Below are 56,911 nucleotides of genomic sequence, written 5' to 3' on the forward strand. Positions count from 1 at the left end.
CGAGCGCGGCGCGACCCGCGCCGACGACAAGATGTCCGAGGCCGCGATGGAAGACCGCAAGCGCGAAGGGTATTTCTAGACATGACCGTTGACACGTTGCGGTTCGCGACCGCGGGCTCCGTCGACGACGGCAAGTCCACCCTCGTCGGCCGGCTGCTGCACGACTCCAAGTCGGTCCTCACCGACCAGCTGGAGGCCGTGGAACGGGCCTCCGCGTCACGCGGCCAGGAAGGCCCCGACCTCGCGCTGCTCACCGACGGTCTGCGGGCCGAGCGCGAGCAGGGCATCACCATCGACGTCGCCTACCGCTACTTCGCCACGGCCAAGCGCCGGTTCATCCTCGCCGACACCCCCGGCCACGTGCAGTACACCCGCAACATGGTCACCGGCGCCTCCACCGCCGAGCTGACGGTGATCCTCATCGACGCCCGCAACGGTGTCGTCGAACAGACCCGCCGGCACGCCGCGATCGCCGCTCTGCTGCGCGTCCCGCACGTCGTCCTCGCCGTCAACAAGATGGATTTGGTCGGCTACCAGGAGAAGGAGTTCCAGCGGATCGTCGAGGACTTCGCCGGTCACGCGGCCGAACTGGGCCTGCCGTCCTTCACGCCGATCCCGGTCTCCGCGCTCGCCGGTGACAACGTGGTGGACCGCTCGGCGGCCATGGACTGGTACGACGGTCCGGCGCTGCTGGAGTTCCTGGAGACCGTGCCCGTGGGCGTCGAGGCCGCCGACGCGCCCGCCCGCTTCCCCGTGCAGTACGTCATCCGGGACGGCGAAGTCCGCCACTACGCGGGCCAGTTGGTGTCGGGGACGCTGCGGGTCGGTGACCGGGTCACCGTCCACCCGTCCGGGGAGACCTCCGAGATCACCGGCATCGACGTGCTCGGCGTCCCCGCGGAGGTGGCGTACGCGCCGCAGTCCGTCGGGGTGCGCCTCGCCGACCAGCGGGACGTCTCGCGCGGCGACATGATCACGGCCGGGGCCGACGTCCCGGCGCTCACCCGGGAGGTCCGGGCGGCCGTGTGCCATCTGGCCGGCCGTCCGCTGCGGGTCGGCGACCGCGTCCTGGTCCGGCACACCACACGGACCGTGCAGGCCATCGTCAAGGACCTGGCCGGGGCCGCCGAGTTGAGCGCGAACGACCTCGGCCGCGTCACCCTGCGCACCGCCGAGCCGCTGGCCCTCGACGACTACGCCGTCTCCCGCCGCACCGGCGCGTTCATCCTGATCGACCCCGCGGACGGGGCGACGCTGACCGCGGGCATGGCCGAGCTGCCGTAATCCCCCGATCGCCCTCAAGTGCCGAGCGTCAGCCGGGGCTTGGGGGCGTCGGTGCGGCCGGTCTGCGGGCGGCGGCTGCCCGCCCGGTACGGGTCCGGCCAGACGACGCCGGGTCCGTCGTAGCCCTGCTCGGCGGCGGCGTGCAGGGTCCAGTGCGGGTCGTAGAGATGGGGGCGGGCGAGGGCGCACAGGTCCGTACGCCCGGCCAGGATCAGCGAGTTGACGTCGTCCCAGGAGGAGATCGCACCGACCGCGATCACCGGGACGCCGGTCTCGTGGCGGATGCGGTCCGCGAAGGGCGTCTGGTACGACCGCCCGAAATCCGGCTGTTCGTCGGCCACGACCTGTCCGGTGGACACGTCGATGGCGTCGGCGCCGTGCGCGGCGAAGGCACGGGCGATCTCCACGGCGTCTTCCGCCGATGTGCCGCCCTCGGCCCAGTCGGTGGCGGAGATGCGCACGGTCATGGGCCGCTCGTCCGGCCATACGCCCCTGATCGCGTCGAAGACCTCCAGCGGGAAGCGGAGGCGTTTCGCGAGCGTCCCGCCGTAGGCGTCGGTGCGGTGGTTGGTGAGCGGGGAGAGGAAGCCGGAGAGCAGGTAGCCGTGCGCGCAGTGGAGTTCGAGGAGGTCGAAGCCCGCGCGGGCGGCCCGCCAGGCGGCGGCCGTGAACTGTTCGCGCAGGTCGGTGAGTTGGGCGCGGGTGAGGGCGCGCGGGGTCTGGCTGCCGGGCCGGTACGGCAGCGGGGAGGCGGCGACGAGGGGCCAGTTGCCGTCGGGCAGCGGCTCGTCCATGCCGTCCCACATGAGCTTGGTCGAGCCCTTGCGGCCGGAGTGCCCGAGCTGCACGCCGATCGCGGTGCCCGGCGCCTGCGCGTGCACGAAGTCGGTGATCCGCTTCCATGCCTCGGCCTGCTTGCCGTTGTAGAGGCCGGTGCAGCCGGGCGTGATCCGGCCCTCCTCGCTGACGCAGACCATCTCGGTCATCACCAGGCCCGCCCCGCCGAGCGCCCGCGCTCCGAGGTGGACGAGGTGGAAGTCGCCGGGGAGGCCGTCGGTGGCCGAGTACATGTCCATGGGGGACACGACGACCCGGTTGCGCAGGGTCAGTCCGCGCAGCCGGAACGGCGTGAACATCGGGGGCGTGCCGGGCGGGCAGCCGAACTCGCGCTCGACCGCTCCGGTGAAGCGGGCGTCGCGCAGCCGCAGGTTGTCGTGGGTGACGCGGCGGCTGCGGGTGAGGAGGTTGAAGGCGAACTGGCGGGGCGGCTGATCGAGGTAGCGGGCGAGGTTCTCGAACCACTCCAGGCTGGCGCGGGCGGCACGCTGGGTGGAGGCGACGACGGGCTTGCGTTCCTCCTCGTACGCCTTGAGCGCCTTCGCGAGGTCGGGGTGTTCCTCCAGACAGGCGACGAGGGCGAGGGCGTCCTCGACGGCGAGTTTGGTGCCGGAGCCGATGGAGAAGTGCGCGGTGTGGGCGGCGTCGCCCAGCAGGACCGTGGTGCCGTGGGACCAGTGCTCGTTGACGACCGTGCGGAAGGTCGTCCAGGCCGAGTTGTTGGAGCGCAGCGGCCTGCCGCCGAGCGCGTCCGTGAAGATCTTGGCGCAGCGGTCGAGCGACTCCTGGGTGTCGAGTTCCGCGAAACCGGCCGCCTGCCAGACCTCCTCGCGCATCTCGACGATCACGGTGGAGGCGTCGGAGGAGTACGGGTAGCCGTGCAGCTGCATCACGCCGTGTTCGGTCTCGGCGATCTCGAAGCGGAAGGCGTCGAAGGCGAAGTCGGCGGCGAGCCAGATGTACCGGCAGCGGTGGGTGGTCACCCGGGGGCGGAACGCCTGCCGGTGGGCCTCGCGGGTGGTGCTGTTGATGCCGTCGGCGGCGATGACGAGGTCGTGGGTGGCGGCCGGGTCGGGCGGGGCCTCGGTGCGGAAGCGGAGGTCGACGCCGAGGTCGCGGCAGCGGGAGTGCAGGATCTCCAGCAGGCGCCTGCGGCCGAGGGCGGCGAAGCCGTGTCCTCCGGAGGTGTGGCGGGTTCCTCGGTGGACGATGTCGATGTCGTCCCAGCGGACGAAGTCCTGCTGGAGGGCCTCGTAGACCTGCGGGTCGGCGTGTTCTATGCCGCCCAGGGTTTCGTCGGAGAGGACTACTCCGAAGCCGAAGGTGTCGTCGGGGGCGTTGCGTTCCCAGACGGTCACTTGGCGGGCGGGGTCCAGGCGTTTCAACAGGGCGGCTGCGTAGAGGCCGCCGGGGCCGCCGCCGATGATCGCGACGCGTAGGGGGTGGTGCGTGACCGTTGGCGGATGCAGGTCGCATGTGGCTGATCGCGCAGTTCCCCGCGCCCCTTGGGGCGTCATCACCGGCCCTGCCACTTTGGCGCCCTTTTCTCCTTGAACGCCCTATGGAACTCCGCGTAATCCTCCCCGTTCATCAACAACGCCTGGGTCGACGCGTCCAGTTCCACCGCCGCCGCCAGCGGCATGTCCAGCTCCGCCGTGAGCAGGGCCTTCGTCTGGGCGTAGGCCAGTGCGGGGCCGTCGGCCAGGCGGCGGGCGAGGGCCTGGGCCGCCTCGTCCACCCTGCCCTCGTCCGTGAGCTCGCTGATCAGGCCGATCCGTTCCGCTTCCGGTGCCCGGACCGGTTCGCCCAGCATCAGCAGCCGGGTCGCGTGGCCGAGGCCCACCACGCGCGGGAGCAGGTACGCGGCGCCCATGTCGCCGCCCGACAGGCCCACCCGCGTGAACAGGAAGGCGAAGCGGGCGGTCGGGTCGGCCACCCGGAAATCCGCGGCGAGGGCCAGCACCGCACCCGCGCCCGCCGCCACGCCGTGCACCGCGGCGATCACGGGGAACGGGCACTCCCGTACGGCGCGCACGACCTGCCCCGTCATCCGGTTGAAGTCGAGGAGCTGGGCGGTGTCCATCGACAGGGTCGCGCCGATGATCTCGTCGACGTCACCGCCGGAGCAGAAGCCGCGTCCCTCGCCGGCCAGCACCAGCGCCCGCACCGAGCGTTCCCGGGCGAGTTCGGCGAGGAGGTCGCGCAGGTCGGCGTAGGCGCCGAAGGTGAGCGCGTTGAGTTTGTCGGGGCGGGCGAGGGTGACGGTGGCGACGCCCGCGGTGAGGTCCACCCGCAGGTGCTCCCAGTGGGCGGTTCGGGCGGCGGAGCCGGTGAAGGGACTCATGCGTGCGGCCTCCCCAGGTGAGGTGCGTGCGCTCTACCCGCGCTCTGCGCTCTGCCCTTCGAAGTTATCACTCATCTTTGACTGTCGTCACGAGCCCGCGATAACACCGTCCGGTTGTGACCCGTCCCCGTCACATCCGTCACGGCTCGTCGACAGAGCGGCAACGACGGGAGCAGCCGTGCGAGGCGGGGCGTTGTCGGGGGTAAGCCGCCCGGTAGCGGGGCCGAAGGTCCCGTACGGTGCCTGTCCGACGCCTCTGCCGGGCGGCGCCGTACCATTCATAAGGTTGAAAGCAGGACAGCCTGCTCATGAACGGAACCGCCGTGCAAGAACGCCCCTCAGCCTCCGCCTCCTGGCGTGTCGCGCTGCCCCACTCCGCCGCGGCGGTGCCCGTGGCGCGTGCGCTGGTGCGGACGGCGCTCGCCGACCTGAAGCACGGGGCCGACTGTGACACCGCTGAGCTGCTGACGGCCGAGCTGGTCGCCAACGCCGTCGAGCACACCGCCGGGGACTCCCCGATAGAGCTGGTCGTGGAGCTGCTGCCGAGCGGCTGCCAGGTCGAGGTCCATGACCCGGACCCGTCCCCGCCCGGCGATCTCACCCGCCCGCACGGCGGGGAGCCCGACCCCTGGCAGGAGCACGGACGCGGGCTGCTGCTGATCCGCGCCCTCAGCTCGTCCTGCGGGCACCGCCCCACCGAGTCCGGCAAGGCGGTGTGGTTCAGACTGCCACTGGTTCCGCCTCAGTGGCGTCCGGCGTGACCGTCGCGAGCCTTGAGTTCCGGCGGCCGTAACCGGCGTAGATCAGGAATCCGATCGCCAGGAACACCGCGAACTGGATCCAGGTCGTCCAGCCGGTCTCGTACATCAGGTACAGGCAGAAGCCGATGCCGAGCAGCGGTACGACGGGGTAGAGCGGCACGCGGAAGGTGCGGGCGAGACCCGGTTCCGTGCGGCGCAGGGCGAGGACCGCGAGGTTGACCACCGCCATGACGGCGAGCGTGCCGATGGTGCACAGGTCCACCACCGCGTCCAGGGACGCGAAGGCCGCGGGGACGGCGAAGACGGCCGCGACGATGAGGGTGCCGGCGACGGGCGTGGCGGTCCTCGGGGAGACCTTCTCGAAGACGCGCGGGATCAGCCCGTCGCGGGACATGGACATCAGGATGCGGGTCTGGCCGTACATCACGGCCAGGACGACGGACGCGATGGCGACGACCGCGCCGAAGGCGATGACCCCGCCGCCGACCGACGAGCCCGTCACCTCGTTGACGACGTACGACAGGGCGGCCGGCCGGCCACCGACCTCGGCGCCGCCGATGGCGCCGATCGCGGCGAGGGCGACCGCGCAGTACAGCAGGGTGACCAGGCCGATGCAGACGAGGATCGCGACCGGGATGTCGCGGCGGGGGTTCTTCGCCTCCTCGCCGGCCGTGGTGATCGCGTCGAAGCCGATGTACGAGAAGAACGCGGCCGTGGTGCCGGCGCCGATGCCGCCGAGGCCGGCCGGGGAGAACGGCGTGAGGTTGCCGTCCTTGAAGGCGGTGAACCCGATCGCGCAGAAGGCGACGAGGATCGCGAGCTTGAGCACGGCCATCGCGGCGGTCGCGCGGGCGCTCTCGCGGACACCGCGCACGAGGAGGACCGAGGCCAGCGCGATCACGATCACGGCGGGCAGGTTGATCACGCCGCCGTCGCCGGGACCGGCGGACAGGCCGGCCGGGATCTGCCATCCGACGAGGCTGTCGAGGAGCTCGTTGACGTACTGGCTCCAGCCGACCGCCACGGCCGACACCGAGACGCCGTACTCGAGGAGCAGGCACCAGCCGACCAGGAAGGCCGTGCGCTCGCCGAGACCGGCGTAGGCGAAGGAGTACGACGAGCCGGAGACCGGGATCGCGCCGCCCAGCTCGGCGAAGGCGAACGCGGTGAGGACGCAGGTGATCGCGGCGAGGACGAAGGAGACGACGACGGCCGGACCGGCCTGGGCGACCGAGTCGGACAGCCCGACGAAGATGCCGGTGCCGACGATCGCGCCGAGACCGAAGCAGATCAGCTGGAAGAGGCCCATCGTGCGACGGAGGCCATGGCCCTCGCGGTCGGTGCCGGACTCGGCGACCAGCAGGGCGGGGGACTTTCTGCGGGGCATGCGGGTGGTGCTCGTTTCTGGTGGTGCGGTGCGACGGGGTGGTGTCGCGGGCGGCGGCGCCGGAAGGGGTGGCTCCGGGCCGCCGCACAGAATAAGCCCTGATCAGGCAAGCGTCGCCACGAGGACGGCCTTGATGGTGTGCAGCCGGTTCTCCGCCTCGTCGAAGACGACGGAGTGCGGCGACTCGAAGACCTCGTCGGTCACTTCGAGGGAGTCGAGGCCGTGCGACTCGTAAATCTCCTGGCCGACCTTGGTGCCCAGGTCGTGGAAGGCCGGGAGGCAGTGCATGAACTTGACGTCCGGGTTGCCGGTGGCGCGCAGCACGTCCATCGTCACGGCGTACGGCTTGAGGGCGTCGATCCGCTCGTCCCAGACCGCCTTCGGCTCCCCCATGGAGACCCAGACGTCGGTGACGACGAAGTCGGCGCCGTGCACGCCCTCCGCCACCGACTCGGTGAGGGTGATGCGGGCGCCGCTGTCGGCGGCGAGTTCGCGGGCCCGCTCCACGACGCTCTCGGCGGGCCAGTAGGTCTTCGGGGCGACGATCCGGACGTCCATGCCGAGCAGGGCGCCGGTGATCAGGTAGGAGTTGCCCATGTTGAAGCGGGCGTCGCCGAGGTAGGCGAAGACGATCTCCCCGACCGGCTTGCCGCTGTGCTCGGTCATGGTGAGGACGTCGGCGAGCATCTGGGTGGGGTGCCAGTCGTCGGTGAGGCCGTTGTAGACGGGGACGCCGGCGTACGCGGCCAGCTCCTCGACCTTCTGCTGGCTGTCGCCGCGGTACTCGATGCCGTCGTACATCCGGCCCAGCACGCGCGCGGTGTCCCGCACGGACTCCTTGTGGCCGATCTGCGAGCCCACCGGGTCGAGGTACGTCGTGGCGGCGCCCTGGTCGGCGGCGGCGACCTCGAACGCGCAGCGGGTGCGCGTCGAGGTCTTCTCGAAGATCAGCGCGATGTTCTTGCCCTGGAGGTGGCGGGTCTCGGTCCCGGACTTCTTGGCCGCCTTCAGCTCGGCGGCCAGCCCGACGAGACCGAGGAACTCCTCCGCCGTGAAGTCCAGTTCCTTGAGGAAGGGACGCCCGGCGAGGGCGGTCGGGACAGTCGCCATGGGGCGCTCCAGAGGTGGTACGGGACAAGGGGACTCTGGAAGTCTATACGATGATTGGCATTTCTATACAGGCGCCCGCTCCACCGGACAGCTCATGCACCGCGGTCCACCCCTCCCCCGGCCCAGCTCGCTGCCCGGGATCTCGATGACCTCGATGCCTTGCTTTCTGAGATGGGTATTGGTGGTGGCGTTGCGTTCGTAGGCGACCACGACGCCCGGCTCGACGGCCAGCACGTTGCAGCCGTCGTCCCACTGCTCCCGCTCGGCGGCATGGACGTCCTGCGTGGCGGTCAGCACCCGGATCTCGCTCAGTCCCAGCGCGGCGGCGATCGCGCGGTGCATGTGCTCCGGCGGGTGGTCGGTGACCTTCAGCTCCTTGTCGCCGGCGCCCGGTTCGATGGTGTACGAGCGGAGCATGCCGAGCCCGGCGTACTGGGTGAAGGTGTCGCCGTCGACCATCGTCATCACGGTGTCGAGGTGCATGAAGGCCCGCCGCTTGGGCATGTCGAGCGCCACGATCGTCCGCGCCGAACCGGCCGCGAAGAGCTTGTGCGCGAGCATCTCCACGGCCTGCGGGGTCGTCCGCTCGCTCATGCCGATGAGGACGGCGCCGTTGCCGATGACGAGGACGTCCCCGCCCTCGATGGTGGACGGGTAGTCGGCCTGCCCCTCGCTCCAGATGCGGAACGGCTCGTCGCGGAAGAGGGGGTGGTGGCGGTAGATGGCCTCGAAGTGGACCGTCTCCCGCTGCCGGGCGGGCCAGCGCATGGCGTTGACGGAGACGCCGTCGTAGATCCAGGCGGAGGTGTCGCGGGTGAAGAGGTGGTTGGGCAGGGGGGCGAGGAGGAAGTCGTCGAGGTCCATGACGTGGAAGCGGACCGAGACCGGTTCCTCGTGGGCGTCGAGGAACTCCCGCTTGGTCATGCCGCCGACGAGCGCCTCGGCGAGTTCGGGCGCGGGCAGCGTCTCGAAGGCGGCGCGCAGAGGGTCGGTGGCGAGGACGCCGTACTCCTTCTCGTCGAAGACCCGGTCCAGGACGAGGGTGCGGGCCGCCGGGATCGCCAGGGCCTCGGTGAGCAGTTCGCCGAAGAGGTGGACGGTGACGCCGCGGTCGCGCAGCACGTCCGCGAAGCCGTCGTGCTCGGCGCGCGCCCGGCGCACCCAGAGCACGTCGTCGAAGAGGAGGGCGTCCTTGTTGCTGGGGGTGAGCCTTTTGAGCTCGAGATCCGGCCGGTGCAGGATGACGCGGCGCAGCCGCCCGGCCTCGGAGTCGACGTGGAATCCCATGCCTCCATCCTGACCATCGAGGACCGGATTCACCCCCTGCTTGACCGGTTCTCGTTCTCGTCCCATTGACGACAACCAGCACTCCGCTTTATCGTCGCAGAGACGAAAAGAGGGGGTCTCGTGGCCGACATCACCCGGCGCCTGGGCTGGCGCCATCTGCGCGGCGCGCCCACGGCGCACATCCGGCACCACCGCGGCGGAAAGCTGCTGCACGACGGCACGGGGCTGAGCTTCTGGTTCCGCGCGCTGACCGCCGCGCTCTCCGAAGTACCGGTCGACGACCGGGAGTTGGCGATGACCTTCCACGCCCGTACGTCCGACTTCCAGGACGTGGCGGTGCAGGCGACGGTGACCTACCGGATCAGCGACCCGGCGCTCGCCGCCACCCGTCTGGACTTCTCGGTCGACCCGGACACCGGCGCCTGGCGCGGCACCCCGCTCGAACAGCTCGGAACCTTGCTGACGGAGACCGCACAGCAGCACGCGCTGGACGTGTTGGCCCGTACGACGTTGTCGGCGGCGCTGGTGGACGGCGTGACGGCGGTCCGCGAACGGGTCGCGGCGGGGCTGGCGGCGGAGCCGCGCCTGCCGGCCACCGGCATCGAGGTGGTGGCGGTGCGCGTGGTGGCCCTGCGCCCGGAGCCGGAGGTCGAGCGGGCGCTGCGCACCCCGGCGCGCGAGCAGATCCAGCAGGAGGCGGACCGGGCGACGTACGAACGGCGGGCGGTGGCCGTCGAACGGGAGCGGACGATCGCCGAGAACGAGCTGGCGAGCCAGATCGAACTCGCCCGCCGCGAGGAGCAGTTGGTCGAGCAGCGGGGCACGAACGCGCGACGCGAGGCCGAGGAGCACGCGGCGGCCGACGCGGTACGGGCCGAGGCGGAGGCGGCTCGGTCGGTGAAGCTCGCGGAGGCGGAGGCGGCGCGGTCCGTGAAGCTCGGCGAGGCCGAGGCGGCGCGGACGGTGCGGCTCGCGGAGGCGGAGGCGGCGCGGTCGGTGAAGCTCGGCGAGGCCGAGGCCGCGCGGTCGGTGCGGCTCGCCCGGGCGGAGGCCGAGGCGGCGCGTGCGGTGGGCGAGGCGCGGGCCCAGGCACAGGCGGCCTGGCTGGCCGTGCACGCGGACGTGGACCCGGCCGTCCTGCACGCGCTCACCGGGACCCGGCTCGCGGAGAACCTGCCGCGGATCGAGAACGTCACCATCTCCCCGGACGTCCTGACCGGCCTGCTCGCCAGGCTCGGCGCCTCGCGGGACCCGGCGTGAGCCTCGCCCCGCGGGTCGTCCTGGTCCATCGCACCACGGAGTACGAGGAGTTGGTGGCCCACCACGGCACCCACGGCCAGGCCGCCTTCTTCCTCTCCTCCCGCGGCCGGGACATCGAGGAACTGGCGGAACGCCACCGCCGCACCCGCGCCGCGCTGGCGGAGGTGACGGCGGCGATCCCCCTGACCTGGCGTCAGAGCCGGGTCGAGCGGGCCGACCTGGACCGCTTCCTGTTCGCCCCGGAGGACGTGGTGGTCGTCGTCGGCCAGGACGGCCTGGTGGCGAATGTCGCCAAGTACCTCGCCGGGCAACCGGTGTTGGGGGTGGACGCCGACCCCGGACGCAACCCGGGCGTACTGGTGCGGCACCGGCCGGCGGAGGTGGCCAGGCTGCTGCCGGCCGTGGACCGGGAGGTCGACGAGCTGACGATGGTGGAGGCCGTGGCCGACGACACCCAGCGGCTGCTCGCCCTCAACGAGATCTACCTCGGCGCCGCCGGCCACCAGACCGCCCGCTACCGCCTGGGCCTCGACGACGACGGGGGTGCCGTCGAGGCCCAGGCCTCCTCCGGGGTGCTGGTGGGCACGGGGACGGGCGCGACGGGCTGGCTGCGGTCGGTGTGGCGGGAGCGGGGCGCGCAGCTGCGGCTCCCCAGCCCCTCGGAGGAACGCCTGCTGTGGTTCGTACGCGAGGCCTGGCCGTCCCCCGCGACCGGAACGTCCCTGGTGGCGGGCGAGTTGTCGGCTTCCGCGCGGCTTCGGCTCACCGTCGAGTCGGAGCGGCTGATCGCCTTCGGGGACGGCATGGAGGGGGACGCGGTGGAGCTGACGTGGGGGCAGTCGGTGCGGGTGGGGGTGTGCCGGGAGCGGCTGCGGCTGGTGGGGTGACCGCACCCGGCCCCCCACCCACCGCCCTACGCCGTCACAGCCGCGGGTCGACCGGCTCCGACTCCAGCGCCAGCACCCCGAACACCGCCTCGTGCACCCGCCACAGCGGCTCGCCCTCGGCCAGCCGGTCCAGGGCCTCCAGGCCGAGCGCGTACTCGCGGATCGCGAGGGAGCGCTTGTGGTTCAGGAAGCGTCCCCGCAGGCGGGCGAGGTTCTCCGGCCGCGTGTACTCCGGGCCGTAGATGATCCGCAGGTACTCACGGCCCCGGCACTTGATGCCGGGCTGCACCAGACGGCCCTCCGCGCTGCGCACGACCGCCCCCAGCGGCTTGACGACCATGCCCTCGCCGCCGCGGCCGGTCATCTCCAGCCACCAGTCGACGCCCGCCCGCACCGACTCGGGGTCGGCCGTGTCCACGTACAGGCGCCGGGTGGTCTGCAGCAGGCCCGTGCCGTCGTGCTCCACCAGCCGGTCCAGCAGGGCCAGTTGCTCGTCGTGCGGCAGGCCCGCGAGGCTGCGGCCCTGGACCGCCAGGATCTGGAACGGCGCCAGGCGGACGCCGTCCAGGCCGTCCGTGGTCCAGCAGTAGCGGCGGTACGCCTCCGTGAACGCGGCCGCGTCCGAGGCCCTCGCACGCTGCCGGTCCAGCAGCTCGCCCACGTCGACGCCGCGCGCCGCCGCGCCCTCCAGGGCGGCCACCGCACCCGGGAGCACCGCCCCGGACGCGGCGCCGACGGCGGCGTACTGCGAGCGCAGCAGCCCCGCCGCCTTCAGCGACCACGGCATCAGTTCGGCGTCCAACAGCAGCCAGTCGGTGTCGAGTTCGGACCACAGGCCGGCCTCGTCGACCGCCGCGCGCACCCGCCCGAGGATCTCCTCGGTCACCGACTCGTCGTCGAAGAACGGGCGCCCGGTGCGGGTGTAGAGGGACCCCGTGGGCCCGTCCACGCCGAAGCGCTTGCGCGCCGCCGCCGCGTCCCGGCACACCAGCGCCACCGCCCGAGAGCCCATGTGCTTCTCCTCGCACACGACCCGCGCGACCCCGTCGGCCGCGTACTGCGCGAACGCCTCCGCCGGGTGCTCCAGGTAGCCCTCGATGTGCGAGGTCGCCGTCGGGGCCATGGTCGGCGGGAGGTACGGCAGCAGCCGCGGGTCCACCGCGAAACGGCTCATGACCTCCAGCGCCGCCGCCGCGTTCTCCTCACGGACGGCGACCCGGCCCTGGTGCCGGGTCTCGACGACCCGCCGTCCGTGCACGTCCGCCAGGTCCAGCGGACGGCCGTCGTGCCCGCCCGGCGCCTCCGACCTCAGCGGCTTCGTCGGCTCGTACCAGACCCGCTCCGCCGGTACGTCGACCAGCTCCCGCTCCGGCCAGCGCAGCGCGGTCAGCTTGCCGCCGAACACGGCGCCGGTGTCCAGGCAGATGGTGTTGTTGAGCCAGGTCGCCTCCGGGACCGGGGTGTGGCCGTAGACCACGGCCGCCCGGCCCCGGTAGTCCTCCGCCCACGGGTAGCGCACCGGCAGGCCGAACTCGTCGGTCTCGCCGGTCGTGTCGCCGTACAGCGCGTGCGAGCGGACCCGGCCGGAGGTGCGGCCGTGGTACTTCTCCGGCAGACCGGCGTGGCAGACCACCAGCCGGCCGCCGTCGAGGACGTAGTGGCTGACGAGGCCGTCGATGAACTCCCGTACCTCGGCGCGGAACTCCTCGCTCTGCCCCTCCATCTGCTCGATCGTCTCGGCCAGGCCGTGGGTGTGCTGGACGTTACGGCCCTTGAGGTGACGGCCGAACTTGTTCTCGTGGTTGCCGGGCACACACAGGGCGTTGCCCGACTTCACCATCGACATCACGCGGCGCAGCACGCCCGGGCTGTCCGGGCCGCGGTCGACGAGGTCGCCGACGAAGACCGCGGTACGGCCCTCCGGGTGGACGCCGTCGGTGTAGCCCAACTTGCCGAGCAGCGACTCCAGTTCGCTCGCGCAGCCGTGGATGTCGCCGACGATGTCGAAGGGGCCGGTGAGGTGGGTCAGGTCGTTGAACCGCTTCTCGGTGACGACGGTGGCGTGCTCGATGTCGTCCACGCCCCGCAGGACGTGGACCTTGCGGAAGCCCTCGCGCTCCAGGTGCCGGAGCGAGCGGCGCAGTTCGCGGATGTGCCGCTTGATGACCCGGACCGGCATGTCGGCCCGGTCGGTGCGGCCCGCGTTGCGCTCGGCGCACACCTCCTCCGGCACGTCCAGCACGATGGCGATGGGCAGCACGTCGTACTGCCGGGCCAGGTCGATCAGCTGCTTGCGGGCGTCCGACTGCACGCTGGTGGCGTCCACGACCGTGCGGCGGCCGGCGGCGAGCCGCTTGCCGGCGATGTAGTGGAGCACGTCGAAGGCGTCCTTCGTCGCGCTCTGGTCGTTCTCGTCGTCGGAGACCAGGCCCCGGCAGAAGTCCGAGGAGATCACCTCGGTGGGCTTGAAGTGCCTGCGGGCGAAGGTCGACTTGCCGGAGCCGGAGGCGCCGACGAGGACGACGAGGGAGAGGTCGGTGACGGGAAGGACCCGTCCCTGCCGCTGCGTCTCGGTCATGCTGCCTTCGCCTCCTTCTCGGTCTCGGTGCCGTTCTTGGTGTCGGGCGTGGTGTCGGTCGTGGTCTTGGCGTCGGCCTTGGCCCTGGTGTCGGTCCTGATCTCGAACACCGCCATCTGGGTGGGCGGTCCCACCTCGGGGTCGTCCGGGCCCACCGGCACGAACTCCACGTCGTACCCGTGCCGTTCGGCCACCGTCCCGGCCCAGGTCCGGAACTCCGCCCGCGTCCACTCGAACCGGTGGTCGCCGTGCCGGACATGCCCGGCCGGGAGGGACTCCCAGCGGACGTTGTACTCGACGTTCGGGGTCGTCACGAGGACGGTCCGCGGACGCGCGGCGCCGAACACGGCGTACTCCAGGGCGGGCAGCCGGGGCAGGTCGAGGTGTTCGATGACCTCGCTCAGCACGGCGGCGTCGTAGCCCTTGAGCCGCTTGTCGGTGTAGGCCAGCGAGCCCTGGACGAGCTTGACGCGCGAGGCCTGCCGCTCTCCCATCCGGTCCAGCTTCAGCCGCCGGGAGGCGATGGTGAGCGCGCGCATCGACACGTCGACGCCCACGATCTCGGTGAACCGCACGTCCTTGAGCAGCGCCTGCACCAACTGCCCCTGTCCGCACCCGAGATCGAGCACGCGCGCGGCACCGGCCGCCTGGAGCGCGGCGATGATCGCGTCCCGGCGCTGCACGGCGAGCGGGGTGGGCTTGCGCTCCTCCTCGGTCTCGGCCTCGACGGCGTTGTCGATCTCCTCGACCTCGCTGTCGTCGGTCTCGGCGAGGCGCACCAGTTCGAGCCGCTCCATCGCCTGGCGGGTCAGCGACCAGCGGCGCGAGAGGTACCGGCTGGTGATGAGCTTCTGCTCCGGGTGCTCGGGCAGCCAGCCCTCACCGGCGCGCAGCAGCTTGTCGACCTCGTCGGAGGCGACCCAGTAGTGCTTGGCGTCGTCGAGGACGGGGAGCAGGACGTACAGATGCCGCAGCGCCTCGGCGAGGGTCCGTGCGCTGGACTCCAGTTCGAGCCGCACGTAGCGCGAGTCGCCCCATTCGGGGAACCGCTCGTCCAGCGCGACGGGTGTGACGGTGACCGTCCACCCCAGCGGCTCGAAGAGCCGTCGTACCAGCTCCGGACCGCCCCTGGCCGGCAGCGCGGGCACCTCGATGCGCAGCGGCAGCGGCTGCGCGGCCCGCTCGGGCCGGGCGTTGCACACGCCGCGCATGGCGCTGGAGAAGACGCTGCTGAGCGCCACGGCGAGCAGCGAAGAGGCCGCGTACGGGCGGTCGTTGACGTACTGCGCGAGCGCCGCGTCGGGTGCGCCGCCGCGCCCCTTGCCCTTCCCCTTGCGCACCAGCGCCACGGCATCGACCTCCAGGAGCAGGGCCGCCGTGCAGCGCTCGGGCTGCGCCTCGGGGTAGAGGACATGGGCCTTGCCGTAGGAGGTGGAGAACGCCTGCGCCTTCTCGGGATGCTTGTGCAGCAGGTAGCCGAGGTCGGTGGCGGGGCGTTCCGGGGTGCCGGTGGTGGTGATCGTAAGGAACACGGGCGTGGCCTCAAGTAGGGTCTGAACTGCTGATATGCACACCGTACAGACCGGACATCGGCAGCACTCGGGAATTTTCGCCAGGAGGCCCACGTGACAGACGCCGGATCGGGCGCGGCCCGCATAGACACGAGCAAGCCCCACTCCGCGCGGATGTACGACTACTTCCTCGGCGGGAAGGACAACTATCCCGTCGACGTGGCCGCGGCCGAGCAGGTCGTCTCGCTCTTCCCCGCCGTGGGGGAGATGGCGCGGACCAACCGCGCGTTCATGCACCGTGCGTCGCGGTTGCTGGCCGGGCGGGGTGTGCGGCAGTTCCTGGACATCGGCGCCGGCATCCCGACCCGGCCGAACCTCCACCAGATCGTGCAGGACGTCGTCCCGGACGCCCGCGTGGTGTACGCGGACAACGACCCGATAGTCCTCCGGCACGCCGAGGCGCTGCTGCACAGCACGCCGGAGGGCAGGACGGCGTACGTGCAGGGGGACGTACGGGAGCCTGGGAAGATCCTGGCGGCGGCGCGGGAGACGCTGGACTTCTCCGAGCCGATCGCGCTGTCGCTGGTGGCCCTGCTGCATCTGGTGGCGGACGAGGACGAGCCCGGCCGGATCGTGCGCGAGCTGCTCGGCGCGCTGCCGTCCGGCAGTCATGTGACCCTCTCCCACGCCACGGGGGACTTCGATCCGGAGACCTGGGAGCGGGTGGTGGAGGTGTACCGCAAGGGCGGCACCGCGGCCCAGGTGCGTTCGCGCACCGAGTTCTCCGCCTTCTTCGAGGGACTGCAACTGCTGGAACCCGGCGTGGTGCTGGCCGCCGAGTGGCATCCCGAACCCGGGGAAGGGCAGGGGGATGCGGAGATCCCGTTGTACGTGGGGATCGGCCGCAAGCCGTGACGCGGGACCGTCCGGTGGAGGGCGCGCCGCAGCGCACGGTCCACCGGACGGTCGGGCGGGAGTGCTCAGGCCAGCTGTGACTGCACCTGCGAGGAGAGCAGCTCCAGGTGGTCCAGGTCGTCGAGGTCGAGGAGCTGGAGGTAGAGGCGCTGCGAGCCGATCTCCTGGTAGCGGCCGATCTTGTCGACGACCTCGGCCGGGGAGCCCGCCAGGCCGTTGGCCTTCAGCTCGGGCACCTCGCGGCCGATCGCGGCGGCGCGGCGGGCGACCTCCTGGTCGTCCTTGCCGACGCAGACGACGAGGGCGTTGGAGCAGACGAGGTCGCCGGCCTTCCGGCCGGCCTCCTCGGCGGCGGCGCGGACCCGGCCGAACTGGCGCTCGCTGTCCTCGACGGAGCCGAACGGCATGTTGAACTCGTCGGCGTACTGCGCGGCGAGACGCGGGGTACGGGTCGGTCCGTGGCCGCCGACGAGCACCGGGATCTTCGCCTGGGCCGGCTTGGGCAGGGCGGGTGAGCCGGTCAGGTCGTAGTACTTGCCGTGGAAGTCGAAGGTGTCGCCGAGCTTGGTCTCCCACAGGCCGGTGACGATGGCCAGCTGCTCCTCCAGGCGGCCGAACTTCTCCTTCGGGAACGGGATGCCGTACGCCTGGTGCTCCTCCTCGAACCAGCCCGCGCCGAGGCCGAGTTCGACGCGGCCGCCGGACATCTGGTCGACCTGTGCGACCTGGATGGCGAGCACGCCGGGCAGCCGGAAGGTACCGGCGGTCATCAGGGTGCCGAGGCGGATGCGCTTGGTCTCCCGGGCGAGGCCGGCGAGGGTGATCCAGGCGTCGGTGGGGCCGGGGAGGCCGTCGACGGAGCCCATCTTCAGATAGTGGTCGCTGCGGAAGAAGGCGTCGAAGCCGAGGTCCTCGGTGGCCTTGGCGACGGCGAGAAGGGTGTCGTAGGTGGCCCCCTGCTGGGGCTCGGTGAAGATGCGAAGATCCATACCTCCATCCTGCATGGTCGGGTACCGGTCAACCCCACTGGTCCCTCCGGCCGCGCGCCGCCCCGGTCGGGTGAAAATCCGTCAACGCGGTGCACGGGGGCTGCCCAGGCCAGTGACCCGAGGGACGTGATGATCGTTGCTCGGGCGGAGCCGGACCGACCGGCGCCCGCGCCGGCCGGTCAGCGCCGGGCGTCAAGGTGTCGGCCTCCCGTGGAGGCCTGGGCCGAGGAGGCCGTCATGTCCGAAGAATCCGTCCCGCAGCAAGGTGGCGAGGCCGGCCGGCCGAAGGGATTGCTGCAGCAGATGGAGGAGCTGATGGCGGCCCTCAACGCGGACCTCTCCGCCCTGGACGCGGATCTCCAGTCGGCAGGGCGAGGGGTGGAGGAGACCGAGGTCAAGTAGAGCGGGACGCGCGGGACGGGCCCCAGGAGGGGCCCAGGCCGCCGCCCCACCGCCTTGTCGCGAGAGCCCCCGGCGCCGCCGGGCCTCCCCAGGGCCGTCAGCCCCAGCACCGCAGCCACTCAGGCTCGTCAGCACCACCACCACCCAGAACCGATCAGCCCCACCCCGGCCGACCCCCGTCAGCACCACAGCCGCCCAGGCTCGTCAGCATCACCAACGCCCAGAGCCGATCAGCCCCACCGCGACCGACGCCCGTCAGCACCACAGCCGCCCAGGGCCGTCAACCCGCCTCCCGCTCCGGGACCCCCTGTTCGCCCTCCGCCAGCTTGCGCAGCATGTCGCGGACGCGGTCGCGGGATTCGTCCGCCGCGTCGATCGCCTCCATGCACTGCCAGTACGTGCCCTCGTCGTCCGCCGCGCAGGCCAGGCCCACCAGGGCGATGCCCACCTCGCCGAGGAGGCCGCCCAGGCAGACGAGGGCCTGGCGGGCGTCGCCCAGTTCGGTGAGCTGGGCGGCGCGCAGGTCGGCGGTCTCGATGTCGGGGCGGTCCAGGACCCCGCAGCCCCGGCCCGCCAGCTCGGTCAACCCGAGTGCCTCACCCCTCAGTTGGGGAGGCCCGAAGACGGCGAGTCTGCTCCCTATCGCCTGCGCGAGGGCCTGGGCCTGCCAGACCTCGGTCATGATCTGCGGCGCGTCTCCGCTCCCCACGAGGGCACGCCTGCTCGTCACGATGAGCCGCACCGCGTCCATCCGCTGCCCCCGTCCCTCCCGACGCGCCTCGGCGCCCGTCCGCCCGAACTCCGTTGTCCACTACCCAGAGTGAAGGCGGACGAGACGAAAAGCCAGAGGAAGGCGGAAATCTGCGGACAACGAATCGATTTCGGGCCGGAGTTCGACTGCGGAGAGTGAAAACGGACTGAACGACTCCCAACCGGCGCGCCCTCACGGCACCGGAACCTCGGCTCGTTCCCTCACGGCACCGGAAACCTCCGCTCGTTCCGGTCGATCTTCGCGTCCAGCGCCGCCAGCGGATCGATCCCGAGCACCTCGCACAGCTGGAGCAGATACGCGAGGACGTCGGCGACCTCGTCCGTGACGCGGTGCGCGGTGCCGGCGTCGTCCATGACCCGTGCCGACTCCTCCGGCGTCAACCACTGGAAGATCTCCACCAGTTCGGAAGCCTCCACGCTGAGCGCGGCGACGAGGTTCTTGGGGGTGTGGTACGGCTGCCAGTTGCGGGCCGCCGCGAACTCGGCCAACCTGCGTTGCAGCCCCGCCACATCGAGATGCTCTGTCACGGCTCCAGGTGTACCACCGTGACCCCCTCCGTCCCCGCGGCCCAGGACGCGTCGGTCGCCGTACCGAGCAGCCGGATGTGCCCCCGGTCGCACATCCGGGCCGCGAGCCGCAGGAGTTCGTCGCGTTGCCGTGGGTCCAGTCGCCGGTCGACGTCGTCGGCGAGGACCGTCAGCGCCTGCATCGCGGCCGGCACCTCACCCACCGGGTCGACCTCCAGCACCCCGGGCCCGGTGAACAGCACCAGGGCGAGCGCGAGGTACCGCAACTCCCCGTCGCCGAGCCGCCCGAGCGCCGTACGCACCCCGTCGCCGCGGTCCAGCACCGCCCGGACCGTCCCGTCGCCGAGCGGCTCGGCCAGCACGTCCGTCACGGGGCCCGCGCACCCGGCGCGCACGGCGGCGACGAACTGCGCGTGCCGTCGGCCGCACTCCGCGCGGGTGCGCGCCAGCACGTCGGCGAGGTTGTCGCAGCCGCCGAGCAGCCGTCCGGAGCCGGTGGGGACGGGCAGCCGCATCCGGTCGGGACGCGGATCGCAGGCGAACACCGACCGCAGGGCCACCACCATCTGTTCGGCGGCGGCGAGCACCCGGCGCTGCCCGTCGGTCTTGCCCGCCACACGTAACGGAAGCAGTGCGGTGCCAAGGCGGTCGTCCGGGAGCGGGCCACGGGTCACGGGCGTGGCCCCGGCGGTGTGCCAGGCGGCCTGCACGGCGCGGCGCGAGGGGTCGCGCAGCGCCGTCTCCAGCAGGACCAGGCCCCCGGACGTCAGCCGCTCCCCCACGATCCGCAGGTCGGGCTCGGCCTGCACGGCGACATCGAGCCGTACCGGGCCCTCGGGGCCGTCCGCCGTACAGCCGATCCGGAAACCGCGGCGGCGCTGGGCATCGGGCCGGGCCCGTTCCGGCACCCAGGCCCGCGGGTCGGCGAAGACCTCTCCGAGCCCGGCGCCGCCGCCGAGCCGGGCCAGCGCCTCGTAGGCCCGCAGGGCGCTCGTCTTGCCGCAGCCGCTGGGGCCGACGAGCAGGGTGAGCGGCCCGAGCGGAAGGCCGGCGCCGCGGTGGGCGGCGAAGGCGGACAGCCGCAGCTCGGTGAGGTGGGGACGGCGGGAGCGTCGGTCACCGGGTGCGGGACCCGCCGAGGAGATCTCCGCGGCCCGTGGGCGTCCTTGCGGCGGCACCACGGGTTCGGCGGAGACCGTCGACGCTGAGAACGCTGAAGAGACAGCCATATCCGGACCGTAGGACTCCGCCTCCGGCCGAACCGTTCCTCCGGGGCAGCCTTCCTACGATCGAGGGACCGGCGCACCCCGCAGGACCCCGCTCACACCCCCGCCGTGCCCGCGGCCCCTTCCATCAGTCCGCTGACCTCGGTCCCTGGCGGCGTCAGCAGGAACACGTTCCGATCGACCCGGTGCATCCCGCTGTTCAGCCCGAAGACGACGCCCGTGCTGAAGTCGAGGACCCGCTTGGCGACCTCGCCCTCCGCGCCGGTCAGGTCCAGCAGTACCGGAATGCCCGCCATGAGCGTCTCGGCGACCTCACGGGCGTCCCCGAACACGTTCACGCGGAGGACGACGAACCGGCGGCGGGGTTCCGTCGGCGCCTCCGGCATCGCCCGATGGCCCACCGAGGACGGCCAGGCGTCCCGGCCTCGCAACGGAACGACCTGGGCGAGCCCTTCCCATTGTTCATCGGTGACGTCGTGGCTGTTCACCGGCTCCCCCCGAAATCGCTCGCCTTCATTGCCTGCACCAGCCAATTCTTACGCCAAGTCACCCGTTCGGCCCAACAGCGACACGGACCGCCACCGCCACACCCCCTCACATCGGGCCACGGACCGCTGTGTGGCCGACGTAACTCCTCATGATCAAGCCATGTGACATCGGCGTAATGGGCGATTCGTACGCTCTCGGGCATGAGCCGGCCGCCGAGAAAGGGCAGCGTGTGACCCCCACCACCCCCACGTCACAGGTGCGCTCGGTCTGCTCCTACTGCGGGGTGGGCTGCGGGATCGTGCTGGACATCGGGATGGGGCCGGACGGCCGCCGTACCGTCCTGAAGGCCACCGGCGACAAGGCGCACCCGGCGAACGCCGGACGGCTGTGCACCAAGGGCGCCACCACGGCCGAGATGCTCGCCGCGCCCGGCCGGCTGACCACCGCGCTGGTCAGGGACGACCGGGGCGAGGAGCCGGTGCCCGCCCCGGTGGCGGACGCGATCTCCGAGACGGCCCGGCGGCTGCGCGAGATCGTCGACGCGCACGGGCCGGACGCCGTCGCCTTCTACGTCTCCGGGCAGATGAGCCTGGAGGCCCAGTACCTGGCGAACAAGCTGGCCAAGGGGTTCGTGCGGACGAACCAGATCGAGTCGAACTCCCGGCTGTGCATGGCCGGCGCCGGGGCCGGCTACAAGCTGTCGCTGGGCGCCGACGGGCCGCCGGGGTCGTACGAGGACTTCGACCGGGCCGATGTCTTCCTCGTCATCGGCTCGAACACGGCCGACTGCCACCCGATCCTCTTCCTGCGGATGATGGAGCGCGTCAAGGCGGGCGCCAAGCTGATCGTCGTCGACCCGCGGCGTACCGCGACGGCGGCGAAGGCCGATCTGTTCCTCCAGGTCAAGCCGGGCACCGACCTCGCCCTCCTCAACGGCCTGCTGCACCTGCTGCTCGCGAACGGCGACACCGACCCCGACTTCATCGCCGCGCACACCGAGGGCTGGGAGGCGATGCCCGAGTTCCTCGCCGACTACGCGCCCGCGGCCGTCGCGGAGATCACGGGTCTGGCCGAGGACGACCTGCGCACCGCCGCCCGGCTGATCGGCTCGGCCGGTGAGTGGATGAGCCTGTGGACCATGGGCCTCAACCAGTCCACGCACGGCACCTGGAACACCAACGCCCTGGTCAACCTGCACCTCGCCACCGGCGCCATCTGCCGCCCCGGCTCCGGCCCGTTCTCCCTCACCGGCCAGCCGAACGCGATGGGCGGGCGTGAGATGGGCTACATGGGCCCCGGTCTCCCGGGCCAGCGGTCGGTGCTCGTGGACGCCGAGCGCGAGTTCATCGAGGACCTCTGGGAGCTGCCCCCGGGCACCGTCCGCAAGGACGGCGTCGGCAAGGGCACGATCGAGATGTTCCAGAAGATGGCCGACGGCGAGATCAAGGCCTGCTGGATCATCTGCACCAACCCGGTCGCCTCGGTCGCCAACCGCCGTACCGTCATCGAGGGCCTGGAGGCCGCCGAGTTCGTCGTCACCCAGGACGTGTTCGGGGAGACGGAGACCAACGCGTACGCCGACGTCGTCCTGCCCGGCGCGCTGTGGACCGAGGGCGAGGGCGTCTTCGTCAACAGCGAGCGCAACCTCACCCTGACCGCCCCCGTCGCCGACCCGCCCGGGGAGGCGATGGCGGACTGGCGGATCATCGCGGCCGTCGCCCGGGAGATGGGGTACGAGAAGGGGTTCTCGTACGACAGTGCCGAGGACGTCTTCGAGGAGATCCGGCGCGCCTGGAACCCGGTCACGGGCTGGGACCTGCGCGGGGTGACGTACGAGCGGCTGCGCTCGACGCCCGTGCAGTGGCCGGCCGCCGCCGAGGACGGCCCCGCCCGCAACCCGATCCGGTACGTCGAGGGCGGCGAGCTCCGTTTCCCGACGCCGACCGGGCGTGCCGTCTTCCACGCCCGCCCGCACCTGCCGCCCGCCGAACTGCCGGACGACGACTTCCCGTTCGTCCTGAACACCGGGCGGGTGCAGCACCAGTGGCACACGCTGACCAAGACGGGCCGGGTCGCCAAGCTCAACAAGCTGAACCCGGGGCCGTTCGTGGAGCTGCACCCCGAGGACGCGCGGGCGCTCGGCATCGGGGACGGCGACGGGGTGGAGGTGGCCTCGCGGCGCGGCCGGGCGGTGCTGCCCGCCGTGGTCACCGACCGGGTCCGGCCGGGGTGCGTGTTCGCGCCGTTCCACTGGAACGACCTGTTCGGCGAGTACCTGAGCATCAACGCGGTGACCAGCGACGCCGTCGACCCGATCTCCTTCCAGCCCGAGTTCAAGGTGTGCGCGGTGTCGCTGGCGAAGGTGCACGAGCCGGCGGCTGTGCCCGCGTCGGACGTCATCGTCCCCACCTCCGTCACCCCCGGCACCGACCCTTTCGGCCTCGCCCCCGCGCCGCCGCCCGTCCTCAGCGCACAGGAACGCCTCTACCTCACCGGCTTCCTCGCCGGCATCGGCTCCGGCGCCCCGGGCGTCCCCGTACTGCCGCCGGACGCGCCCTTCAGTCCGGAGCACGCCCTGTGGGTGAACGGCGTCCTGGCCGGCATGTACTCGCGCTCGTCCGCGGTGCCGCAGGAGCGGCCGGGCCGCGAGATCGTCGTGCTGTGGGCCTCGCAGACCGGGAACGCCGAGGAGTTCGCGGGTGCCGTCGCCGACCGGCTGTCCGCGAGCGGACACCGCGCCACCCTCGTCGGCATGGACGACACCGATCCCGGCACCCTGCCGAAGGGCGCCGATCTGCTCCTCGTCACCAGCACCTTCGGCGACGGGGACGCTCCCGACAACGGCTCCGGCTTCTGGGAGTCGCTGGCGGCCGAGCAGGCGCCGCGCCTGGACGGCGTCCGGTACTCGGTACTGGCCTTCGGCGACTCGTCGTACGACGACTTCTGCGGCCACGGCCGCCGTCTGGACGCCCGTCTCGACGAGCTGGGGGCGGTCCGTCTCGCCCCGCGCACGGACTGCGAGCCGGACTACGAGCCGACCGCGGACGCCTGGCTGGAGCAGGTGCTGTCCGCGCTGGGCACCGAGGCAGCGCAGCAGGCGCCTCGGACACCGGCGGCACGCTCTCCCAAGCCCGCCGCCACCACCGCCCGGCTGGTCGGCAACCGCCTGCTGAGCCGGCCCGGCGCGGGCAAGGAGGTGCGGCGGTTCACCTTCGACACGAGCGGAACGCCCCTGACGTACGAGGCGGGCGACGCACTCGGTGTGCGTCCGGTCAACTCCCCCGCCCTGGTGCGGGAATGGCTCGCGGTGACCGGGGTCGACGGCTCGACGGCGGTGTCCGTGACGGGAGTCGGCGAGATCCCCTTCGACGAGGCCCTGCTCCGCCATCTGGACATCACCCGCATCACCCCCGACCTCCTCCGCTTCGTCGCCGAACACACCCGCGACGACCGGGAGTTGCGCCGCCTGCTGCGCCCGGACAACAAGGACGGCCTGGCGCAGTGGAGCTGGGGCCGGCAGGCGGTGGACGTGCTCGCCGAGCACCCGGTGCGGGTGAGCGCGGCGGACTGGGCGAGCGTGCTCAGGAAGCTGCAACCGCGGCTGTACTCCATATCGTCGAGCCCGCTGGCCGACCCGCACCTGGTGTCGCTCACCGTCTCCGTAATCCGGTACGAGAACCTGCACGGCACACCGCGCGGCGGGGTCTGCTCCCCGTTCCTCGCGGACGCGGCCACCGGCACCGAGGTGCCGGTCTTCGTGCAGTCCTCCCCGCACTTCCGCCCGCCCGCCGACGCGGCCACGCCCATGATCATGGTCGGCCCCGGCACCGGGGTCGCCCCGTTCGTGGGGTTCCTCCAGGAGCGCCGCGCGCTCGGTCACCGGGCGCCGAACTGGCTGTTCTTCGGCGAACAGCACCGCGCCAGCGACTTCTACTACCAGGACGAGCTGACCGGGCTGCTCGCCGAGGGCACTCTGACCCGCCTCGACACCGCCTTCTCCCGCGACCAGCGCCAGAAGGTGTACGTCCAGGACCGGATGCGCGAGCACGGTCCCGAGCTGTGGCGCTGGCTCCAGGACGGCGCCCACTTCTACGTCTGCGGTGACGCCTCCCGCATGGCGAAGGACGTGGACCGGGCCCTGCGGGACATCGCGGTGACGCACGGCGGTCTGAGCGAGGACGAGGCGGCGGCGTACCTCAAACAACTGGCGACGGCCAAGCGATATGTACGGGATGTTTACTGACGTACCAGATACACGCTGAGCCGCTTTTTTACCGGTCTCACACCGGACTCTTCACCTCCGGCGCCGCCCCGCTCACCGCACCCGGTTACGTTCTCGTGCCGTGCACTTGGCAGACATGAAGCCGGTGACCACTGGCCGGCGGACGCAGTCGGCGGTGTCCGCCGCCCAGGAACAGGCCTCCTCGGAAGCCCCCGCGCAATGGCACCGCGTCCTGACGGTGCTGGCCGACATCAGCCTGTTCGTCAACACGCGCGCGGTCTGGACCCAGGCGGCCTCGCACCGGGTGGCGGTGGCCGCGGTCATCTCGGTCTGTTACGCCTCGATCCTGGCGTGCGGAGTCCTGGCCCTGACGGTGCGCAGCCGGCGCTCGCTGGTCCGCCTGGACCTGCTGATCCTGCTGACGGCCGTGACGCTGACGCTGTGCGCCTGGACCTTGCTCCACCAGGGCAGCGACGAGGCCCGGCTGACCACCCAGGCCGCGAAGGAACTGGCCGCCGGACACCCCGTCTACGGCCGGCCCTGGCCCTGGCTGTTCGACCGGACCGTGGCCCTCACCCCCACCGTCACCGGCACCTACGACCTCACCTACGGCTACCCCCCGCTCGCCCCGCTCCTGACCGCGCCCCTCCTCGGGCTGGGCCACGGTGCCGCCCCGGCGACGGCGGTGAGCACGGGCGCGCTGATCGTCGGCGCGGTGCTGCTGTGGCGGATGCTGCCGCCGCCCTGGCGACCGGCGGCGACCATGGTCTGCCTGGGCTTCGGCATCCTGCCGCAGTACGCCCGGCTCGGTTACCCGGCGATCCTGGGCCTGGCCCTGCTGGTCCCGGTGGTCGTGGCCTGGCCGCGGATCGGCCGGGGCGGTCGCCTGGGCGTGTCCGGCGTGGCCCGGGCCGGCTGCCTCGGCGCGGCCTGCGCGGCGCAGCAACTCCCCTGGTTCCTCGTCCCGTTCCTGCTGGCCGGCCTCTACGCCGTACGCCGCGGCGAACTGGGCGCCCGCCCCGCGGCCCTGCTCCTGCTGCGCCTGACCGGGGTCGCGGCCACCGTCTGGCTGCTGATCAACACGTACTTCGTCGTGAGCGAGCCGAGGGCGTGGCTGGACGGCATCGCCCTTCCGCTCACCCAGGGGGCGGTGCTGCACGGCCAGGGTCTGGTGGACGTGTCCCTGTACCTCACGAACGGCAGCGACCGTCTCGACTGGTACTCGCACGCGAGCCTGCTGCTGGCGGCGGGCCTGTTCGCGCTGTTCGTGCTCTTCGTACGACGGCTCGGCCCCGCGGCGACGGTGCTGCCCTGGTGCGCCTTCTTCCTGGCGACGCGCTCGCAGGACGGCTACTACCTGATGATGACGCCACTGTGGCTGGCCTCGGCGGTCACGGCACCGGCGGCGGAGTTCGCGGGGGCGTGGCAGCCGCGCCTCGGCACCCACCGGACCCGGATCGCCCTGGCGGCACTGGCCCTGACGCCGGCCCTGCTGGCGGCCACCCTCGCGGCGACCGGCGAACCACCCCTCCGCATGGCGGTCACGGGTCTGCACCGCTCCCGCCCGGTCGCCGCGTCCCGGCTGGCCGTCACGGTCACGAACACGTCCGGCACCGGGCTCACACCGCACTTCATGCTCACCGCGGGCCAGGGCATGAGCCGGTACTGGCGGATCGTGCGCGGCCCGAAGACCCTCCCGGCCCACACCTCGGCGAGCTACGAACTCGGGCCGCCCGCCGAGTCGTACGGCGGCCGGTACGTCATCCCCCGCGGCGGCGCGCACCTGCGGCTGCGCGCCTTCACGGCCGAACCGCAGACCCTGTCGACCGTGTACGTCAGGCTGCCGTCCGCGTGAAGCGGAGGGTGGCGGTGACCGTGGTGAGGCCGCGGATCATGCCCAGCTGGTTCCAGCCCATGCCGAAGTTCTCCCTGTCCACCGAGAACTCGGCGTCCAGGGTGAGCGCGTCGGCGTCCGCGCCGACGAGCCGGGCGGTGAAGGACTGGGGGCGGCTGATGCCGCGCACGGTCAGCTGACCTATGACGTGCACCTGGTCGCCGTCGCGCAGTTCGGCGCTGCGCACCGCGAAGGTGATCTCGGGGTGGTGGTCGGTGTCGAAGAAGTCGGCGGACCGCAGGTGCGTGTCCCGCTTGGCGTTCTTGGTGTCCAGGGAGGCCGCGTCCAGCGTCAGGGTGCCCACGGCCGACCCGTCGGCCCGCACCTCGCCCTGACCGCGCACGGCCCCGAAGGTGCCCTTCACGGTCACCAGGTTCCACATGGTCCGGTGCTTGATCCCCACGGTCGAGGCGGCGGTGTCGAGCTGCCAGGTCCCGGTTTCCACGGCGACGGTCATGGCCGTTCATCTCCTTGTAGTCCAAATTTGGATGACGGCGCCACCGTAGCCGGTTATCCAAAATTGAACAACAGCTAGACTGGAGCCCATGGCCGACCACTCCGCATGCCCCTCCGCCGCAGGTGACGGGCTCCTCCCCGTGGAACTGCACGCCTGGATGCTGATGCTGGCGGCGACCGGGGCCGTCGAGCAGGAGCTGCGGTCCGTGGTCAAGGAGCGGCTGGACGTCTCCCACGACGAGTTCCTGATCCTGTGCCTGCTGGCCGGACACCCCGGTGAGGCGCTGCGCATGACCCGGATCGCCGAGCTGCTGGGCCGCCCGAAGACCCGCCTCACCTATCAGATCGCCTGCCTCCAGCACGCGGGCCTGGTGACCCGCCAGTCGGTCTGCGGCGACAAGCGAGGCGTCGAGGTGGCCCTGACCGAGAAGGCCCGGGGCCTGCTCAAGGAGGCCTCCGGCACCCTGGCGCAGACGGTCAAGGAGGGCCTGTCGCGCTTCATGGGCCCGGCTCAGTGCGAGGCGATGCGGGCGTTGATGCCGGACGTGACACCACACGAGCCCCGCACGCCGGAGGCGTAGGGAGACCTCGATGCCGGCACAAACGGCACAGGCCCACCAGGCCCCCCTCTCCGCAGGCGACCGACCCGAAATCGGGGTACCCGGCGTGCATGTCGAGCCTGGAATCAGCCCTGCGCCACCGTGTAGACGGCGAGGTCCGCTTCGATGCCGGATCGCGGGCCGCCTACTCCACCGACGCCTCCAACTTCCGCCAGACCCCGATCGGCGTGGTCGTCCCGCGCACCCCCGAGGCTGCCGCCGAAGCCGTGGCGGTCGCCCGCGAGTACGACGCCCCCGTGCTCTCCCGCGGCGGCGGCACGAGCCTTGCCGGGCAGTGCACCAACACGGCGGTGGTGATCGACTGGTCGAAGTACTGCGGTCGCCTGGAGTCCGTGGACCCCGCCGCCCGTACCTGTGTCGTCCAGCCCGGCATCGTCCTGGACGACCTCAACCGCCAACTGGCCCCCACCGGCCTGCGCTTCGGCCCGGAGCCGGCCACCCACGCCAACTGCACGATCGGCGGCATGATCGGCAACAACTCCTGCGGCGCCACCGCGCAGGCGTACGGCAAAGTCGTGGACAACATCGTCCGCCTCGAAGTGCTCCTCTACGACGGCACCCGCTTCTGGTGCGGCAGGACGAGCGACGACGAGTACGCGGCCATCGAACGCCAGGGCGACCTGCGCGCCACCCTCTACCGCCGGCTGCGCACCCTCCGCGACACCCACGCCGACGAGATCCGCCGCCGCTACCCGGACATCCCCCGCCGCGTCTCCGGCTACAACCTCGACTCGCTGCTCCCCGAGCACGGTTTCGACGTCGCCGGTCTGCTCGTCGGCAGCGAGTCGACGCTCGTGACCGTGCTGCGCGCCGAGCTGAAGCTGGTGCCGGTGGTGAAGGCCAAGACACTGGTCGTGCTGGGGTTCCCGGACATCGACAGGGCCGCGGACGCCGTACCGGCGATCCTGCCGTACGAGCCGATCGCCCTGGAGGGGGTCGACTCACGTCTGGTCCGGGACGAGCGGATCAAGCAGCTCAATCCGAAGGCGCGCGCCCAGCTCCCTGAGGGAGACGCCTATCTGATGGTGCAGTTCGGCGGGGACACCGTCGAGGAGTCCGACGAGCACGCGCACCGGATGCTGGGCGGGCTGCACGAGTCGGAGCACGACCCGACGGTGGCCTTCCTCGACGACCCCTCCCACGAGGACGAGTTGTGGCAGGTCCGCGAGGCGGGGCTCGGTGCCACCGCGCACATCCCGGGCCATCCCGACACCTTCGAGGGCTGGGAGGACTCGGCGGTCCCGCCCGAGCGGCTCGGCGGCTATCTGCGCCGACTGCGGGAGCTGTACGAGGAGTTCGGGTATCTGAGCGACACGGGGCCGAGTCTCTACGGCCATTTCGGGCAGGGGTGCGTGCACACCCGCATCCCCTTCGACCTGTACTCGGCGGACGGGGTGGCCGCGTACCGGCGGTTCATGGAGCGGGCCGCCGATCTGGTGGCCGAGTTCGGCGGTTCGTTCTCCGGTGAGCACGGGGACGGGCAGAGCCGGGGCGAGTTGCTGCCGCGGATGTTCGGGGAGCAACTGGTCACCGCCTTCAACCTCGTGAAGGCCGCCTTCGACCCGCTCGACCGGATGAACCCCGGGAAGGTCGTGGCCCCGTACCGCCTCGACGAGAACCTTCGTCTCGGCGGCGACTGGGCCCCGTTCGACCCCCGGGACCTGCACTTCCGTTTCCCGGAGGACGGCGGCTCGTTCGCCGAGGCGGCCAACCGCTGCGTCGGCGTGGGCAAGTGCCGGCAACTGACCAGCGAGGGCTCGGTGATGTGCCCGTCGTACCAGGTCACGCGGGAGGAGGAGCATTCGACGCGGGGCCGGGCCCGGCTGCTGTTCGAGATGCTCGACGGGCATGGTGACAGCGCGATCCAGGAGGGCTGGCGTTCGCAGGCGGTGCATGACGCGCTCGACCTGTGTCTGGCCTGCAAGGGGTGCAAGCGGGACTGCCCGGCCGATGTCGACATGGCGACGTACAAGGCGGAGTTCCTGTCGCACCACTACGAGGGCCGCTGGTGGCGCAGGCCGCGGGCCCATCTGTCGATGGGCTGGCTGCCGCTCCTCGCGCAGACGGTGGGCCGCGCCCGGCTGGGCCCGGCCGTGAACGCGCTCACCCACACACCGCCCCTGTCGCGGGCGGCCGTCGCGGCGGCGGGTGTCGAGGACAGGGAGATACCGCTGTTCGCCGGGGAGACGCTCCAGCAGTGGTTCGCGCGTCATGAGCGCCACGGCGACGGGGCGCGCGGCAGCGTCCTGCTGTGGCCGGACACCTTCACCAACCACTTCCACCCGCACGTCGGCCGGGCCGCCGTGGCCCTGCTCGAACACGCGGGCTGGCGCGTGGAGTTGCCGGCCGAACCGCTGTGCTGCGGGCTGACCTGGATCTCGACGGGGCAACTGGGCGTCGCCGAGCGGGTGCTGGGCCGCACCGTGCGGCGGCTGGCGGAGCATGTGCGGGACGGCGGGCTGGTGGTCGGCCTCGAACCGAGCTGCGCGGCGGTGTTCCGCTCGGACGCGGGTGACCTGTTCCCCGGCGACCGGGACGTGCGGCGGCTGCGCGCGCAGACGGTGACGCTCGCGGAGCTCCTGACCGAGCACTCCCCCGGCTACGCGCCCCCGCAGGTCCCGGAGCGTTCCGCGCACGCCCTGGCCCAGGTGCACTGCCACCAGCACGCGGTGCTCGGCTGGGACGCCGACGCCGAGCTGCTGCGCCGGGCCGGCGTCGACGCGGAGCGGCTGGACTCCGGCTGCTGCGGGCTGGCCGGGAACTTCGGTTTCGAGCCGGGGCACCTCGACGTCAGCGAGGCGTGCGCGGAGCGCGTCCTGCTGCCGAGGCTGCGGGACGCCGCGCCGGAGACGGTGGTGCTGGCCGACGGCTTCAGCTGCCGTACCCAGATCGCCGAGTTCGACAGCGGCGGCCATCAGGGGGTGCATCTGGCGGAGCTGCTGGCGGTGGGCCTGCCGGACGGGGACGGCGGTACGCACGGCAGCGCGTACGGCGTGGCCCCCGACGCCCGCCCCGCGCCTCCGGGCCGCCGGGCCCGGCTGCTCGCGCTGGCGGGGAGCGGGGTGGCGGCGGGGGCGGCTGCCGGGGCGGCTCTGGGGGTGGCGCGTTCGCTGCGGCGGTGACGGCGGCGCCCTGCCCACCGGCACATCCCAGTGCCCCCAAGGGTTCTCCTCCGGTCAAGACTCAGGACATCAAACTGGGAGCATTCCTTTTCTTGAACTATTCGTGTTTACGGGGGTAGGTTGTCGGCATGACTTCACCCCAGCCCCCGACTCCCGCCGATGAGCTGCGCGGTGCCGGTCTGCGGGTGACGGCCGCCCGGGTCGCCCTGCTGGAGACCGTCCGCGCCGGGGACCACCTCGGCGTCGAGATGATCGCCGAGGGTGTGCGCGACCGGGTCGGCCACATATCGCTCCAGGCCGTGTACGACGCCCTTCACGCGCTGACCACGGCCGGGCTCGTCCGCCGCATCGAACCGCCGGGCAGCCCGGCCCGGTTCGAGGGTCGCGTCGGCGACAACCACCACCACCTGGTGTGCCGCTCGTGCGGCGTCGTCGTCGACGTCGACTGCGCGGTCGGCCACGCCCCCTGTCTGACCGCAGCGGACGACCGCGGCTTCACGGTCGACGAGGCCGAGGTCATCTACTGGGGCCTGTGCCCCGCCTGCTCGTCCAGCAGCGGTTCCTGAGCGGCGCCACAGCACCACCCGCAGCAGTTCCCGAGCACCACCAGCAGTTCCTGAGCTCCAACGATCCGCCCCGTCCGGAAGGATTCCCCCATGTCTGAGAGCAACGCCGCCGAGGGCAAGTGCCCCGTCGCGCACGACCGCGCCCTGCACCCCACCCAGGGCGGTGGCAACCGCCAGTGGTGGCCGGAGCGGCTCAACCTGAAGATCCTGGCCAAGAACCCCGCCGTGGCGAACCCGCTCGGTGAGGAGTTCGACTACGCGGCGGCGTTCCAGTCCCTGGACCTGGCGGCCGTGAAACAGGACATCGCCGAGGTGCTGACGGACTCCAAGGACTGGTGGCCGGCCGACTTCGGGCACTACGGCCCGTTCATGATCCGGATGGCCTGGCACAGCGCGGGCACCTACCGCATCAGCGACGGCCGCGGCGGCGCCGGCGCCGGCCAGCAGCGCTTCGCGCCGCTGAACAGCTGGCCGGACAACGGCAACCTGGACAAGGCCCGCCGGCTGCTGTGGCCGGTGAAGAAGAAGTACGGCCAGAGCCTGTCCTGGGCCGACCTGATGATCCTCGCCGGCAACGTGGCGCTGGAGTCCATGGGCTTCGAGACCTTCGGCTTCGGCGGCGGCCGTGAGGACGTCTGGGAGTCGGAGGAGGACGTCTACTGGGGTCCCGAGAAGGTCTGGCTCGACGACCAGCGCTACACCGGCGACCGTGAGCTGGAGAGCCCGCTCGGCGCCGTCCAGATGGGCCTGATCTACGTCAACCCCGAGGGCCCCAACGGCAACCCGGACCCGGTCGCCGCGGCCCGCGACATCCGGGAGACCTTCCGCCGGATGGCGATGAACGACGAGGAGACCGTCGCCCTCATCGCCGGTGGCCACACCTTCGGCAAGACCCACGGCGCCGGCCCGGCCGAGAACGTCGGCGCCGACCCCGAGGCCGCCCCGATCGAGGCCCAGGGCCTCGGCTGGAAGAGCACCTACGGCACCGGCAAGGGCGGCGACGCGATCACGTCCGGCCTGGAGGTCACCTGGACCGCCACGCCGACCCAGTGGGGCAACGGGTTCTTCAAGAACCTCTTCGAGTACGAGTACGAGCTCACGACCAGCCCGGCCGGCGCCCACCAGTGGGTCGCCAAGAACGCCGAGGCGATCATCCCCGACGCGCACGACCCGTCGAAGAAGAAGCTCCCGACGATGCTCACCACCGACCTGTCGCTGCGCTTCGACCCGGTCTACGAGCAGATCTCGCGCCGCTTCTACGAGAACCCCGACCAGTTCGCGGACGCCTTCGCCCGCGCCTGGTACAAGCTGACCCACCGCGACATGGGCCCGAAGTCGCTGTACCTCGGCCCCGAGGTCCCGGCCGAGACCCTGCTGTGGCAGGACCCGCTGCCGGAGGCCGAGGGCGAGGCCATCGACGCCGCCGACGTCGCGGCGCTCAAGGCCAAGCTGCTGGAGTCGGGCCTGTCGGTCTCGCAGCTGGTGTCCACCGCGTGGGCGTCGGCCTCGACGTACCGCAACAGCGACAAGCGCGGCGGTGCCAACGGTGCCCGTATCCGCCTCCAGCCGCAGGCGGGCTGGGAGGTCAACGAGCCCGACGAGCTGGCTCAGGTGCTGCGCGTCCTGGAGGGCGTCCAGGCCGGGTTCAACACCGGCGCCAAGAAGGTCTCCCTCGCCGACCTGATCGTCCTCGGCGGTGCCGCCGGTGTCGAGAAGGCCGCCAAGGACGCCGGGTACGACATCGAGGTGCCCTTCACGCCGGGCCGCGTGGACGCCACGGAGGAGCACACCGACGCGGAGTCCTTCGCCGCGCTGGAGCCCACCGCCGACGGCTTCCGCAACTACCTCGGCAAGGGCAACCGCCTGCCGGCCGAGTACCTGCTGCTCGACAAGGCCAACCTGCTGGGCCTGAGCGCCCCCGAGCTGACCGTCCTCGTCGGCGGGCTGCGCGTCCTGGGCGCCAACTACCAGAACACCGCGCACGGCGTCCTCACGAAGACCCCGGGCAAGCTGACGAACGACTTCTTCGTCAACCTGCTCGACCTGGGCCAGACCTGGACCGCCGTCTCCGAGGACCAGACGGTCTTCGAGTCCCGCGACGACGCCACCGGCGAGGTCAAGTGGACCGGCACCCGTGCCGACCTGGTCTTCGGCTCGAACTCCGAGCTGCGGGCGCTGGCCGAGGTGTACGCGAGCGACGACGCGAAGGAGAAGTTCGTCAAGGACTTCGTCGCGGCGTGGGTCAAGGTCTCGAACGCGGACCGCTTCGACCTGGTCTGATCGCCTGATCCGCTGATGCGGGGCGGCCCGAACGGGTCGCCCCGCACGCATGTCCGGACGAGGATTACCTATGTTGACATAGGTATCTGAGCATACCTATCCTTGCGTCATGCGCCAGGACATCGACCACGTGGCCGCAGGCCTCGCGGCATGCCTGCCCGCCCTGCACCGGGCCCTGGAACGCCGGATCGACCAGGACTTCCCGCACCCCAAGCCGCCCGAGACCCAGCTCGCCCTGCTGCGCCAGGTCGCGGCCCACGAGGGCGTGACCGTGCGCGAGGCGGCGGACGCCCTGCTGATGAAGCCGAACAACGTCAGCGCGCTCGTCACCCAGATGACGGAGCAGGGGCTGCTGGAGCGCCGACAGGACCCCGCCGACAAGCGGGTCGCGCATCTGCACCTCACCCCGACCTCCCGGCAACGTCTCGCCGAGGTCGACCAGCTGAAGGGTGCCCACCTCGCGCGGGCCCTGCGTGCCCTCACCGACGGCGAACTGGACGCCCTCGGCTCCGCGTTGGGCGCGCTCGAGTCGCTCAGCGGACGTCTGCACACCGACGCCCGCTGAACACTCACCCCCTCACGAAGGACAGGCACAGCCATGCCCTCCGCCACCCTGACCACTCCCGCGCACACCGGCACACCGGCACCCGGTGGTCCGCGAGCCAACCCCTGGCTGACCCTCATGGCCGTCGCCTTCGGCCTCTTCATGGTCGGCCTGGACGGCTCGGTCGTCTCGATCGCCAACCCGGAGATCGGCCGGGACCTCAACGCCTCCACCGCCGACCTCCAGTGGGTGACCAACTCCTACCTGCTGGCCCTGGCCGCCGCCCTGATCCTGGGCGGCAAGCTCGGCGACCGCTTCGGCCGCCGCACCTTCTACCTGATCGGAGTCGCGGGCTTCACCGCCGCGTCCGTCGCCATCGGCCTGTCCGGCTCGATCACCGGCGTGATCGTCTTCCGCGCCTTCCAGGGCTTCTTCGGCGCCCTGCTGATGCCGAACACCCTGGGCATGCTGCGCGCGGTGTTCCCGCCGAGGAAGTTCGGCATGGCGGTCGGCATCTGGGCGATGGTCTCGTCGGTGTCGACGGCCCTCGGCCCCATCGTCGGCGGCCTGCTGGTGCAGCACGTCGACTGGGAGTCGGTCTTCTACATCAACGCGCCCATCGGTGTCGTGGCGATCGTCTTCAGCGCGCTGGTCCTGCCGCAGAGCCGCAACACCGCCGCCGCGGACGAGAAGTTCGACATCGCCGGGGTCGTCCTGCTCGCGCTGGGCCTGCTGTCCGTCGTCTTCGGTGTCGTCAAGGGCGAGACGTGGGGCTGGACTTCGGGCGGCACCCTCGGTGCGATCGCGGCGGGCCTGCTGATCCTGGTGCTCTTCGGCTGGTACGAGACCCGGGTGGCGTCCCCGCTCCTGCCGATGCGGCTGTTCCGCAACCCGGCGCTGACGATCGGCACGGTCATCACCGCGCTGAACTTCTTCGTCCTGCTCGGCGTGATCTTCTTCGTCATGCTGTACCTCCAGAACGTGCGCGGCTTCTCCCCCGTCGAGGCCGGTGTCCGCACCCTGCCGCTGAGCCTGGCCTCGGTCGTGGCGTCCCCGCTGGGCGCGGCGCTGACGGACCGCTTCGGCCCGCGTCTGACGATGCCGCTGGGCATGGGGCTCCAGGCGGTCGCCTGCTTCACGATGCTGAGCTGGAGCGCGGACTCCTCGTACACCACCATGTGGCCGCCGTTCATCGCGCTCGGTCTGGGCGTCGGCATGGTGATGGCGTCCTCCTCCGACGCGATCGTCGGGAACGCGCCGGTGGCGGACGGCGGCGTGGCGGGCGGTCTTCAGGCGACCGCGCTGCAGATCGGCGGCGCGCTCGGTACGTCCGTGCTGGTCTCCCTCATCACCAGCCGCGTCGGCGCCACGCTCACCGACGAGCTGACCTCCGCCGGCGTCCCCGCCCAGGCGGCGAGCGGACTGGCCGAGGCGAAGGACGCGGTGGCCATGGGTGCCGCCCCCGTCTCCGGGGAGATGCCGGCCGCTCTGAAGCCGGCGGTCGTCGAAGGCAGCCACGCGGCCTTCATGAACGGCGTGCACACCTCGGTACTGGTCGCGGGCACGCTGTGCGTGCTGGGCGCGGTGGTGGCGGCGGTGGGCGTACGCCGTGCGCCGGGCCGGCCCTAGGTCAACCGCCGTACGGGACTGCCGTCGAGGTAGGCGGCGATGTCCTCGACCGCTTCCCGGTAGTACGTGCGGTAGTTGTGCTCGGTGACATAGCCGAGGTGCGGGGTGGCCAGCACGTTCGGCAGGGTGCGCAGGGGGTCGTCGGCGGGCAGCGGCTCGGTGTCGAAGACGTCGAGGCCGGCACCGGCGATCCAGCCCTCGCGCAGGGCGCGCAGCAGGGCGGTCCGGTCGACGATCGCGGCGCGGGAGGTGTTGACCAGGAAGGCGTGCGGGCGCATGGCCCGCAGTTCCGGCTCGCCGAGCAGGCCGCGGGTGCGGTCGGACAGCACGAGGTGGACCGAGACGAAGTCGCTGCGGCGCAGCAAGTCCTCCTTGCTGTCGGCGAGTCGGACCCCCTCCGCCGCCGCCCGCTCGGCGGTGAGGTGCTGACTCCACGCCAGCACCTCCATGCCGAAAGCGGTGGCCACGCGGGCGACGCGGGTGCCGATCTTGCCGAGTCCGAGCAGGCCCAGGGTGCGGCCGTGCAGGTCCTGTCCGACGGTGGACTGCCACGGCCCGCGCTCGCGCACCGCCCGGCTCTCGACGGTGACGTGCCGGGCGAGGCCGAGCAGGAGCGCCCAGGTCAGTTCGACGGGCGGGGTCGAACTGCTCGCCGTGCCGCAGACGGTGACACCCTGGGCCTGCGCCGCCGCAAGGTCGATGGAGGCGTTGCGCATACCGGTGGTCACCAGCAGGCGCAGCCGGGGCAGGCGGCTCAGCAGATCGGCGTCGAAGGGGGTGCGCTCCCGCATGGCCACGACGACCTCGCAGTCGGCGAGCTCGGCGACCAGCTTCTCCCGGTCGGCGAGGTGTTCACGGAAGGCGCGCACCTCGACCCTGCCGTCGAGGGCACTCCAGTCCGCCAGGGTCAGGGCGGCACCCTGGAAGTCGTCCAGCACAGCGCAGTTAACGGTCATGCGGGCAATTCTGCCGTCCGCCGATCATCGGTCACCCGTCATCGGTCACCGATCGCCCGCCGCCCAGCACCCAGCAGACCGGGGAAGCTGCTCACTGCCGCATACTCACCGCCGCATGCCGCCCATTTCGGCGGCGAAGAGCACGGGGTCGCTGTCGTACCCCCGGACCATGTCGTGGAACCGCCACGCCCCGGACTCGTCCCTGGTGAACTCCGCGACCGTCGCGGCCGTGGCGTCGGCGACGGCCGCGAAGTCGTCCGCGAGCAGTTGCCGGTAGCCCTCGACGACCACCACGCCGGCGTTGGCGATCTCGCCGAAGGTGCGGGGCCCGCTGTCCTGGTGGATGCCCACCCCGACCACCACCCGCCCGTAGGCGGACGACAGCCGGTCGAACTCCAGCACCATCGCCTCGACGAACCCGAAGCCCATGCCGGTCTCGCTGTGCCGGGTCATGTTGATCGTGCCGTCCGGGGACCGGCTGTCGTAGTGCACGACATACACCGGCCGGCCGTGGGGATCGTCCACCGAGTAGGTCGCGGCGATGATGTCGAGGTGCCGCGGCGGCTCCCCGTACGGGCTCGGATCCCAGCGAAGCTTCACCTCGATCTTGCCCAGCCCGTCCCCCGCACCACTCACCCTGCCGCTCCTCTCCAGCCGTGGCGGGACGCCCCCGCACTGTGAAGTATGCGTCCTGGCCAGCACTTTGATGCCTTGTTGACGGTTCCACGGTTCGGTCAAGATTTCCCGGTCCCCGAGGCCGGCCCGACGCCTCAGCGGTGTTCGGGGTTCTCCGCCCCCGGCCGGCAGCCCGCGTCCCACTGGGAACGCTGGTTGCCGTACGCGGGGACGCCGCCGGACCGCTTCAGCAGCGCGGCGAGGTGCATGAGGTTCCAGGTCATGAAGGAGGTGTTGCGGTTGGTGAAGTCGTTCTCCGGGCCGCCCGAACCGGCGTCGAGGTACGAGGGTCCGGGGCCGGCCGGGCCGATCCAGCCGGCGTCGGCCTGGGGCGGGATCGTGTAGCCGAGGTGCTGGAGGCTGTAGAGGACGTTCATCGCGCAGTGCTTCACGCCGTCCTCGTTGCCGGTGATCAGACAGCCGCCGACGCGGCCGTAATAGGCGTACTGCCCCTGCGCGTTGAGGAGCGAGGAGCAGGCGTACAGCCGCTCGATCACCTTCTTCGTCACCGAGCTGTTGTCGCCGAGCCAGATCGGTCCGGCGACGACGAGGATGTCCGCGGCCATCACCCGCTCGTACAGCGCGGGCCACTCGTCGGTGGCGAAGCCGTGTTCGGTCATGTCGGGATAGACGCCGGGGGCGATGTCGTGGTCGACGGCACGGATCTCGGACGTGGTGACCCCGCGCGACATCATGATCTCCGCGCTCTTGTCGATCAGGCCCTGGGTGTGGCTGAGCTGCGGGGACGGTTTGAGGGTGCAGTTGATGTACAGGGCCGTCAGGTCGTCGAAGCGGTACGAGGCGTCGGCGGCGGACGCGGCCGTGGGCGTGTCTGTCATGCGGGCAGCGTCTCGCGTCGGTCCCGGTTTGTCCCGGTCCGGCACGGCCGAAGAACCGCCATGGACGCCCCACCGGGCCGGTCTTTGCCGTTCCGTTACCACCCGGTCCGGTCCGGCGCCGCGGCGGACCGCTGTTCAGGCCAAGTCGCCCACAGCGACTGGCAGTTCGGCGAGCCGCCACTCCAACATCCCGTCGCGCAACCGGATCGCGCGTCGGCCGTGGTCGGTCAGCAGGCGTACGGCGTCGTGGGCGAGCACGCAGTATGCGCCGCGGCAGTAGACCACGACCTCCGTCTCCGCGGGCAACTCGTCGATCCGGTCGGCGAGTTCGGTGACCGGGACGGAGTGCGCGCCGGGGATGTGTCCGGCGAGGTACTCCTCGACCGGCCGGACGTCCAGCACCACCACCTCCCCCGCCGCAGCGCGGGCGCGCAGTTCCTCGCGCCCCATGTCCACGGCGCCGCCCTCTCCGAGGTAGGCGTCGCGGGCGGCGGGGACGGCGGCCTGATGGGCCTCGGCGACCGTGCGCAGCAGCGCGAACAGGCGAGCCACGTCGTCACCGGCGAGCCGGTAGTGGATGCGGACGCCGGCACGGCGGGTGGCGACGAAACCGGCCTGCTTGAGGATCTGCAGATGCGCCGAAGCCGTCGTCAGGTTCAGTCCCGCCGCCTTGGCCAGGGCATCGACCGTGCGCTCGCCCTGGGCCAGCAGGTCCAGCAGCTCCAGGCGTTTTCCACTGGCCAGCGCTTTGCCGCCGGCCGCGAACGCGTCGTACAGGCGCGCCTTGGCATCGGCCTTCTTGTCGGCCTTGGCGTCCCCCGCGTTGCCCGCACCGTTTCCCGCCATGGCTGCCTTCCCGTTTCGCATCGAGACATCCTCCATAAATCCATGGAATATTGTAGATGACATCGCGGTCCATGGCCCCGCACGCCACCGCGTCCGAACCTTGGAGGACCCCATGGGCTTCGCCGAAGACCACCTGACGCCCCTGGTCGACGAAGGTCTGGGCAACAGTGCCTACCTCGTCGACCTCGGCCACGGCGGTGCCCTGGCCGTGGACGCCGGCCGCGATCTGCGCACCCTGCACCGGGCCGCCGCACGGCGCGGTCTGACCGTGGCGTACGCGGCGGACACGCACCTGCACGCCGACTTCCTGTCCGGCGCCGTTCAGCTCGCCCACGACGAGGGCGCGACGGTGCTGGCCTCCGCCGCCGGACGCCGCGCCTTCCCCCACCGTGCGATGGCCGACGGCGACGAAGTCGATCTGGGCGGCCTGACCCTGCGCGCCCTGGCCACTCCCGGCCACACGGACGAGCATCTGTCCTTCCTCCTCCTGGACGGCGCAAGGGAGTTGGGCGTCTTCACCGGCGGCTCGCTGATCGTGGGGTCGGCCGCCCGGACCGACCTGCTCGGCGCCGACCGCGCCGAGGAACTGGCCCGCGCCCAGTACCGCTCGCTGCGCCGCCTGACCGAACTGCCGGACGCGACCCCCGTCTGGCCCACCCATGGCGCGGGCTCCTTCTGCTCGGCCCCGCCCGGCGCCGAACGCACCACCACCATCGGCGCCCAGAAGCGCGCCAACCCGCTGCTCGGCGCACCGGACGAGGACACCTTCGTACGGCAGCTGCTGGGCAGCCTCGGCTCCTACCCCGCGTACTTCGACCGCCTCGCCGAGGTCAACCGGCGCGGCCCGGCCATCCTCGGGGCCGACCCCGGCCTCCCGTCGCTCAGCATCCCGTCGCTCAGCCTGCCGGAGGTCCGCCGGCTGATGGCCGAGGGAGCCCAGTTGGTCGACGTCCGGCCCGTCGCCGACTTCGCCGCGGGACACCTGCCCGGTGCCCTGTCCAACCCGCTGCGCGACCAGTTCGCCACCTGGCTCGGCTGGTTGCTGCCCGACGACGTTCCGCTCGTGTTCGTCACCGGGCCCGGCCAGGATCTGGCCGAGCTCACCTGGCAGGCCCTGAAGATCGGCTACGAACGTCTCGCGGGCCACCTGCCGATGGCGTCCTGGGTCGCCGACGGGGGCGAGCAGCAGCGCGTCGAGCTGATCACCGCGGACCGGATCGCGAAGGAGCACGCCGCGGAGGAGTACGCCGTGAACGAGAGCACCGCGGAGGACCGCATGGCGAAGGCCCGTCCTGCCCTGCGCCGCCCCGTCCTGGACATCCGTCAGGACGCCGAGCGCGCCGCCGGGCACATCCCCGGGGCCGTGGGCATCGAACTCGGCGATCTCGTCGCCCGCACCGCCGACGTACCCGCGGGCGCGATCGTGCACTGCGGCCACGGCGAGCGCGCCATGACCGCCGCCAGCCTCCTCCAGCGCGCCGGGCACAAGGACGTGGCCGTCCTCGCCGGCGGGCCGGCCGACTGGGCCAGGGCCACCGGCCGCCCGCTCGTGGAGGGCGCGTGACCACGACCCCGGCGACGCACGGCACACGGCTCGGACTGCGCGCCAACCTCGCCCAGTTCACCCTGCTCGTCGCCGTCAACGCGCTGGTCGGCGGCATGCTGGGCCAGGAGCGCGTCGTGCTGCCGCTGCTCGCCGACGACGTCTTCCACCTGTCCGCCTACACCGCCTCGCTCACCTACATCGTCGCGTTCGGCGCCACCAAGGCGATCACCAACTTCTTCGCCGGCACCCTCTCCGACCGTTACGGCCGCAAGCCGGTCCTGGTGGCCGGCTGGCTGATCGCGCTGCCCGTGCCCCTGTTGCTGATCTGGGCGCCGACGTGGGGCTGGGTGGTCACCGCGAACGTGCTGCTGGGCGTGAACCAGGGCCTGACCTGGTCCACCACGGTCATCATGAAGATCGACCTGGCCGGTCCGGCCCGCCGCGGCCTGGCGATGGGCTTCAACGAGGCCGCGGGCTATGTCGCCCTGGCGGCCACCGCGATGGCCACCGGCGCGATCGCCTCGCACGCCGGACTGCGCCCGGAGCCGTTCTTCCTCGGCATCGGCTACGCGGCGCTCGGCCTGGGCCTGTCGGTGCTGCTGGTCCGCGAGACCCGCGACCACGCCCGCCTGGAAGCGACGAGCCACCCGGCCCATCCAGCCCATCCAGCCCACCCGGCCCATCCAGCCCCCCAGGCCCACCCAGCCCCCCAGGCCGACGCCGCCGCGAACCACCACGAGGCCCGCCCGCCCCATGCCGCCGCGGTCCACCACGAGGCCCACCCGCCCCATGCCGCCGCGGTCCACCACGAGGCCCTCACCACCCCCCGGATCGCCTGGATCACCAGCGTCCACGACAGGGCCCTGTCCGCCGCCAGCCAGGCCGGCCTGGTCAACAACCTCAACGACGCCCTCGCCTGGGGCGTCTTCCCGCTCCTCTTCGCCGCCCACGGCCTGTCCGTCGCCCGCATCGGAGTCCTCGGCGCCCTCTACCCGGCGGTCTGGGGCCTCGGCCAACTGCTCACCGGCTGGTGGTCCGACCGCGTCGGCCGCAAGCACCTGATCACCGCGGGGATGCTGGTGCAGGCGGCGGCCATCGCCCTGGTCGCCCTCGGTACGACCTTCCCGGTCTGGGCGACGGCCCAGATCCTCCTCGGCGCCGGCACCGCCCTGGTTTATCCGACCCTCCTCGCGGTGATCGGCGACGTGGCCCACCCCGCCTGGCGGGCCCGCGCGGTCGGCGTCTACCGCCTGTGGCGCGACGGCGGCTTCGCGGTCGGCGCCCTGCTGGCGGGGGTCCTGGCCGACGCCTACGGCATGACCACGGCCGTCTGGGCCGTCGCCGCCCTCACCGCCGTATCCGGCCTGGTGGTGGCGGCCCGCATGTACGAAACCCACCCTCGCCGCTGAAGCCCGGTATGCCGTTTCCAGCCCCTATGTGGGCCACGGGATCTGGTCGGCCGTCCCACCTGCCCTGCGGCGACTGGAAGGTCGGCGTCGGCCGCACCGAGGGGCACCCGTCTCGCCCCGATGCCGAACGCGCGGTCAGCGCCCCGGGATCACACCCTCGTCGGCCAGCAGTTCCTGCATCTCGCGCACATGGCGTCGGCTCGTGCCCTCGTCGGGCAGCATCACGTCCTGCGGGGTGGGGGCGTCGTCCGGCAACGGGGTGCCCAGATCGCGCACCGCGTCCAGCAGCGCCCGGAGTCCGACCACGCACTCCTCGTCGTTCCCGGACGCGGCCGCCGACCGCAGCGCGGCATCCAGCTCGCCCAGCCTGCCCACGTGGACGTCGTCGACCTCGTACTGCCCCTCGCCGAGAATACGCATGATCACGACGCTGCCTCCTCCTCCGGACGCCGGCCGCCCGCCGGCTCAAGGTGACTCGCGAAAGTGCCTCAGCCCCCAGGTTCCTCCGCCGCCACCGACTCCGCAGGGGTCCCATGGGCCTTCGCCAGGGCCCGAACGTCCTGGGTTCCCGGCCCGGCGGGGTGCCCCGGCCCCCGCACACGGCCCCAGCACGCAGCAGCGTTCGAGAACCGCCCACCGTTCCTTGCGGATACGGGGCTCGTCAGGGTTCGGACGGCGGGGGCGTCCCCTTCCGTCCGGGGCCGGGTGTGGCGGGCACGTGGTCGGTCCGGTGTGCGGCGGGCTTCTTGGTGACGGCGACGCGGCGCGGCGCGATGGTGTCGCCGACGGGAGGTGCGAGCGGGGGCTCGGCGTCCAGGAGCCCGTAGACCACGGCGGCGTCCACGGTCTCGTGCCTGAGCAGCAGCCGGGCCAGTTCTTCCAGCTGTGTGCGGTGCCGCGTGAGCAGGTCGGTGGCCTGGTGTTCGGCCTCGCGCAGCAGGCGGGCGACCTCGCCGTCGACAGCGGCCTGGGTGGCCTCCGCGAACGGACGGCTGGACATGGCGGTCCCGCCCGCGCCCAGAAAGACCGAGCCGCCCTGCGGGTAGCCGACCGGTCCGAGCGCGGGCGACAGGCCGAACTCACGGACCATCTTGGTCGCCAGCTCGGTGGCTGACGCGAGATCGTTGGCCGCGCCCGTGGAACCCTGGCCGAGGACGACCAGTTCGGCGGCGCGTCCGCCGAGCCGTACGGCCAGGCTCTGGGTCAGATAGTCCTCGCCGTACAAGTGCCGCTCGACCAGAGGAAGTTGCTCGGTGGCGCCGAGGGCCTGTCCGGCGGGCAGGATGGTGACCTTGGCCACCGGGTCCGCGCTCGGGGACAGCGCGGCGACCAGGGCGTGCCCGGCCTCGTGGACGGCGACGGCCTCCTTCTCCGCGGGCAGCAGCACGTTCGAGCCCTCGCGACGGCCGAGCAGAATCCGGTCCCGGGCCGTGTCGAAGTCGCTGTCCGTCAGCTCCTCCCGGTCCTCCCGTACGGCGACGATGGCGGCCTCGTTCGCCAGGTTGGCCAGGTCCGCGCCGGAGAAGCCGGGCGTGCCGCGCGCCACCTTCTCCAGGTCGACGTCCTCGCGCAGGCGCTTGTCCTGGCAGTGCACGGCCAGGATCGCGGCACGTTCGGTCAGGGTGGGCAGCGGGATGGTGACCTGCCGGTCGAAGCGGCCGGGGCGCAGCAGAGCCGGGTCCAGGACCTCGGGCCGGTTGGTGGCGGCCAGCACGACGATGCCCTCGGCGGCCTCGAACCCGTCCATCTCGGCGAGGAGTTGGTTGAGTGTCTGCTCGCGTTCGTCGTTGGAGACGACCGCCCCCGCCGCCCCGCGGCGACCGCCGAGCGCGTCGATCTCGTCGACGAACACGATGACCGGCGCTCGCTTGCGGGCCTCGGCGAACAGGTCGCGCACCCGGGCGGCGCCGACGCCGACGAACATCTCCACGAAGCTGGAACCGACCACCGACAGGAACGGCACCTCGGCCTCGCCGGCGACCGCGCGGGCCAGCAGCGTCTTGCCGGTCCCGGGCGGGCCGACCATCAGCACGCCGCGCGGGGCCATCGCCCCGGCCCGGCGGTACCGTTCGGGCCGCCGCAGGAAGTCGACCACCTCGGCGATCTCGGACTTGGCGCCCTCGTATCCGGCCACGTCGGCGAAGGTGGTCTCGGGCCGTTCCGCGTCGAACACCTTGACCCGGGACTTGCCGACCCCGCCCAGGGCGCCCGTCATCTGCGCGGCCCCGCTCTTCGACAGGCGCCGCCAGAACCAGACGATCAGGACGATCGGCCCCAGCAACACGATCCAGGACAGGATCTGGGAGCCGGTGGACGGCGAGGTGGACGGCTGGGACGCCGTGATCTCCACGTGCCTGGTCTCCAGTCGGCCGAGCAGCTGGTCGCCGGCGAGCTGGACGGGGACGACGGTGGTGAAGGGGCGTCCACTGGTGAGCGTGCCGTTCGCCTTCCCGTCGGCCTCGATGGTGACGGACTTGACCTTCCCGGCGTCGACATCGGCGAGGAACGTCGAGTACGTCAGGCTCACCTTCTGCGTCCCGGTGGGCTGGATGCCGGGCACCACCGCCCACAGGCCGACGGCGAGCAGGACGGCCAGGGGCCACAGCCAGTGCCGCCAGGCCGGCGGGGGCGGTGGCGCGGTGGGGGCAGGCCGGTTCCCGGTGGGCGGCGGCTGGGCCTGCTTGGTCATGGCGTCCTCCGTGCGTGCTCGGGCGGGCTCACCCGGTCGAGGCGGTGTAGCGGACCGGGTCGGCGTCGAACGCGGAAGCACAGCGGGCCGAGCAGAAGTGGTAGAGCGTCCCGCCTGTTTCGCGGCGGTCGGCTGTGCCGTACTTGCTGATCCGCAGGCCGCACACCGGGTCCGTGACCGTCTCGGCACTTCCGTGCCGGTGGTGGTTGTGGCGGCGGATGCTCACGTCGGCCTCCGGTGTCGGGATACAGCCGCCCCATGCGACTGCCGCACGGTCGTCCCGCGCCGTGGCCCGCTGTCCCACCCCGCAGCGGGGCGGTCGCGGCAGGGCGAAGCGCCGGCGACGCCCGGGCCCCGCCTCCAGGGCCTGAGCGGCGGGTCACACCTTCACTGTCCTGGCCGCACGCTCCCCACCACAGGGGCCCACCGTCCCGCGCACGAGGGCTACCCGGCCCATGCGTGACGCCGCCGCCCGGGCACTGCGACCGCAGGGTCGATGCTGGCGTGGCCGACCGCCGACCGCCGACCAGCGACGGGCGACCGGCGATCAGCGACCAGCGACCAGCCGAGCGTGAACGGCGACCAGCGACCAGCCGAGCGTGAACGGCGACCAGCGACCAGCCGAGCGTGAACGGTGTCAGAAGCCCCGCCTCCGCGCCCTTTCCGCACTTCACCTCCTGGCAGGGCGAGCGGGCCGCGGCGTCGGGGGGTGGGGCGGGTGTGCCTGGAGGGTGACGGCCAGCCAGCTCGCCCAGCCGACCGGCTGCGGGGCCCAGAAGCTGATCGCCCGGTACAGGAGCGTCGCGGCGATCGCGGAAGCCGACGGCAGGCCGTACAGCACGAGGAGCGCGGACAGGCTCGTCTCCACGACGCCGAGGCTGCCGGGGGTCAGCCGCAGACTGCCGGGGATCTGGGTGAGGACGTAGACGAGCAACAGGCCGTGCCAGGGCACGCCGACGTCCAGCGCCCACAGGGCGGCGGCCAGGCAGGTGATGTCGGGGGTCCAGTTCAGCAACGCGTAGGTGAAGGGACGCAGCCACGGCCGGAGGCCGGGCTGCAGGCTGCGGGCCTGCTCGATCAGGCGCGCCAGCGCCCGCTGCCCGCGCCGGATGCGACGCGAGCGCAGCCCGGCGCGCGCCCATGCCCGCCGCACCGCGGTGCGGAAGCGGGCGAAGCGGGACACCCCGAACACCGTCAGGGCGATCGCCAGGACCGCCAGCAGGCCGCCGAGGGGAAGCAGTACGGTGCGCAGCCCCGCCGGCCCCGCGGCGACCGCGCCGGCCACGAACACGGCGGACAGACTCAGCGCCGACAGCGCACCGGCCATGACGAGCACCGCGGCAGCGAGGACCGGCTCCACTGCACGCCGCCGCAGCTGACGGTAGAACCAGGCCGCCGAGAAGGCCGCTCCGCCGGGCAGCGCGCCGGACACCGAGTTGGCGGCCACCACGACCGCCGTGGTGCGCCGCAGACTCCAGCGCACCCCGCCCGCCGCGAGCAGCCACCGGTACACGCCGGCGAAGCACACGAACGACAGCGCCTCGCATCCCACGGCCACCGCCACCGGCAGCAGGTGCACCTCGGCGATGCGGTGGTACGCCTGCGCCAGCTCCCGCCGCCGCGGGACGGCGACCAGGACCACGGCCGCCGCGAGGAGCGCGGCCCCCAGCCACCACAGCGTCCCCGGTGGCGGGGGACCACCCGTCTCCCACCCGGCGCGGCGCACCGCCCCGGTCTGCGACCGCCCGGACATCAGCCCTCACCCTCGGGCAGTACGGGGACGGCCGACCCGGTGGGCGGGGTCGAGGGGCGGCAGCGAGTGGCGGTCCACTGGTACCGCGCCGGTCCCGGCCGCGCGCGACGGGTCCGCGAGGTGGTTGCTCTCCACGGCCGCCTCCTTCGCGGGACCGGCCGGCTCGGCGCCCCCGACGGGGTCACCTCGCGCGGGCCAGGGAGCGCGGCCGGTCGGCGGTCAGCCGGTCACCCTCGTCGGTGATGACGGTGCCCATCTCGGCGCAGGCGCGGATCAGCCGGTCGGCGATCCAGGCGTATTCCGCCCGGTCGGCGAGGCGGGTGTGGCAGTAGTCCAGGGCGATCGGGACCGCCTCGGTGCGCAGGGGGCCCCGCTCGTCCAGGGTGACCAGCCACAGCAGGCCCAGGTCGTTGCGGAGGGCCGGGTGGACGGCGTAGTCGTCGATGAAGTCGCCCAGGTCGTACAGGACGCGGCGGGTGAACCCGTGGAAGACGTGCGCGGAGTGCCCCACGACCAGGGTGGCCCCGGCGGCCGTCAGGGCGGGGGCGGCGCGGCGGACGTGCGGGACGGGGCGGGCGGTCATGTTGGGACCCCAGTGGACGCTGACCAGGACGATGTCCGTCGTGCGGGCCAGCCTGCCGATCGCGTCGGTGAGCCAGGCGGGGACGCTCTCGTTCCACAGGTCGGCGTACGCCACCCCGGGCCTGCTGTCCGTGGCCGCGAACTCGGCGGGGTGATCGGTGACCGCGATGATCCCGACGCGCAGTCCGCCGGCCTCCAGGACCAGCGGCCTGCGCGCCTCCGCTGCCGTCGCCCCGGCCCCGACCGCGCGGATGCCCGCGCGGGCCAGATGGACCCGGGTGTCCAGATACCCGCCGGGACCGTGATCGAAGGCGTGGTTGTTGGCCACGGACACCGCGTCCACACCGAGGTCGGCCAGCACGCGGGCGGCGCGGGAGGGTGCGCGGAAGAAGAACGCCTTGCCCGGCAGGTCGACGGGTGGTGTGTCGCGGTCGGAGATGCAGCATTCGAGGTTGAGCAGGAAGAGGTCCGAGGCGCCGACGGCCTTCTGCACGGCGTGGCTGAACAGGGGGCGCGGACTCCGGTGCGCCAGCACTTCCCCGACCCCACGGCCCAGCATGGCATCCCCTGCCAGAGCGATCGTGACGGCCATGGCCTCTCGCCTCCACACACTCGGCCCGGCTGCGGCCCCGGGCAACAGGACCTGATCCGCCTCCGCGCCCGTTAACCGGGCGCGTACGAGGTCCGAGGGCCCCGGACGCCATCCCTCCCTTCCGAGTGTCGCCCTCCGAGGCGACGGCCCGGAGGGCCGAAGAGACCGCGCCAAGGGGCGGTCGCCCCCGGCGACGCCGTCCGCTACGGCTCCGTCCACTGCGACCGCGGTCGGGTCGAGCCCAGTCCAGTCCAGTCCGCTCCGGTCGGGCCCGGTCCGTCAGCGATCTCCGGCACCGGCGGCACCGGCGGCACCGGCGGCACCGGGACACCACGCCCCGGGTCCGGCAGCACCGTCCGAATACCCCCTACTTGCATCGTGTGCCTCTCCCGGCCCGCTGTCGTGGGCCGAACGTCCCTGTCCACGCCGGCGACGAGCCGAGGCGCCCCCGCACGGCTGCGCGGCCGAAGGATGCCCTGTCCGCACGGGCCGTTCGGACGGCGCCCTGGGCCCATCGGCACCTGGCGGTCCGCACCGGCCCGGAGTCGAGTGGAGGCGAGCAGACCTGAGAGCAGGAGCAGCTGGGAGGACGTCATGAACTGGCCGACCGCAGCCGTCGTCATCGCTGTCGTCTTCGCCATCGCGGCGATCGTCAGCGCCTTCCTCGCACGCCCGAAGCAGTAGCGGAAGCGAGGCACCTCACGCGCAGCCCGGCCGCCACTGCGCCTCTCCTGTCCGTGCGCACCGGCCAGGGGCCCAGCACCCCCTTGTCCGGCGCCCGGCGTCCCGGCCAATCCCCGTGCGCCAAGAGGCCGTTCGGCCCAGCTACGGGAACCGAGCGGCACTCCCTTCCCGCGCATTGCTGACACCAGAGTGGAAGCCCCTGCACCCCCGCCCGGCTCCCGCCCGGCTCCCTTCCGGCTCACGTCCGGAACTCCATCCGTCCTGCCCGATCGGAGGCGCGTGATCATGCCCCGCCCTGTCGCCGTCGGCATCGACGGCAGCGCCGCGAGTCTCGCTGCCGCCGCCTGGGCCGCCCGAGAAGCCGAACTCCGCGGCACGTCCCTGCACTTGGTCGCCGCCTGGCCTCCACCGAACGGCCGCGCCCCCGAGCCCCCGGAAGCGATCGCGCGCCGCCACTGGGCCGCCCGCTCCCTCGACCTGGCCCGCGACCGCCTGCGCGGCCGGCACCCCCGCCTCGACATCCGCGCCCGCCTGCTGGGCCTGGCGCCCCGTGAGGCGCTCCTGACCGCCGGACTCACCGCGGACCTGCTGGTGCTCGGCTCCTGTGGTCTGGGCGGCACATCCGCCCACCACCTCGGCTCCACCGGGGCGGAGACCGCCGCACAGGCCGACTTCCCCCTCGCCCTCGTCCGCACCACACCCCACCCGGCGCACCCGCCGGCCGGACCGGTCCTGCTCGCCCTCGACACCCAACGCGTCCGGGACGACGTCATCGCCGTCGCCTTCGAGGAGGCGGCCCTGCGTGAGGTACCGCTGCGCGCCCTGTACGCCTGGATGCCGGCCCGCCCGGTACGCACCTACCCGGTCATGCCGGGGCCGTACGGCCACTCACCCCACGCCCGCCGCGCCGAGCAGTGGCTCACCGAGGCCCTGCTGCCCTGGCGGCAGAAGTTCCCGGACATACGGGTGGAGGAGGTCTGTCTGGAGGACGTCCCCGCCGGCGCCGTGACCGCCGCCGCGCACCACGCCGTGCTCGCCGTACTCGGCCACCGGATCCGGACCGCTGCCGACGGGGCTCGCCTCGGCGCCGTCGCCCGTGCCGCCGTACACCAGGCGGCCTGCCCGGTGCTCCTCGTCCCCCACACGTGAACAGGCCGCCGTCACCGACAAAAACTCCGGCACGGCCAGCGACCGGCGATGCACATGGCGATGGTCCGTCCCCGAAGATCCGGCAGGACCTGACGCCACGCGGACCCGGCATCGGCCGAGCCGAGCGGCAGAAGACCCGCCCTGAACCGCACCACGGACGCCGGAGTCAGGCCCCCGCCCGAACGCGCAACTCAGGAACCCTTGACCACCGGCTCCAGAATCGCCACGCACTCCACATGATGAGTCATCGGAAACAGATCGAACACCCGGAGCGTCCGCACCCGGTACCCCCCCTCCCGGAAGTACCCCAGATCCCGAGCCAGCGCGGCCGGATCGCACGCCACGTACGCGATCCGGCGTGCCCCCAGCCCGGCGAGGTGGGCCACGGTCTTGCGGCCGGCGCCCGCTCGCGGCGGGTCCAGGACGATGAGGTCGACCTCGGTGATCCCGGTCCGCGGCAGGACCGACTCCACCTTGCCCTGCTCGATCCGTACGCGCTCGAACTCGGCGAGGTTGTGCCGGGCGTCCTCGACGGCCCGCTTGCCGGACTCGATGCCGAGGACCGCGCCCTTCTCGCCGAGGCGGTCGGCGAGGGCGCCCGCGAACAGGCCCACCCCGCAGTACAGGTCCAGCACCATCTCGCCCTTGCGTGGCAGCAGGCCCTGCATGACCGCCTTCACCAGCGTGTCGGCCGCCATCGGGTGGACCTGCCAGAAGCCGCCGCTGCCCACCCGGTGGGTGCGGCCGTCGGCGCGCTCACGGACGAACGCGCGGCCGTGCACGCGATGAATGCCGCCGTCCTTCTCGTCGACCCGCATCACGGAGACCGGCTTGTCGAGCTCGACGAGCGGGAGGCGGGCGCCCGGCCGGGGTTCCAGGATGACCATGCGGTCCTGCGAACCCGTCGCCGCGATCGCCTCCACCGACGCCATCCCGGACCAGTCACGCGCCTCGATGCCCAGCTCGCTCACGCCCGGCGCCGCGATCATGCAGTGGTCGATCACCTCGACCTCGTGCGAGCGGTGGCGGCGGAGTCCGGCGTTGCCGTCGGCGTCCACCGCGTACTGCACGCGCGTCCGCCACGCCGGCACCTCGCCCGCCGGCAGCTTGTCGCCCTCGGCCGGCATCACGGTGCCGTCCCAGCCGGCCTCCTCCGGCGTGAGCCCGGCGAGCCGCTTCAGCTGCTCGGCGACGACCTCGCCCTTCAGGCGCCGCTGGGCACCGGGCTTGGCGTGCTGCCAGTCGCAGCCGCCGCAGCGGCCCGGGCCGGCGAAGGGGCAGGGCGCCTCGATGCGGTCCTTGGACGCCTCCAGCACCGACACCGCGTCCGCCCGCAGGAAGCGCGCCCCCTCCTCACCCTCGGTCACCCGCGCCACGACCCGCTCGCCGGGCAGCGCGTGCCGGACGAAGAGGACCTGTCCGTCGGCCGTGCGGGCGATGCAGTGACCGCCGTGGGCCACGGGGCCGACCTCGACCTCGAAGTCCATCCCCACCAGCGATTTCTTCGGTTCTGCCTGCATGGCGGGGTGACTCCACTACGTCAAAGGGGAAAGGGGACGACAACAGCCCACCAGTCTACGTCTGCGAGGACGTCTCCTTCGCCCGCTCCTGGGCCGGCCCGCGCCGCACCGCACCCGGCGCGTTCCACTCCTGCCGCTTGCGCGCACGGATCTTGGCCGCCTCGGACGACTGCAACTGGTAGGGCACCGAGGTCACCATGACCCCCGGTGTGAACAGCAGTCGGCCCTTCAGCCGGAGCGCGCTCTGGTTGTGCAGCAGGTGCTCGTACCAGTGACCGACCACGTACTCGGGGATGATCACGGACACCGCGTCCCGCGGCGACTCCTTGCGCAGACTCTTCACGTACTCGATGACCGGCCGGGTGATCTCGCGGTAGGGCGAGTCGAGCACCTTCAGCGGTACGTCGATCCCGCGCCGCTCCCATTCGTCGCGCAGCGCCTTGGTCTCGATCGGGTCGACGTTGACGCTGAGCGCCTCCAGGGTGTCCGAGCGCATGAGCTTGGCGTAGGCCAGGGCACGCAGCGTCGGGCGGTGGATCTTGGAGATCAGCACGACCGAGTGCACCCGGGAGGGCCGCACGCTGTCGTCGCTCGGGCCTTCGGGGGCCGCGATCTCCTCGGCCACCCGGTCGTAGTGCTTACGGATCGCGGTCATCGTGGCGTAGAAGATGCACATGCCGAGCAGCGCGACCCAGGCCCCGTGCGTGAACTTGGTGACCAGGACGACGACCAGCACCAGGCCGGTGAAGAACGCGCCGAAGGCGTTGATCGCCCGGGAGCGGACCATGTGGCTGCGCTTCGCGGGGTCCTTCTCGACCGCCAGGTGGCGGTTCCAGTGCCGGACCATGCCGGTCTGGCTGAGGGTGAAGGACACGAAGACGCCGACGATGTAGAGCTGGATGAGGCGCGTGGAGTCGGCGCCGTAGATCCAGACCAGCAGACCGGCCGCGCCCGCCAGGAGCACGATGCCGTTGGAGAAGGCCAGGCGGTCGCCGCGGGTGTGCAGCTGCCTCGGCAGGTAGCGGTCCTGCGCCAGGATCGATCCCAGCAGCGGGAAGCCGTTGTACGCCGTGTTCGCCGCCAGGAACAGCACCAGCGCGGTCGCCGCCGCCAGCACGATGAACAGGAAGCTGCCCTTGCCGAAGACGGCCTCGGCGACCTGTGAGATCACCGGGTTCTGGACGTAGTCGGAGCCGATGGCGACGCCGTTCTTCAGCAGGTCGGCGGCCGGGTTCTCGGCCATCCGGACCTTGGTCACCATGGCGAGCGCGATGATGCCGCAGAACATGGTGACGGCCAGCAGGCCCATCATCGCGAGCGTGGTCGCCGCGTTCTTGGACTTCGGCTTGCGGAACGCCGGGACACCGTTGGAGATCGCCTCGACACCCGTCAGCGCCGCACAGCCCGACGAGAACGCCCGCAGCAGCAGGAAGACCAGCGCGAAACCGGCCAGGCCCTGGTGCTCGGCCTTGATCTCGTAGCCGGCCGTCGGCGCCCGCATGGTGTCGTCGAGGACCAGCCCGCGGAACGCGCCCCACGCGATCATGATGAACACGCCCGCGACGAAGACGTACGTCGGGATCGCGAACAGCGAGCCGGACTCCTTCACGCCGCGCAGGTTCATCAGCGTGAGCAGCACGATCACCGCGATCGCGCACAGCACCTTGTGCTCGACGACGAAGGGGACGGCGGAGCCGAGGTTCTCGATACCGGAGGCGATCGACACGGCAACCGTGAGGACGTAGTCGACGAGCAGGGCACTGGCGACCGTGAGCCCGGCCTTCGGGCCGAGGTTGGTGGTGGCCACCTCGTAGTCGCCGCCGCCGCTCGGATATGCGTGCACGTTCTGCCGGTAGGAGGCGACCACCGTGAACATCAGCACGACGACCGCGACCGCGATCCAGGGGCTGAAGTGGTACGCCGACACGCCCGCGATGGACAGGACCAGCAGCACCTCGCCGGGCGCGTACGCCACGGAGGAGAGGGGGTCGGAGGCGAAGACAGGGAGTGCGATGCGCTTCGGCAGGAGCGTTTCCCCGAGCCGGTCACTGCGCAGTGCGCGCCCGATCAGGATCCGTTTGGGCACGTCGGTCAGTTTGGACACAACAGAGAAGCGTAAGCGTTCGAACGGGTGCACAACCACCCGCCACCCCACATCGGCCCTCGATCTGCTCTCCGAGTGAAATCGGCCAACCCCCCGGCAACGGATTCCGCAGCCGCCCGCGCCCCCATGCCTATATGACAAGACCCCCGCCGTCACCGCCCCCGGAGGTCCCATGCACGCCACCGCAGAGCTGATCGGCGCCGCCGCCGCGCTCCTCGGCCTCGGAATCCTGACACTTGCGAGCCTGCGCAGCATCAGCCGCCGCTGATCGTCCCGGAGCCGGTCCGGCCCTGCACGGGGGTGCCCCGCGCGGACCGCGCGTGTGTAGCTTGGTGGCCGGTCTGAGACCCTGTTAAGGCCAAGTCAACGACTCTTGACATCTGACATTCGGAAGGACGGTCGTGCACATCGTCATCATGGGCTGCGGGCGAGTGGGTTCCGCTCTCGCCCAGACCCTGGAGCAACAGGGGCACACGGTCGCCGTGATCGACCAGGACCCCACCGCCTTCCGTCGACTGGGCTCCGGATTCGGCGGGCGCCGGGTCACCGGCGTCGGCTTCGACCAGGACACCTTGCGTGAAGCGGGCATCGAGGAGGCCGGTGCGTTCGCCGCCGTCTCCAGCGGCGACAACTCGAACATCATCGCCGCGCGCGTGGCCCGCGAGATGTTCGGCATCGAGAACGTCGCGGCCCGTATCTACGACCCCCGCCGCGCCGAGGTCTACCAGCGCCTGGGCATCCCGACGGTCGCCACGGTCCGCTGGACCGCCGACCAGATGCTGCGCCGGCTCCTTCCCTCCGGCGCCGAGCCGCTGTGGCGCGACCCCACCGGAGGCGTCCAGCTCGCGGAGGTGCACGCCTCCGCCGCCTGGGTCGGCCACAAGATCAGCAAGATGCAGGAGGAGACGGGCGTCCGCGTGGCGTTCCTGACCCGTCTCGGCGAAGCGATCCTGCCCACCTCGCAGACGGTGCTGCAGGAGGGCGACCTGGTGCACGTGATGATGCGCACCGACGAGGTCGACAAGGTCGAGGCGTCCTTCGCCAAGGGTCCCGAAGAGGAGGGCGGTCACTGATGAGGGTCGCCATTGCCGGTGCCGGTGCGGTGGGCCGCTCGATCGCGGGCGAACTGCTGGAGAACGGCCACGAGGTCCTTCTCGTCGACAAGGCGCCGACCGCCATCTCGGTCGAGCGCGTCCCCCAGGCGGAGTGGCTGCTGGCCGACGCCTGCGAGATCACGTCCCTGGACGAGGCCGCGCTCCAGCGCTGCAACGTCGTGATCGCCGCGACGGGCGACGACAAGGTGAACCTGGTCGTCTCGCTGCTCGCGAAGACGGAGTACGGCGTCCCGCGCGTCGTCGCCCGGGTGAACAACCCCAAGAACGAATGGCTCTTCAACGAGTCCTGGGGCGTGGACGTCGCCGTCTCCACCCCCCGCCTGATGTCGGCCCTGGTCGAGGAGGCGGTGAGCGTCGGCGACCTGGTCCGCCTGCTCCGCTTCAGCCACGGCGACGCGAACCTGGTCGAGCTGACCCTGCCGGAGGAGTCGGCCCTGGCCGGCACCCAGGTCGGCGACGTGGAGTGGCCGGAGGACACGTCCCTGGTGACGATCATCCGCGGCACCCGTGTCCTGACCCCGACCCAGGACGACTCCCTGGAGGCCGGCGACGAACTGCTGTTCGTGGCGGCGCAGGCCCGGGAGGAGCAGCTGGAGGACCTGCTGTCGGTGCGCCGCGAGGACGCGTCCTAGGCGGTACGACGACGGAGGGCGCCCCGGATCTCCCGGGGCGCCCTCCGTCGTCGTAAGGGAATCTACGCCTCGCGCCGGTGCCGCGCGCCCGTCGTCTCACCGCGCTCCGCGGCCAGGGCGGCCTTGCGCTCCTCCTCCGCCTTCTCCTCGGCTTCCATCTCCGCGAAGACGTCGATCGGCGCGGGCGCCTTCGCCAGGAAGACCCACGTCAGCCATACGGCGAGCAGGAACGGCGGGATCTTCAGGGCGACCAGCACCCAGCCGAGCTGCGCGGTGTTGGCCCACCAGTACAGCGGGAAGAGGATCGCGCACTTGGCGAGCAGGATCGCGCCCCAGGCGTAACTGGCCTTGGCGTACGCCTTCTTGCGGCCGGGGTTGCGGGTGCGCCAGGAGAGGTTCTCCTTGAACACCGGCCCGAGGATCAGCCCGATCAGCGGGACGCCGCACAGCGTCGTGATGATGTACGCGAGCCCCAGCCCGAGCGTGTACAGCATGCCGGGGAGGTAGAAGTCCTTCGCGTTGCCGGTCATCATCGCGAAGACGACACCGAAGGCCACGCCGAAGACGCCGCTGAAGGCGTGCTTGACGGTGTCCCGCATCACCAGCCGGACCACGACCAGGACCAGCGACACCGCGAGCGCGGCGATCGCGGACATGTGCAGGTCCTTGTTGATCGTGTAGATCGTGACGAAGAGCAGGCCGGGCAGCACCGTCTCGACCATGCCCCGCAGGCCTCCGAAGGCCTCGAACAGCGCGGCCTCGGTCACCGCCCGGGCGTCGTGCTGATCGGTCTCTTCGGTCGGCTTGTCGAGCGACGTCACCGGCTACTCCCTACCGAGGGGTCTCAGTTCGTACTTCGGGTTGAACAGCACCCGGCGGCCCCGGCTCATCGAGATCCGGCCCGATGCGATCAGCTTGCGCCCCGGCTCGATCCCCACGATGGAGCGCCTGCCGAGCCACACCACGTCCAGCGCGGCGGAGCCGTCGAACAGCTCGGCCTCCAGCGCCGGGACACCGGCCCGGGGGCGCAGCGTGACCGTGCGCAAGGTACCAGTTACCGTCACGATCTGTCGGTCGTGGCAGTCGCCGATCTTGGTGCAGCCGGCGGTCTCGGCATCCTCCCGCAGCTCCTCCGACTCCAGGTCCTCCTGGGACGAGGAAAGCCGGTCGAGCATGCGCCGGAACCGGCCCACCGGCTTCTCGGAACGCGGAACAGCACTCATATCTGAAGCGTACCGGGGTGCACTGACACGTTCGTACCCGCGGTGCTAGCCCTCGAACCGATAGCCCATACCGGGCTCCGTGATGAAGTGCTCGGGATGCGAGGGGTCCGCCTCCAGCTTGCGGCGCAGTTGGGCCATGTACACGCGCAGGTAGTTGGTCTCCGTCCCGTACGACGGCCCCCACACCTCCTGCAACAGCTGCTTCTGGCTGACCAGTCGCCCGGTGTTGCGCACCAGCACCTCCAGCAGGTGCCACTCCGTGGGGGTCAGGCGTACGTCCTTGCCGCCGCGGTTGACCTTCTTCGCTGCGAGGTCGACGGTGAACTCCTCGGTCTCCACCGTGGTCACGTCGCCCTCCCCCGGACCGGCCGGCTCGGCCCGGCGGACGGCGGCCCGCAGCCGGGCCAGCAGTTCGTCCATGCCGAAGGGCTTGGTGACGTAGTCGTCGGCGCCCGCGTCCAGTGCCTGGACCTTCTCGTCCGAGGAGTGCCGGGCGGAGAGCACCAGGATGGGCACCCGGGTCCAGCCGCGCAGCCCCCTGATCACCTCGACGCCGTCCATGTCGGGCAGGCCCAGGTCGAGGACGACCACGTCGGGGTGGCGGGCGGCGGCCAGCCGGAGGGCGGTGGCGCCGTCGTGGGCCGCGTCGACCTCGTACTTGCGGGCCTTGAGGTTGATCACGAGGGCGCGCACGATCT

At 72.0% G+C, this 56,911-nt stretch carries 47 protein-coding genes (1 of these 47 running past the window's edge); 19 read left to right on the forward strand and 28 right to left on the reverse strand.

Annotated features, from left to right (window positions below; all coding sequences use genetic code 11):
- The first annotated feature begins 81 nt into the window (after positions 1-81).
- Complete coding sequence (locus tag DI272_RS12725; RefSeq protein WP_109495479.1) at positions 82-1,284, forward strand: sulfate adenylyltransferase subunit 1; 1,203 nt, start codon at positions 82-84, stop codon at positions 1,282-1,284.
- Positions 1,285-1,298: 14 nt separating this feature from the next.
- Here the strand turns inward: DI272_RS12725 and DI272_RS12730 are convergent, their stop codons facing one another.
- Positions 1,299-3,638: a bifunctional salicylyl-CoA 5-hydroxylase/oxidoreductase gene (locus DI272_RS12730; RefSeq protein ID WP_109495480.1), complete on the reverse strand. Its 2,340-nt coding sequence runs from the start codon at positions 3,636-3,638 to the stop codon at positions 1,299-1,301.
- Complete coding sequence (locus DI272_RS12735) at positions 3,638-4,465, reverse strand: enoyl-CoA hydratase family protein (protein ID WP_109495481.1); 828 nt, start codon at positions 4,463-4,465, stop codon at positions 3,638-3,640. Before DI272_RS12735 ends, DI272_RS12730 begins: the two co-directional genes overlap by 1 nt.
- 308 nt (positions 4,466-4,773) lie before the next feature.
- On the opposite strand from DI272_RS12735, the gene DI272_RS12740 reads away from it, so the two are divergent.
- Complete coding sequence (locus DI272_RS12740) at positions 4,774-5,226, forward strand: ATP-binding protein (protein WP_109495482.1); 453 nt, start codon at positions 4,774-4,776, stop codon at positions 5,224-5,226.
- On the opposite strand, the gene DI272_RS12745 is transcribed toward DI272_RS12740, so the two are convergent.
- The 3 genes from DI272_RS12745 to DI272_RS12755 form a co-directional block, all read right to left on the reverse strand.
- Positions 5,186-6,613, reverse strand: coding sequence for an amino acid permease (locus DI272_RS12745; protein WP_109495483.1), 1,428 nt, complete (start codon positions 6,611-6,613; stop codon positions 5,186-5,188). The genes DI272_RS12740 and DI272_RS12745 overlap by 41 nt on opposite strands.
- Positions 6,614-6,715: 102 nt before the next feature.
- Positions 6,716-7,723 carry an ornithine carbamoyltransferase gene (gene argF, locus DI272_RS12750; RefSeq protein ID WP_109495484.1) on the reverse strand — a complete coding sequence of 336 codons (1,008 nt, stop codon included), beginning with the start codon at positions 7,721-7,723 and terminating at the stop codon, positions 6,716-6,718.
- Between the two features lie 63 nt (positions 7,724-7,786).
- A complete protein-coding gene (locus DI272_RS12755; protein WP_109495485.1) occupies positions 7,787-9,010 on the reverse strand; it encodes an arginine deiminase in 1,224 nt (407 codons plus the stop codon).
- 120 nt (positions 9,011-9,130) lie between these two features.
- Between DI272_RS12755 and DI272_RS12760 the strand changes: the two genes are divergently transcribed.
- Both DI272_RS12760 and DI272_RS12765 read left to right on the forward strand, forming a co-directional pair.
- Positions 9,131-10,270 carry an SPFH domain-containing protein gene (locus DI272_RS12760; RefSeq protein ID WP_109495486.1) on the forward strand — a complete coding sequence of 380 codons (1,140 nt, stop codon included), beginning with the start codon at positions 9,131-9,133 and terminating at the stop codon, positions 10,268-10,270.
- Entirely contained in the window at positions 10,267-11,157 is an 891-nt protein-coding gene (locus DI272_RS12765; RefSeq protein WP_109495487.1) for an NAD(+)/NADH kinase, read from the forward strand. The genes DI272_RS12760 and DI272_RS12765 overlap by 4 nt, the downstream gene beginning before the upstream one ends.
- Before the next feature lie 34 nt (positions 11,158-11,191).
- Here the strand turns inward: DI272_RS12765 and DI272_RS12770 are convergent, their stop codons facing one another.
- Together DI272_RS12770 and DI272_RS12775 are read right to left on the reverse strand one after the other, a co-directional pair.
- Positions 11,192-13,735: a polynucleotide kinase-phosphatase gene (locus DI272_RS12770; RefSeq protein ID WP_109495488.1), complete on the reverse strand. Its 2,544-nt coding sequence runs from the start codon at positions 13,733-13,735 to the stop codon at positions 11,192-11,194.
- A complete protein-coding gene (locus DI272_RS12775) occupies positions 13,732-15,267 on the reverse strand; it encodes a 3' terminal RNA ribose 2'-O-methyltransferase Hen1 (RefSeq protein ID WP_109495489.1) in 1,536 nt (511 codons plus the stop codon). Before DI272_RS12775 ends, DI272_RS12770 begins: the two co-directional genes overlap by 4 nt.
- Positions 15,268-15,360: 93 nt before the next feature.
- Here DI272_RS12775 and DI272_RS12780 point away from each other — a divergent pair, with 93 nt between their 5' ends.
- Positions 15,361-16,161, forward strand: coding sequence for an SAM-dependent methyltransferase (locus DI272_RS12780; protein WP_109495490.1), 801 nt, complete (start codon positions 15,361-15,363; stop codon positions 16,159-16,161).
- Between the two features lie 65 nt (positions 16,162-16,226).
- On the opposite strand, the gene DI272_RS12785 is transcribed toward DI272_RS12780, so the two are convergent.
- Entirely contained in the window at positions 16,227-17,150 is a 924-nt protein-coding gene (locus DI272_RS12785) for an LLM class F420-dependent oxidoreductase (protein ID WP_109495491.1), read from the reverse strand.
- 237 nt (positions 17,151-17,387) lie between these two features.
- Between DI272_RS12785 and DI272_RS44475 the strand changes: the two genes are divergently transcribed.
- Positions 17,388-17,552, forward strand: coding sequence for a hypothetical protein (locus DI272_RS44475; RefSeq protein WP_181387173.1), 165 nt, complete (start codon positions 17,388-17,390; stop codon positions 17,550-17,552).
- A 280-nt stretch (positions 17,553-17,832) separates the two neighbouring features.
- On the opposite strand, the gene DI272_RS12795 is transcribed toward DI272_RS44475, so the two are convergent.
- The 4 genes from DI272_RS12795 to DI272_RS12810 all read right to left on the reverse strand — a co-directional run bounded on the left by DI272_RS12795 (position 17,833) and on the right by DI272_RS12810 (position 20,565).
- Complete coding sequence (locus tag DI272_RS12795; RefSeq protein WP_109495493.1) at positions 17,833-18,303, reverse strand: DUF6099 family protein; 471 nt, start codon at positions 18,301-18,303, stop codon at positions 17,833-17,835.
- A gap of 221 nt (positions 18,304-18,524) precedes the next feature.
- On the reverse strand, positions 18,525-18,851 hold the full coding sequence (locus tag DI272_RS12800; protein ID WP_109495494.1) for a nucleotide pyrophosphohydrolase: 327 nt from the start codon (positions 18,849-18,851) through the stop codon (positions 18,525-18,527).
- The gene (locus tag DI272_RS12805; RefSeq protein ID WP_258314538.1) at positions 18,848-20,080 is read right to left on the reverse strand and encodes an ATP-binding protein; all 1,233 of its coding nucleotides are present in this window, start codon (positions 20,078-20,080) and stop codon (positions 18,848-18,850) included. The genes DI272_RS12800 and DI272_RS12805 overlap by 4 nt, the downstream gene beginning before the upstream one ends.
- Positions 20,081-20,172: 92 nt before the next feature.
- Positions 20,173-20,565 (reverse strand): cell division protein SepF, encoded by a 393-nt coding sequence (locus DI272_RS12810; protein ID WP_181387174.1) that lies wholly within the window; start codon positions 20,563-20,565, stop codon positions 20,173-20,175.
- 176 nt (positions 20,566-20,741) lie between these two features.
- Here DI272_RS12810 and DI272_RS12815 point away from each other — a divergent pair, with 176 nt between their 5' ends.
- Both DI272_RS12815 and DI272_RS12820 read left to right on the forward strand, forming a co-directional pair.
- Positions 20,742-24,809: a bifunctional nitrate reductase/sulfite reductase flavoprotein subunit alpha gene (locus DI272_RS12815; RefSeq protein WP_109495496.1), complete on the forward strand. Its 4,068-nt coding sequence runs from the start codon at positions 20,742-20,744 to the stop codon at positions 24,807-24,809.
- Between the two features lie 115 nt (positions 24,810-24,924).
- A complete protein-coding gene (locus tag DI272_RS12820; protein WP_258314881.1) occupies positions 24,925-26,643 on the forward strand; it encodes a hypothetical protein in 1,719 nt (572 codons plus the stop codon).
- Here DI272_RS12820 and DI272_RS12825 read toward each other — a convergent pair.
- A complete protein-coding gene (locus tag DI272_RS12825; protein WP_109495498.1) occupies positions 26,624-27,139 on the reverse strand; it encodes a YceI family protein in 516 nt (171 codons plus the stop codon). The two genes, DI272_RS12820 and DI272_RS12825, sit on opposite strands and share 20 nt — an antisense overlap.
- An 88-nt stretch (positions 27,140-27,227) precedes the next feature.
- Between DI272_RS12825 and DI272_RS12830 the strand changes: the two genes are divergently transcribed.
- The 6 genes from DI272_RS12830 to DI272_RS12855 all read left to right on the forward strand — a co-directional run bounded on the left by DI272_RS12830 (position 27,228) and on the right by DI272_RS12855 (position 35,899).
- Positions 27,228-27,719 (forward strand): MarR family winged helix-turn-helix transcriptional regulator, encoded by a 492-nt coding sequence (locus DI272_RS12830; protein ID WP_109495499.1) that lies wholly within the window; start codon positions 27,228-27,230, stop codon positions 27,717-27,719.
- An 89-nt stretch (positions 27,720-27,808) separates the two neighbouring features.
- The gene (locus DI272_RS12835; RefSeq protein WP_109495500.1) at positions 27,809-30,880 is read left to right on the forward strand and encodes an FAD-binding and (Fe-S)-binding domain-containing protein; all 3,072 of its coding nucleotides are present in this window, start codon (positions 27,809-27,811) and stop codon (positions 30,878-30,880) included.
- A gap of 128 nt (positions 30,881-31,008) precedes the next feature.
- Entirely contained in the window at positions 31,009-31,446 is a 438-nt protein-coding gene (locus tag DI272_RS12840) for a Fur family transcriptional regulator (RefSeq protein ID WP_109495501.1), read from the forward strand.
- 90 nt (positions 31,447-31,536) lie between these two features.
- On the forward strand, positions 31,537-33,726 hold the full coding sequence (gene katG / locus DI272_RS12845) for a catalase/peroxidase HPI (protein ID WP_109495502.1): 2,190 nt from the start codon (positions 31,537-31,539) through the stop codon (positions 33,724-33,726).
- A gap of 109 nt (positions 33,727-33,835) precedes the next feature.
- Positions 33,836-34,291 (forward strand): MarR family winged helix-turn-helix transcriptional regulator, encoded by a 456-nt coding sequence (locus DI272_RS12850; RefSeq protein ID WP_109495503.1) that lies wholly within the window; start codon positions 33,836-33,838, stop codon positions 34,289-34,291.
- A 33-nt stretch (positions 34,292-34,324) separates the two neighbouring features.
- Positions 34,325-35,899 (forward strand): MFS transporter, encoded by a 1,575-nt coding sequence (locus DI272_RS12855; protein ID WP_109495504.1) that lies wholly within the window; start codon positions 34,325-34,327, stop codon positions 35,897-35,899.
- Here DI272_RS12855 and DI272_RS12860 read toward each other — a convergent pair.
- From DI272_RS12860 to DI272_RS12875, 4 genes are all read right to left on the reverse strand, one after another.
- Positions 35,896-36,855, reverse strand: coding sequence for a D-2-hydroxyacid dehydrogenase family protein (locus DI272_RS12860; protein ID WP_181387175.1), 960 nt, complete (start codon positions 36,853-36,855; stop codon positions 35,896-35,898). The genes DI272_RS12855 and DI272_RS12860 overlap by 4 nt on opposite strands.
- Positions 36,856-36,960: 105 nt before the next feature.
- Complete coding sequence (locus tag DI272_RS12865; RefSeq protein ID WP_109495506.1) at positions 36,961-37,491, reverse strand: TerD family protein; 531 nt, start codon at positions 37,489-37,491, stop codon at positions 36,961-36,963.
- A gap of 134 nt (positions 37,492-37,625) precedes the next feature.
- Entirely contained in the window at positions 37,626-38,369 is a 744-nt protein-coding gene (locus DI272_RS12870) for a flavodoxin family protein (RefSeq protein WP_109495507.1), read from the reverse strand.
- Positions 38,370-38,504: 135 nt separating this feature from the next.
- On the reverse strand, positions 38,505-39,215 hold the full coding sequence (locus tag DI272_RS12875) for a metalloregulator ArsR/SmtB family transcription factor (protein ID WP_109495508.1): 711 nt from the start codon (positions 39,213-39,215) through the stop codon (positions 38,505-38,507).
- A 112-nt stretch (positions 39,216-39,327) separates the two neighbouring features.
- Here DI272_RS12875 and DI272_RS12880 point away from each other — a divergent pair, with 112 nt between their 5' ends.
- Together DI272_RS12880 and DI272_RS12885 are read left to right on the forward strand one after the other, a co-directional pair.
- The gene (locus DI272_RS12880; RefSeq protein ID WP_109495509.1) at positions 39,328-40,779 is read left to right on the forward strand and encodes a rhodanese-like domain-containing protein; all 1,452 of its coding nucleotides are present in this window, start codon (positions 39,328-39,330) and stop codon (positions 40,777-40,779) included.
- Positions 40,776-42,170 (forward strand): MFS transporter, encoded by a 1,395-nt coding sequence (locus DI272_RS12885; protein WP_109495510.1) that lies wholly within the window; start codon positions 40,776-40,778, stop codon positions 42,168-42,170. Before DI272_RS12880 ends, DI272_RS12885 begins: the two co-directional genes overlap by 4 nt.
- A 135-nt stretch (positions 42,171-42,305) precedes the next feature.
- On the opposite strand, the gene DI272_RS12890 is transcribed toward DI272_RS12885, so the two are convergent.
- From DI272_RS12890 to DI272_RS12910, 6 genes are all read right to left on the reverse strand, one after another.
- Entirely contained in the window at positions 42,306-42,590 is a 285-nt protein-coding gene (locus DI272_RS12890) for a hypothetical protein (RefSeq protein WP_258314882.1), read from the reverse strand.
- 241 nt (positions 42,591-42,831) lie between these two features.
- Positions 42,832-44,859 carry an ATP-dependent zinc metalloprotease FtsH gene (gene ftsH / locus DI272_RS12895; RefSeq protein WP_109495512.1) on the reverse strand — a complete coding sequence of 676 codons (2,028 nt, stop codon included), beginning with the start codon at positions 44,857-44,859 and terminating at the stop codon, positions 42,832-42,834.
- A 28-nt stretch (positions 44,860-44,887) separates the two neighbouring features.
- Positions 44,888-45,085: a YHS domain-containing protein gene (locus DI272_RS44480; RefSeq protein ID WP_181387176.1), complete on the reverse strand. Its 198-nt coding sequence runs from the start codon at positions 45,083-45,085 to the stop codon at positions 44,888-44,890.
- Positions 45,086-45,529: 444 nt separating this feature from the next.
- Positions 45,530-46,612: a YbhN family protein gene (locus DI272_RS12905; RefSeq protein ID WP_109495514.1), complete on the reverse strand. Its 1,083-nt coding sequence runs from the start codon at positions 46,610-46,612 to the stop codon at positions 45,530-45,532.
- 6 nt (positions 46,613-46,618) lie between these two features.
- Complete coding sequence (locus DI272_RS45255) at positions 46,619-46,747, reverse strand: hypothetical protein (protein WP_258314540.1); 129 nt, start codon at positions 46,745-46,747, stop codon at positions 46,619-46,621.
- Positions 46,748-46,793: 46 nt separating this feature from the next.
- The gene (locus DI272_RS12910) at positions 46,794-47,786 is read right to left on the reverse strand and encodes a CapA family protein (RefSeq protein ID WP_109495515.1); all 993 of its coding nucleotides are present in this window, start codon (positions 47,784-47,786) and stop codon (positions 46,794-46,796) included.
- A gap of 969 nt (positions 47,787-48,755) precedes the next feature.
- On the opposite strand from DI272_RS12910, the gene DI272_RS12915 reads away from it, so the two are divergent.
- Positions 48,756-49,619: a universal stress protein gene (locus tag DI272_RS12915; RefSeq protein WP_146238325.1), complete on the forward strand. Its 864-nt coding sequence runs from the start codon at positions 48,756-48,758 to the stop codon at positions 49,617-49,619.
- Positions 49,620-49,810: 191 nt separating this feature from the next.
- Here DI272_RS12915 and DI272_RS12920 read toward each other — a convergent pair whose 3' ends face one another.
- Together DI272_RS12920 and DI272_RS12925 are read right to left on the reverse strand one after the other, a co-directional pair.
- A complete protein-coding gene (locus tag DI272_RS12920; protein WP_109495517.1) occupies positions 49,811-51,139 on the reverse strand; it encodes a class I SAM-dependent RNA methyltransferase in 1,329 nt (442 codons plus the stop codon).
- Between the two features lie 55 nt (positions 51,140-51,194).
- Positions 51,195-53,243 (reverse strand): APC family permease, encoded by a 2,049-nt coding sequence (locus tag DI272_RS12925; RefSeq protein WP_109495518.1) that lies wholly within the window; start codon positions 53,241-53,243, stop codon positions 51,195-51,197.
- Between the two features lie 401 nt (positions 53,244-53,644).
- On the opposite strand from DI272_RS12925, the gene DI272_RS12930 reads away from it, so the two are divergent.
- Both DI272_RS12930 and DI272_RS12935 read left to right on the forward strand, forming a co-directional pair.
- Positions 53,645-54,316, forward strand: a complete 672-nt coding sequence (locus tag DI272_RS12930; protein WP_109495519.1) for a TrkA family potassium uptake protein — start codon at positions 53,645-53,647, stop codon at positions 54,314-54,316.
- Positions 54,316-54,990 (forward strand): TrkA family potassium uptake protein, encoded by a 675-nt coding sequence (locus tag DI272_RS12935; RefSeq protein ID WP_109495520.1) that lies wholly within the window; start codon positions 54,316-54,318, stop codon positions 54,988-54,990. Before DI272_RS12930 ends, DI272_RS12935 begins: the two co-directional genes overlap by 1 nt.
- Before the next feature lie 62 nt (positions 54,991-55,052).
- On the opposite strand, the gene DI272_RS12940 is transcribed toward DI272_RS12935, so the two are convergent.
- The 3 genes in view from DI272_RS12940 to DI272_RS12950 are tightly spaced (at most 45 nt apart) and all read right to left on the reverse strand, a layout consistent with a single transcriptional unit that may run on beyond the window.
- A complete protein-coding gene (locus tag DI272_RS12940) occupies positions 55,053-55,811 on the reverse strand; it encodes a DUF3159 domain-containing protein (RefSeq protein ID WP_109495521.1) in 759 nt (252 codons plus the stop codon).
- Positions 55,812-55,814: 3 nt separating this feature from the next.
- Positions 55,815-56,213, reverse strand: a complete 399-nt coding sequence (locus DI272_RS12945) for an OB-fold nucleic acid binding domain-containing protein (protein ID WP_109495522.1) — start codon at positions 56,211-56,213, stop codon at positions 55,815-55,817.
- Between the two features lie 45 nt (positions 56,214-56,258).
- On the reverse strand, positions 56,259-56,911 hold the 3' portion of the coding sequence (locus tag DI272_RS12950; RefSeq protein ID WP_109495523.1) for a response regulator. Its footprint extends 34 nt past the window's final position; 653 of the gene's 687 nt are visible here — the last part of the coding sequence; its start codon lies beyond the right edge, outside the window — the gene reads right to left on this strand; it ends in the stop codon at positions 56,259-56,261.

The sequence above is a fragment of the Streptomyces sp. Act143 genome, assembly GCF_003143935.1.
Lineage (GTDB): Bacteria > Actinomycetota > Actinomycetes > Streptomycetales > Streptomycetaceae > Streptomyces.

What these genes read in the sequence shown, in the direction of transcription:
- DI272_RS12725 (WP_109495479.1), top strand. Translation starts at nt 82, where the DNA reads ATGACCGTTGACACGTTGCGGTTCGCGACCGCGGGCTCCGTCGACGAC.
- DI272_RS12730 (WP_109495480.1), bottom strand. Translation starts at nt 3,638, where the DNA reads ATGACGCCCCAAGGGGCGCGGGGAACTGCGCGATCAGCCACATGCGAC.
- DI272_RS12735 (WP_109495481.1), bottom strand. Translation starts at nt 4,465, where the DNA reads ATGAGTCCCTTCACCGGCTCCGCCGCCCGAACCGCCCACTGGGAGCAC.
- DI272_RS12740 (WP_109495482.1), top strand. Translation starts at nt 4,774, where the DNA reads ATGAACGGAACCGCCGTGCAAGAACGCCCCTCAGCCTCCGCCTCCTGG.
- DI272_RS12745 (WP_109495483.1), bottom strand. Translation starts at nt 6,613, where the DNA reads ATGCCCCGCAGAAAGTCCCCCGCCCTGCTGGTCGCCGAGTCCGGCACC.
- argF (WP_109495484.1), bottom strand. Translation starts at nt 7,723, where the DNA reads ATGGCGACTGTCCCGACCGCCCTCGCCGGGCGTCCCTTCCTCAAGGAA.
- DI272_RS12755 (WP_109495485.1), bottom strand. Translation starts at nt 9,010, where the DNA reads ATGGGATTCCACGTCGACTCCGAGGCCGGGCGGCTGCGCCGCGTCATC.
- DI272_RS12770 (WP_109495488.1), bottom strand. Translation starts at nt 13,735, where the DNA reads ATGACCGAGACGCAGCGGCAGGGACGGGTCCTTCCCGTCACCGACCTC.
- DI272_RS12785 (WP_109495491.1), bottom strand. Translation starts at nt 17,150, where the DNA reads ATGGATCTTCGCATCTTCACCGAGCCCCAGCAGGGGGCCACCTACGAC.
- DI272_RS44475 (WP_181387173.1), top strand. Translation starts at nt 17,388, where the DNA reads ATGTCCGAAGAATCCGTCCCGCAGCAAGGTGGCGAGGCCGGCCGGCCG.
- DI272_RS12795 (WP_109495493.1), bottom strand. Translation starts at nt 18,303, where the DNA reads ATGGACGCGGTGCGGCTCATCGTGACGAGCAGGCGTGCCCTCGTGGGG.
- DI272_RS12805 (WP_258314538.1), bottom strand. Translation starts at nt 20,080, where the DNA reads ATGGCTGTCTCTTCAGCGTTCTCAGCGTCGACGGTCTCCGCCGAACCC.
- DI272_RS12815 (WP_109495496.1), top strand. Translation starts at nt 20,742, where the DNA reads ATGGGCGATTCGTACGCTCTCGGGCATGAGCCGGCCGCCGAGAAAGGG.
- DI272_RS12820 (WP_258314881.1), top strand. Translation starts at nt 24,925, where the DNA reads ATGAAGCCGGTGACCACTGGCCGGCGGACGCAGTCGGCGGTGTCCGCC.
- DI272_RS12825 (WP_109495498.1), bottom strand. Translation starts at nt 27,139, where the DNA reads ATGACCGTCGCCGTGGAAACCGGGACCTGGCAGCTCGACACCGCCGCC.
- DI272_RS12830 (WP_109495499.1), top strand. Translation starts at nt 27,228, where the DNA reads ATGGCCGACCACTCCGCATGCCCCTCCGCCGCAGGTGACGGGCTCCTC.
- DI272_RS12835 (WP_109495500.1), top strand. Translation starts at nt 27,809, where the DNA reads ATGTCGAGCCTGGAATCAGCCCTGCGCCACCGTGTAGACGGCGAGGTC.
- DI272_RS12840 (WP_109495501.1), top strand. Translation starts at nt 31,009, where the DNA reads ATGACTTCACCCCAGCCCCCGACTCCCGCCGATGAGCTGCGCGGTGCC.
- katG (WP_109495502.1), top strand. Translation starts at nt 31,537, where the DNA reads ATGTCTGAGAGCAACGCCGCCGAGGGCAAGTGCCCCGTCGCGCACGAC.
- DI272_RS12850 (WP_109495503.1), top strand. Translation starts at nt 33,836, where the DNA reads ATGCGCCAGGACATCGACCACGTGGCCGCAGGCCTCGCGGCATGCCTG.
- DI272_RS12855 (WP_109495504.1), top strand. Translation starts at nt 34,325, where the DNA reads ATGCCCTCCGCCACCCTGACCACTCCCGCGCACACCGGCACACCGGCA.
- DI272_RS12860 (WP_181387175.1), bottom strand. Translation starts at nt 36,855, where the DNA reads ATGACCGTTAACTGCGCTGTGCTGGACGACTTCCAGGGTGCCGCCCTG.
- DI272_RS12870 (WP_109495507.1), bottom strand. Translation starts at nt 38,369, where the DNA reads ATGACAGACACGCCCACGGCCGCGTCCGCCGCCGACGCCTCGTACCGC.
- DI272_RS12875 (WP_109495508.1), bottom strand. Translation starts at nt 39,215, where the DNA reads ATGGCGGGAAACGGTGCGGGCAACGCGGGGGACGCCAAGGCCGACAAG.
- DI272_RS12880 (WP_109495509.1), top strand. Translation starts at nt 39,328, where the DNA reads ATGGGCTTCGCCGAAGACCACCTGACGCCCCTGGTCGACGAAGGTCTG.
- DI272_RS12890 (WP_258314882.1), bottom strand. Translation starts at nt 42,590, where the DNA reads ATGCGTATTCTCGGCGAGGGGCAGTACGAGGTCGACGACGTCCACGTG.
- ftsH (WP_109495512.1), bottom strand. Translation starts at nt 44,859, where the DNA reads ATGACCAAGCAGGCCCAGCCGCCGCCCACCGGGAACCGGCCTGCCCCC.
- DI272_RS12905 (WP_109495514.1), bottom strand. Translation starts at nt 46,612, where the DNA reads ATGTCCGGGCGGTCGCAGACCGGGGCGGTGCGCCGCGCCGGGTGGGAG.
- DI272_RS12910 (WP_109495515.1), bottom strand. Translation starts at nt 47,786, where the DNA reads ATGGCCGTCACGATCGCTCTGGCAGGGGATGCCATGCTGGGCCGTGGG.
- DI272_RS12915 (WP_146238325.1), top strand. Translation starts at nt 48,756, where the DNA reads ATGCCCCGCCCTGTCGCCGTCGGCATCGACGGCAGCGCCGCGAGTCTC.
- DI272_RS12920 (WP_109495517.1), bottom strand. Translation starts at nt 51,139, where the DNA reads ATGCAGGCAGAACCGAAGAAATCGCTGGTGGGGATGGACTTCGAGGTC.
- DI272_RS12935 (WP_109495520.1), top strand. Translation starts at nt 54,316, where the DNA reads ATGAGGGTCGCCATTGCCGGTGCCGGTGCGGTGGGCCGCTCGATCGCG.
- DI272_RS12945 (WP_109495522.1), bottom strand. Translation starts at nt 56,213, where the DNA reads ATGAGTGCTGTTCCGCGTTCCGAGAAGCCGGTGGGCCGGTTCCGGCGC.